This window comes from Pantoea sp. SJZ147 (genome assembly GCF_007828605.1).
In the GTDB taxonomy this organism is placed as follows: domain Bacteria; phylum Pseudomonadota; class Gammaproteobacteria; order Enterobacterales; family Enterobacteriaceae; genus Pantoea; species Pantoea allii.
The window spans coordinates 1-56,020 of the sequence record NZ_VIVB01000003.1; the positions used below are offsets into that span (position 1 = coordinate 1).

The window sequence follows — 56,020 nt, forward strand, 5'->3', positions numbered from 1 at the left end:
AGTGTGGGGTCTCCCCATGCGAGAGTAGGGAACTGCCAGGCATCAAATTGAAAACCTGCACGTTACTTCGGGCAGTTCTCTACTCAAAAGAGAGTGGGACAAAAGCAAATGCTTTTGAACGCTGCAGAGCAGCGGCCCGAAGGGTGAATCACCGCGTGATTCATCAACTGCAGGCATCAAATTAAGACCAGTACGCTGGTCGTGACCTTACCGGTGACGCGGAAGGGCGAAACACCTGATATCAGAACGTTTTTCTGACGTCAGTACAGAATCGGTGGAGCGGTAGTTCAGTTGGTTAGAATACCTGCCTGTCACGCAGGGGGTCGCGGGTTCGAGCCCCGTCCGTTCCGCCACTTAATTGGAAAGCCCTGACTTAACGGTCAGGGCTTTTTCCATTTCTGCGCGGAAATTTTCAATAATTTTCTCCTCAGCTTCAGGTTCTACGTCAGCAGGCTCTTAAAACACTCAGGCCGACGTAGCTCTGTCAGGACTTTAAAGAGAGCTGATGCAGCAACTGTGTCTGCACATGCCAGGGCTGCTTCACCACCCACTCACTTAGAAAATCAATGAAAGCGCGAACACGCTGGGTGACGCCAAGATCGCTGTAATATACGGCGTTAAACGGCATCTCTACCGGCAGCCGCTGCTCGGACATGATTTCCACCAGACTTCCTTCTTCTATTTCTTTATGCACCATGTAATCAGAAAGACAGGCGATGCCATTGCCGTCAAGGCACAACTGCTTGATCGTTTCCCCGCTGTTAGAATCAAGCTCTGAACGAATGCCATAGAGCTCACCACCTTCACAGGCTACGGGCCAACGGTTAAGACGAGGCGCATCAATAAAACCAAGACACTGATGGTTATCCAGATCGGCCGCGCGTTGAGGGATGCCGTATTTTTCCAGATAGTCAGGTGACGCAATGAGACGGCGATAGCTGATAAAGAGCAACCGTGCTCTAAGGCCTGAATCCGTTAAGCTTCCTGCGCGGATCGCCACATCAACTTTACGCTCGATAAGGTTAATAAAGTTTTCAGAAGAAATAAGCGAAAGGTCTATTTCCGGATAGCGTTCCCGAAAGGACTTTATCATCGGCAGAAGCAGATGCAGTATGACCGGTGTTGCCGCATCTATACGCAATAACCCCTTCGGCATCTCACGGCTTTCTATTAACTCATTTTCCGCAGCGGTCATGACCTGAAGGAAATTTTGAACCTGATGAAAATAGCGTTCCCCTTCCTGAGTTAACGCCAGATTCCGGGTGGTACGTGTAAGCAAAGCCAGGCCTAATTTGTTTTCCAGCTTTTTTATCGTACGACTCACGGCTGAATTGGCCATCTGTAACGTCTCAGCGGCCCGACTAAAGCTTCCACTTTCAACGACGCTCACAAATACTTTCAGTTCTTCAGACGATGCCTTCATGGTTTCTCTTCACGTGAAATAGCCTGTAAGACCAACATGACTGTTATTAAAGCACAGCCTCTACCGGAGCCCTTGGCGTAGAAGGCTTTTTCATTATATCGATGCATCACCAGTCTGCCATTTTACAGCGGATGAGAGAACTGAGAAGACATTGACGCGGCCATCAGGTGCCGGTTATCACGGAAATAAAACGGGGTAGGGTGAGAACAATCGGCAGCATCCATTGAAACTGCGTACTAAAATCCCTATAACAGATAAGTCACACGAATTTTTGAACGATTAGCCAGGCGGGAAAGTGCGCAAAAAAACCTATGCGATGAGATATGTAGCCGGACAGCCAGCGGAAAGGATCTTTCCCCCGGGTGCAATGTTTCATCTCGGTCAGGCGTTGCCTCCTGGCGCACCGCTCCCTGCCGATCCCAATCTTAAAGTGCTGGTATGGAATATCTTCAAACAGCAGCGTGCCGACTGGATGTCTGTACTGGAAGGATTCGGCAAAGATGCACATCTCGTTTTACTACAGGAAGCGCAGACGACGCCTGAGCTTATCCGCTTTGCCACCAGTAATTATCTGGCGGCCGATCAGGTCCCTGCTTTCGTGTTGCCTCAGCATCCCTCAGGCGTGATGACGCTGGCTTCCGCTCACCCAGTCTACTGTTGTCCTTTGCGCGAACGAGAGCCGCTGCTAAGGCTCTCTAAATCGGCACTTGTCACCGCCTATCCGTTACCTACCGGCGAAACGCTAATGGTAGTAAATATTCACGCCGTAAACTTTAGTCTGGGCGTAGACGTTTACAGCAAACAACTGGGCCCCATTGGGGAACAGATCATCCATCACCGTGGGCCGGTGATCATGGCCGGCGATTTCAACGCCTGGAGTCGCCAGCGAATCAATGCCCTTTACCGTTTTGCTCACCAGATGCAACTGGAAGAGGTGATGTTTACTGCCGATCACCGACGCAAAGCTTTTGGCCGACCGTTAGATTTCGTGTTCTATCGCGACATGCGCGTCAGCGAAGCCTCTGTGCTGGTCACGCGCGCATCCGATCATAATCCTTTACTGGTCGAGTTTAACGCCAAAAGGTAAGGACGATGGCGGAAGGCTTTCTGTCAGGGGGAGGGCGGAAAAGCGCGAGGTCAGGCAGATTGCGGCAGAATCGAATAAGAAAAAAGGCTGACAAATGTCAGCCTTTTCAATGTATCAGGTATCTGGCGTTGCGTTATTCTTCACGAACAACGTTAACTCATCGCCAGGCTGAATATCTTTCGCGTTACTCACAACACTGTTCCAGCGCATCACGTCTTTAATGTTTACGCCGTGACGACGGGCGATACTGTCAAGAGAATCACCCTTACGAACGCGATAGGTGATGCTGTTGCCATTATCCGCCAGGCTGGTGCCATTCGATCCGACAGTCAGTACCTGACCTGGACGAATACTGGCACTGCGCAGATTGTTTTGCTGCTTCAGTGTTGCAACACTGACGCCTAACTTATTCGCGATTCCCGACAGGGTATCGCCATTTCGCACTTTGTAACCGCCATCGCCACTGGCTTTCGCCAGTTGGGTCGGCTGTACTGCGGAGATATCACCGGAAGCCAGTGAATCACGCAATTGTGCGACATTAGACTTCGGCACCATAATGTAATGTGGCCCATTTGGTGCTGTCGCGCCGCCTTTGTATCCGGTATTAAAGCTCTTTAACTTATTGAGCGGCATACCAGCCATTTCTGCGGCCTGCGTCAGTTTAATCTGCTGGCCTACTTCAACACGTGCTAATGCGCGGTTTTCATTAGGCGTCGGCAGTTTAATTCCGTAACGCTTGTTGTTCTTGAGAAGTTCGCTCAAGGCCAACATTTTCGGGACATAAACCGTGGTTTCACGTGGAAGCGAAAGATGCCAGAAGTCGGTGGGCTTGCCGCGCGCCTTGTTCTGTTTAATCGCTTTTAGCACACGTCCTTCACCACTGTTATAAGCAGCAACTGTCAGAAGCCAGTCACCGCCGAACATGGTGTTGAGACGCTGCATCATATCCAGCGCAACCTTGGTTGAGGCGACAACGTCGCGACGACCATCGTAATAACGGTTCTGTTTTAAACCATAGTTTCGACCCGTACTTCCCACAATCTGCCAGATGCCAGCGGCATTTGCAGACGAGGTTGCATGAGGATCAAAAGCGCTCTCCACTATGGGTAGCAGTACCAGTTCCATCGGCATCTTACGTTTCTTAATCTGCTCGACTATCCAGTACATGTACGGCTCTGCCCGTAATGTTACATCGTGGAGATAGCTCTTATTTTTTAAAAATTTTAATTTTTGTTCGCGGATTCGCGGGTTTTCCGGAATCCCCATCTTCAACTCGTCACTAATGAAACTCCAGAGATCACTATCTTCTGCGAGGCCAGTTCCATCTTCCTGCCATCGCGGCGATAAAAGTCGATCACCGTATTTTCCATTTTCACTTTGACCAGCTGAAGACAGACTCTGTGCATGCTGTTCGGGGATATTGGCGTCATTCCGTGATGCCTGACATCCTACCAGCAAGACCGAGGCGAGTAATATCGCTTTAGCCTTCATATGTGTGTCAATAGTTCGTTCGCTTAAAAGACGAGCAACTATACGTGACGGTGCTTCACAACACAACCTGAAAAATCAAAAACGGTCTTTCTTCTCGCGTAGAACGGCAAATGTCTGCCATACCGGCCCAACCTCTGAATCAAGGCCTAAAGCACGTTGTAAATCAGGATCTTGCGTTCTGAGAAATAAATTTATTATGCGCTCGTGGGCCAGTTTTGTAGGTAAAGTAATACGGTTTTCGGCCCGTAAGTCCTTAATTTTGTGGTATTCAGCCGTTATTTGCGGGTCGTGGGGTAAAATTGCAGCAGCAAACTTCAGATTGGATAAAGTATACTCATGTGCGCAGCACACCAGAGTCTCTCCTGGAAGCTTGTTAAGTTTTTGAAAAGATTCATACATTTTTTCTGGCGTACCTTCGAATAACCTTCCGCAGCCGCCTGAAAACATCGTGTCCCCACAAAAAAGATAAGGCGAACTGTAATATGAGATATGTCCTAAAGTGTGCCCCGGGGTAGCGATGACCTCGAATGACAGACCCAAAATGTCAAACTCATCCCCTTCACTAACAAGGTTTTTTGCGCCTTTGTCCGCCGTTTCCTGTGGACCGTAAACCACAATGTCGGGGAAGTGTTCACACAAGGTTTTAACGCCGCCGACGTGGTCATTATGGTGATGGGTTAACAGAATGGCTTCGGGCTGCCAGCCGTTCGCGTGAATCTTCTCCAGCACCGGCTGGGCTTCACCAGGATCAACAATCAGGCATTTTCCCTTGTCATCTGTTAACGTCCAGATGTAGTTATCTTGTAATGCAGGAATACTGGTAAGATTCATAAAACCCTCTCGCTGGCCGTAAAAAAGGAAAATGGTAAAGCATGAAGTCCGCTAAAACACGCCAAATCCTGAACGCGCCACTCTCATGGCGCGACATGCCATGGGGAGTCTACTTCCGCGATGCACTGACACAGCAACTTCAGCCTTACCTTGGAAAGCTGTACGGCTTTCATATGCTTAAGCTTGGCAACCTCAGCGCAGAAATCAACACGGAAAATTGCGCTATCTCACATCAGGTCAGTGTTGGCACTGAGGGAGAACAGTTACAGGTACTAGCCAATCCCGCACAACTGCCGTTTGAGTCAAAATCGGTTGATGCCTGCTTACTGGCACATACGTTGTCATGGAGTCAGGACCCCCATCGGATATTACGGGAAGTCGATCGTGTGCTAATCGATGATGGCTGGATGATCATCAGCGGCTTCAATCCGTTCAGTTTGCTGGGGATCAGTAAGATGGTGCCGGGCATTCATCGTAAAGCGCCCTGGAGCAGCCGCATGTTTAGTCAGATGCGTTTACTGGACTGGCTGGGCTTGCTGAATTACGAAGTGGTTTTCCGCACGCGTTTCCAGGTGTTGCCCTGGCATCGACAGGGGGGGAAAATGATCAGCGCTCATTTACCCGCGTTAGGTTGCCTGAACATTGTCGTGGCGCGTAAACGAAGTTTTCCGCTCACGCCCACGAAGGCGCGGATGAGTCTGAGCAAAAGGCAATTACCCCAGACCGTCAATGCGACGCGCCAGTTTCGGCAGGCTAACGATCAGGATTCGGGCTGATAGCCAATATCATCAAAGGCCGGATTGTTAGCCGCACTGCGCGCCAGTTCATCACAGCGTTCATTTTCGGGATGGCCCGCATGGCCTTTAACCCATTCCCACTGAATCGTATGAGTGCTGAGCGCAGTATCAAGCCGTTGCCATAAATCGACGTTTTTAACGGGCTTCTTTTCGGCGGTTTTCCAGCCACGCTTCTTCCAGTTATGTATCCATTGCGTAATGCCCTGGCGCACATACTGACTGTCGGTACTCAACACCACATCACAGGGCTGTTTCAGGGCTTCCAGTGAAACAATGGCCGCCATCAACTCCATACGATTGTTGGTCGTCAGGCGATAACCCGCACTGAAGGTTTTTTCATGCTCTCCGTAACGCAAAATTGCACCATAACCACCCGGACCTGGGTTGCCGAGACAAGATCCATCGGTGAAAATCTCTACCTGTTTACGCATCTCTGGTAGACTTCCTTCTGACAAAACGCCAAGTCTGACATAAAACGAGCCCTATGAGCACTGCAAATAACCGTCAAATTGTTCTCGATACTGAAACCACCGGTATGAATATGATCGGGGTGCATTATGAAGGTCACCGCATCATCGAGATTGGTGCTGTTGAAGTGGTTAACCGTCGTCTGACGGGGAACAACTTCCATATGTATCTGAAGCCTGACCGGCTGGTCGATCCTGAAGCGTTTGGCGTTCACGGTATCGCCGATGAATTCCTGCTGGATAAACCCACCTTCAGCGATATTGCCGATGAGTTTCTCGACTACATCCGCGGGGCGGAACTCGTTATTCATAACGCGTCGTTTGATATCGGCTTTATGGATTACGAGTTTGGCAAGCTTCAGCGCGGCATTGAAAAAACCGAAACCTTCTGCAAGATAACCGACAGCCTGGCGATGGCGCGCCGCATGTTTCCTGGCAAGCGTAACAGCCTTGATGCGCTGTGTTCGCGCTATGAAATAGATAACAGCAAGCGTACGCTGCACGGCGCACTGCTTGATGCCGAGATTCTGGCTGAAGTCTTCTTAACGATGACCGGTGGGCAGACGTCGTTGTCGTTCTCGTCGGAAGAGGAGCGAGCGCGCCAGCAGCAGAGCGAGGGCATTCAGCGTATCGTTCGTCCCAGTTCAGGCTTGCGTGTCGTCACCGCCAGCGCGGATGAAGTTAACGAACACGAGTCACGCTTAGATTTGATTATGAAGAAGGGCGGCAACTGCCTGTGGCGCGTCTGAAAGCCAACGTTTTGTGTGTAAAATCAACATTGGGGCGAAAATAGCAGCAAACGGAATGTTACGCGGGGAAAAGCGTTGACGCGTAAAGACGTTGTGATTAATATGCGCCTCGTTCCCGACGGGGAACAAAGCGCGGAGCGGTAGTTCAGTTGGTTAGAATACCTGCCTGTCACGCAGGGGGTCGCGGGTTCGAGCCCCGTCCGTTCCGCCAAATTTTGACGCCATGCTGGTTATCAGCATGGCGTTTTTGCTTTTTAGCGACTGAAAGCACGAAGCATTCCCCCCCTTTACTCACTCGTCCAAAGCGTTAATGCTGCCAAACAGAAGATGCTGTGCCCGCAGCAAAACTTTGCTCTCGCTTATGCACTATTAACGCGTTCGCAGAACTAAATAATCAACTGCTGACGGTTAAATGCCTGATTCCAGTCATGGCTGAAATCATCAATGGCGTGCTTTGCCAGAGGGGAGTTAAACATTTCACACATAACATCGACAGGCAATGTAACAGCCGCCGCTCCCGCCAGCAGACAGTCTGCCACCTGAGTGGTGTTTTTAAAGCTGGCAGCGAGTATTTTGCAATCCATCTTGTGCAGTTGAATAAACTGCTGAATATCTGAAATGGCCTGCTTTGCATTAATATTGTTATTTTCCATGCGATTAAAATAGGGCGCAATATAATCAGCGCCTGCGAAGGCCGCTAACATCGCCTGTGAGGTGGAATAAACCGCAGTACCTAACGTTGGAATGTTACGCTGTTTCAACTGAGTCATTGCGGCCAGCCCTGCACGATTGACGGGTATTTTTACGACCATATTGGCGCACATTTCATGCAGATACTGCGCTTCGCGAATAATATTCGCTGTATCGCTTGCTAAAACCTGAGCAAAGATAAGTTTCTCCTCACCCAAAATAGTCCGGATGTCACTGATTAAGTGCGTCAGTTCGACGCCAGATTTAGCAACCAGCGAAGGGTTGGTGGTAACGCCATTGACGGGTAAAATTTTTACCATCTCGCGAATAGCAAACGTATCTGCACTATCGATATATAATTCCATATTCCCTCTCAGGTATTCTGGTGTTTCAGTCACTCGCTAATGAATGTCATTTATGCAAATCATAGATATTGATGGCCCCGACTAACGTACCTTGTTGGTTGACCACCGGTGCCGCGCTAATGCGTCGGTCATATAATTTCTGCGTAGCCGCCGCAACGCTGAGGTGCTCGGCCAGTTTATAACCGGGACGTGTCAGGAGTGGCTCAAGTTGATCGTCCAGCTTTTTACCTGCCAATAAGGCGCGACGCAGGTCGCCATCAGTAAAAATACCCTCAATATCATTGTTATCATCGCAGGCAATAACAATTCCCATACCGGTGCGGGTAAGTTCTTCCATCGCATCTAAAACGGAGGCGTTTTTATTTACGCGCGGAATACCTTCGGCTTTACGCATACTTTGAGTAACCGAGTTAAGCAAACCAGCGCCTATACTGCCTCCAGGGTGGGAGCGGGCAAATTGCTCCTCACTGAAATTGCGGGAACGCATTAGCGCCATTGCCAGAGCGTCACCCAATAACAGGGTATTCACGGCGCTCGACGTTGGAGCAAGCCCCATCGGGCAGGCTTCACGATTTACAGCAAGGTGAAGGACGTGGTCGGCTTGTTGTGCCAGAAAGGAGCTGGTTACGTTGGTTATTGCAATGATGGGGACATTGAGTGCCTTAAGAGCAGGTACAATAATCTGTAATTCAGTGGCTCTTCCGGAATTTGAGATAAAAATAAATACGTCCTGTGAGGTGATCATGCCCAAATCGCCATGCAATGCCTCGGCGGGATGCACAAAAAAAGCCGGGGTGCCAGTACTGGCCAGTGAGGCAGCTATCTTTTTACCAATATGACCTGATTTACCGATCCCAGAAACAATGGTTTTGCCCTTGCATTGAAGAATCAATTTACACGCATTTATAAACTCACCATTTAAACTATTAAACAGATTCTGAGCTTCGGTAATTTCAAGCGAAAGCGCCTCTCTGGCATAGTCCAGCAGCACTTCTGGATTATTCATCATCACCTCCTGCGACAATGACGTTGATTTTTTTATCCGCTAATTGTTGAAGATAATGAGCAGTAATACCGGCATCCGTGATAATGGTATCAACCTTATCCAGGCTGCAAACAACATTCGGACTTTTGCGACCAAACTTGGATGAGTCAGCTAACACAATAATCTTGTCAGCCGCCGCGCACATCGATGTGCTGACGGCATGAACTTCATTAAAGGTGGTGATCCCCATATCCAAATCAATGCCATCGGCGCCAATAAATAACTTATCAAAGTTAAAAGAGCGGAATGCTGACTCGGCAAGCCCTCCATGAAATGAAACTGACTTTTTTCTTAACGTTCCGCCGGGCATTAAAATGGTCTGATCGCCGTCTAATTCCATCAGCGCATTCACAATGTGTAGGCTGTTTGTCATAACAGTAATGTTATTGAACGGCTTCAGATGCCTGACCATTTGGAGCACTGTGCTGCCGGTATCAAGGATCAGCGAATCACCATCGTTAACCAGTTGTACGGCCGATTCAGCAATGCGCCTTTTCCTGTCACTGTTAATATGTGTTTTATGGTCGATAGGTTGATCGCCTTCTTCATGGCTCAGAATGACGCCACCGTGAATACGAATAACCTCACTGCGCTTCTCCATCTCGGTCAAATCTTTACGAATAGTGGTGCCTGTTGCTTTAAAATGTTCGATCAGATCGCTAATTGTGGTTTTGCCATTTTTTTGTAGATAGGCAAGGATGGCTTCCTGTCTTTGTCGCGGTTTCATTGGTAAAGCCTTATCTGAAAGGTGTTTTTTATCAAAATTAAAGCAGTGCTGTAATTTTCATCCTGCTTTCAATTTAACACATTACTCTTTCATTGATATGGCGGAAAGTAAGGCTTTTTGACACGTTTCACGCTCAGGAAAAATTTTTTTCGCATCTATATCATTAAGATAACAGCCATTTAACAAAGGTAGCGCGCGTGGACGGGCAAAAACGGTGAAACCTTTCATAATGACAGCCGATATGATTCGTCCTTTTGTATCTACAGCGAGTGCGATAATAACGCGTGGTTCAACATTGAAGCGGGTAGATGCTGAACGCCCAATTCCGACTCTGCCTTGCTGAAATAAGCCCTCTAACATGCGGTTAAAGCTTCGTAGCTGATACCAGCCAAACAGCGTATGTGCCAGCCATGCTAAAAGTGCTACAGCAATTATCCCGCTACTCATCTTCTTCTCCTGAGCGATGCCAACATACCAGGCCAGCTAATCATGAGCGGGTCGATCAAAACATCACCTGACCGCCCGTGATGTTGATAGACTGTCCAGTGCAATACGAGGATTTATCACTGGCATAAAACAACAAGACATTCAGGACATCCTGATACTCGCATCCGCGTTTAAGTGGCACTTTCGCAATATAACTGGCTTCAACTTCGTCGGGCGAGATGCCCAATTTTTTTGCATACTGGGGGAGCAGAGATTGAAACATCGGCGACTTGAGCAAATTACCCAGCATCAGTGAATGTACCGTGATGCCATAATCCGCTAAATCAAGTGCCAGGGACTGTGTTAATCCTACCCCGCCAAATTTAGCAGCACTATAGCCCGAATTATGTTTACTGCCTGTTTTACCCGACTTTGAATTAATCTGAATAATGCGGCCTGGAATATTATCGCGAATCATCAGCCTGGCAAATTCACGCGCGCAAAGAAAATAGCCTACGAGATTGACCTGCAAAGATACTTCAAAATCTTTTAATGCAAAATCAGTGACGAAGGAGGCTTTTGCCATGCCGGCACTATAAATCATCACATTGACCTGTTTAAAGATCGTATCGATATTGCCAGCAAGCTCAATAACACTTTTCTCATCTGTTGCATCAACCTCAAACCCCACGGCCAGATCAGCGCCATATTCGGCGTTAATTTCTGAGGCAACTTTTCTGGCGTTTTCACCCTTCAAATCTGCTACGGCAACGCGGTAGCCCGCTTCGGCCAATCCTTTCGCCAGAAACGCACCCAGCGTTTGCCCTCCACCGATTACAACAGCAACTTCAGACATAACAGGCTCCTAAGCAAAGAGTTTGACGGATGTTTCAGGCGTGATCCTTTCGGGCGCTTTTCCACTGACATGGATTGAGCCGGGTAATTGCGCTATTGACTGCCCATCGAAAACGACGGTGATATGTCCCAGCTCGCGTAGGTTCTCAATCGCGACCTCACCGATAGCGGTCACTGGATAACACCTTTCTCCCAGTTGCAGGGTTGAACCCGTTACAGGATGTCCCATCAGCATGCCATGCTGATGAATAAAGCAATAATCCTGAATATCGGCTGGTGCGCCTTCCCGAAATAAAATCATCATGTTTTCAAGCAGCGCATCGTGGGCATTTATGCCAACTTTGATTATTTCAGTTTCAAAGTGCGTCATGACTTTTCTCCAGAAGGTTAACGTTCAGTGATAAATAAAAGCAGAGACGGCCCAGGCAATCAGCACAGTCGGTGCACCGGTCAGAAAACGGCCTACCAGTACAGAAGGAACCCCCACGCGCACGGTGTCCTGTTTCGCCTCCGCCAGCGATAAACCGACAGGAATAAAATCCGCAGCAGCTTGTGCATTGATGGCAAACAGGGCAGGCAGGGCAAGATGGGGTGGAATATTACCCAGCCCGATCTGAACGCCAATAAGTACACCGATAACCTGGGCAATCACCGCCCCCGGTCCTAAGAACGGCGACAGTAGCGGGAACGAACAAATTAACGCCAACGTGATTAATCCAAGCGGATTGGTGGCTAGTGGGGTCAGCCCGTGGGCAATCATATCCCCCAAACCTGAGGCCATGATGATTCCAATGATGGCAGCAACGAATGCCATAAAAGGGAGAATAGTCTTGAGTACGGTATCGATTGTATCGCGGCCGGCCTGGAAAAACTCGGCAACGATGGTCCCCATTCCCGTGCCGATTTTTGCCAGTAAACCGTCGCTTTGCTCGGTGATTTTTTTACTCGGATCGTAATCTTTACCCGTAGTTGAATCACACGGTGCCAGGGCAGCAAACTTTGCGTCATGCTCGTTTACCTGCTCTTTACTGTCATGCTGCTCTTCATTGACGATGCTTATATTCTCAGGCTTAACGCCAGAGACATAAATGTTCTCCAGAATATATTGCGCCAGCGGTCCGGATTTCCCCGTGGCATGGATATTCACAGTGGGAATACCTCGTTTGGGATAAAGACCACAACGTAGCGTGCCACCACAATCGATGATTGCCAGGCCAATCTCATCAGCGGGTGGTTCACCTTGTTTAAAACCATCTACGGCTTCCCAACCGGTGATTTCGCTGAGCCTGTCCACAATTGACGGTCGGGTGCCTGCTGTGATGTAAACAATTTTTTTCCCAGGTGTTATATCAAGTTGTAAAGGGCCGCCCCAACCACTGCTTCCTTTTTCGATACGGATTTGTGTCGTCATTTTATTTTCCGCCTTTATTAAAGCTGAACGTTTTTGTCGAGCTTAATGCCCATCTTTTTTTCAAACAGGCTGGTGGTGAGATCGGTAATCCAGCCCCGAAAAAAATTAGTAAAAAGTCCAACCAGAAAATAGCTAACAGCAAGGGGACCTAAGGGCAAACCTAAGGTTGTCAGGCCGCTGGCAACGCCTAAATAAACAAAAAGTTCGCCTGGATTAACATGAGGAAATAATCCATTCATGGAATGGCAACTGTACGAAGAGGCCGCGTAGTATCCTGGCTTGTATTTTTCGGGCATAAATCGCCCCAGGCTGAGTGTCATAGGGTTACAAAAAACGAAGGTGCCGATAAGCGGTAAAAGCAGATAGCGTGAAACAGGGTTGCCCGCACATTTTTGTGCCAGTCGCTCAATTCGATGCTGCCCTACGAATCTGATCAACGCGTTCATTACGACTAATAAACTAATTAACAAAGGTAAAATTCCTGTCACCATGCCGACAAAAACTTCACCTCCTTTCTGGAACAGTCCAATAAACCATTCCGCACCAAAGGTGATTGCATCAATCATGTTGCCACTCCTTTAAGGTTGCCTGGATTTTCGCGCTTGCTACGCCTTAACTCGCAAAAAATATAATCGTTTTGAAGGGGTAAATATTTTATATAGATCACAAATAAATTATTTAACTTTCAATTTGAACTATTTTTGTTTTGAAATGAATTTTTTGTCTGGTGGGGGCATCGCATTCTTTATTTGCCGTTGCGACAGGGTTAGCTGACTCTGTAAAGGTTTATGCTTATGATTTTTAAGTTTTTTATACCTACTGAGTTTCAGCTGGCAAAGACAGGATCAATGCGAACGCGGAGCGTTTCTACGAAAGAGGGAGGGCTGATATGCATCAAGATAGCGTGTTGATACGCGGATGCAGGATAGGGCACTCAAGGCTGAATAGAAAAACCAGTCAAAATCATTCCTCATCAATGCAGTCCGGTGGTCTGCGGCCCAACGAAAAACGACTCTACGTAGAGTCGTTTTGTGGGGTTACTGTACAGGCACAGGGCTTGTGGACAGGCCGCTATTCCTTCTGCATCACCGCCGCACCAGAAGCCATTGAGCGATCTTTCTCAACGATCTGCTTTTCGCGTGCCACCATCCAGTAGCCACCGGCAGCCAGCGCCACACCAATAAACCAGCTAAAGTTGGCCACCTGATGCAGGGCAGGGATAAAACTGATCACCAGGCAGATTGCGACCGCAGGCAATAATGCACCAATGGCTTTTGGATTAAATCCACCGCGATACCAGTAGCGCCCTTTTGGCGTGTCATCGAACAGGTCATCAACATAAACGCGGCCGCCTTTAATCAGATAAAAATCCGCTAATAAAATGCCAAACAGTGGGCCGATAAAAGAGCCCAATACATCCAGCGTGTAGTGAATCAGTTCCGGCGACTGGAAAAGATTCCAGGGCGTTAACAGCACCGAACCTACTGCCGCAATCATCCCACCTGTACGGAAGCTAATTTTCTGCGGTGAGCAGTTTGAAAAATCGAAAGCGGGTGACACAAAGTTCGCAACAATGTTGATACCAATCGTGGCGGTAATCATCGTCAACAGGCCAATTGCCACGGCTAAATCACTCCCCACCATGCTGACGGTTTCGATTGGATCGGTGATCATTTTACCAAACAGCGACTGTGTGCCGGAGACAATCACCACGGTAACGATGGAGAACAGCAGAAAGTTGAACGGCAGCCCCCAGCGATTACCCCGACGAATGTCGCCTATGCTTTTGCTGTAACGCGAGAAATCGCCAAAATTCAGCAGCGGACCTGAGAAGTAAGAGACAACCAGCGCCGTGGCGGTAATCATTTGCCAGGTCTGTTCACCTGCCGTCAGTTGTTTGCTGGCAAGCGTAAACGAAATACCGTCGAAACCTGTTTTGTATACAATCCAGCCGGCCAACGCCAGCATCACCACGTAAACTGCAGGACCGGCAACATCAATAAAGCGTTTGATCGCGCTCATGCCGTGCCAGAACACCATGGCCTGGAGAATCCACATCACCCCAAAGCAGCACCATCCCAACTGAGACAGGCCAAGCCAGTGGCTGTGTGTCAGACTTTCGAGCGCAGGATAAAACTTTAACAGCACCAGCATCAGCGCATTGGCCGCCAGCCAGGTCTGAATGCCGTACCAGGCGAAAGCAATCAATCCGCGAATCACCGCCGGAATATTGGCGCCAAAGACACCAAATGCCTGACGGCAAATAACCGCATAAGGCACGCCCGCCATTTGACTCGGCTTAGCCACCAGGTTGGCGCAAAGCTGCACGATACAGATCCCTGCCAGCAGACACAGCAGCACCTGCCAACTGGCCAGCCCGAGTGTAAAGAAGCTTGCCGCTACCACATATCCACCCATGCTGTGTACGTCCGACATCCAAAACGAAAAGATGTTGTACCACGACCAGTTTTGATTGCGGGTGGGCGCCAGGTCTGCATTACATAGCCTTGGACTGTACGCTGCTTCGGCTTCAGAGGCCGATGTGTTACCCACCGTTGAATGATTTGGCATGAAACCTGCTCCTCTCAAAGACATGAATAAATGACCCTATGTGTAAACGTTGCAGGATCCAGGCCAAATTTGATTTTTGTATACAATATTTATTTTTAACGTATACGATAAGTTACGCAAAGATGTTTACCGGAGCGGGTAATGAAGAGTGAAACAGGCCAGAGAACGGCGGCCGATCTGCATGATAAAGATGAGCCTATCTATCAGGCGTTGATGAACGCCATTGTCGAACATCAGTTGCCACCCGGAAGTAAATTACCGGAAGAGGCGCTTTCAGACGTATTCGGTGTCAGCCGCACAGGCATTCGGAAAGTGTTGCAGCGCCTTGCTGCGGTGCAAATGGTGACGCTTACGCCCAAACGTGGTGCACATGTCGCGACGCCCGGAGTGGAGGAAGCGCGTGACATTTTCCGAACCCGCAGTCTACTCGAATGCGCCAACCTTCCTGCCGTACTGGAACATATGCAGGCACCTCACCTTGCCGCGTTGGCTGCGCTGGTTGAGCAGGAAAAGGCGGCCATCGAACAGCATGATGGCCCTGCGGCAATTCGTCTGTCGGCGGCGTTTCATATCCAGCTGCAGGCTATTTCCGGCAATCAGGTGTTAACCGATCTCGTTACGCGACTGACCCAACGATCTTCCCTGGTCATTGCCGCCTGGGGCGCTCCCTGGCAGCGCGGTTGCCGCTGTGATGATCATGAGCAACTGTTAAAACGTTTACGAGATAAGGCGTTAGTACCGCTAACCACCTCGATGCAGCACCACTTTGAACATATTGTTTCCAGCCTGCACTTTGAACGCGGAGGCGAAGCGTTGCCGGATTTCACCCGGTTATTTTCGGGTCATAAAGGAGCCTTATCATGAGCCTGATTCAGGTAATTAATCCCAATACCAGCCAGGCGATGACGGAAACCATCGGTCAGGCGGCGCGCGCGGTGGCAGCGCCCGGCACGGAAATTCTGGCCGTCTGTCCTACACAGGGCGTGCCTTCCATTGAAGGGCATTTCGACGAAGCGATCGCGGCGATTGGCGTGCTGGAACAGATTAAGCTCGGCAAAGCGCAGGGCGTCAGTGGCCACGTCATTGCCTGCTTCGGCGATCCGGGGTTGCTTGCGGCACGCGAACTGGCCAGCGGGCCGGTGATTGGTATTGCGGAAGCGGCCATGCACACCGCAACCTTACTGGCGACGCGCTTCTCCATTGTCACCACTTTGCCCCGAACGTTGGTGATCGCCCGTCATTTGCTCCAGCAGTATGGCTTTACTCATCATTGTGCAGGCTTACATGCCATCGATTTGCCGGTGCTGGCATTAGAAGATGGAAGCGGGCTGGCACAGGAGAAAGTGCGTCAGCGTTGCCTCCAGGCGAAGCAGGAAGACGGCAGTGGTGCGATTGTTTTAGGCTGCGGCGGTATGGCAACGCTGGCGGCGTCGCTCACCCAGGAGTTGGGGATGCCGGTGATCGATGGCGTCAGTGCAGCAGTAAAAATGGTGGAATCGCTGGTGGCGCTAGGGTTTGGCACCAGCAAACAGGGCGATTTGGCTTATCCTTTACATAAACCACTCTCTGGTGCCTTTCAGCACCTAAACTAAGCAGATGTTCCCGTTCACCGACAGGATGCACGTTATGACTGAAAGCCAGGATAAGAAAACCTACAGCTTCAATAAAAATTACCCGCGCGATTTGATCGGTTATGGCGCGAATCCTCCTCATGCGGCCTGGCCGAAGAAGGCCCGTGTCGCGGTGCAGTTTGTACTTAACTACGAGGAAGGGGCCGAGAACAGCGTATTACATGGCGACACAGGTTCAGAGCAGTTCCTGTCTGACATTATCGGTGCCGCCAGCTATCCCGATCGGCATATGTCGATGGAATCGCTGTACGAGTACGGTTCCCGTGCCGGTTTTTGGCGCATTCATAACGAATTTCAGAAACGGGGTTTGCCCCTCACCGTTTTTGGTGTGGCGATGGCGCTGGCGCGTCATCCGGAAATCGTTGACGCGATAAAACAGGCCAATTACGACGTGGTCAGTCATGGCTGGCGCTGGATTCATTACCAGGGCATGGATGCCAAAACCGAACGCCAGCATATGCAGCAGGCGGTAGATGTGTTGTCCGATCTGTTTGGCAAAGCACCGACGGGCTGGTACACCGGCCGTGACAGCCCCAATACGCGCCGTTTAGTAGTTGAGCAGGGTGGATTTAGCTACGACAGTGACTATTACGGTGACGATCTGCCGTTCTGGACCCAGGTGACCTGCCAGGACGGCACGGTAAAACCGCATCTGATCATTCCTTACACTCTGGAATGCAACGATATGCGATTTGCCTCGCCACAGGGATTCAACACCGCGGAGCAGTTCTTTACCTATTTGCGTGACACGTTTGACGTGCTGTATGAAGAGGGCGAAACCTCACCCAAAATGATGTCGGTTGGGATGCACTGTCGCCTGTTGGGCCGTCCGGGCAAATTTCGCGCGTTGCAAAATTTTCTTGATCATATCCAACAGCATAAAGAGGTGTGGATCTGTACCCGGCAGCAGATTGCCGATCACTGGAAGAAAACGCACCCCGCGCCAGAGGCGTAACCTCCTCCGGGCGGTAAGCGCGTGACGGCAAAAGAGCGCCGGCACGCGCTGCCGCTGTTTCTGGCGTTGTTGCCCGCGAGACAACTGCGCAGGCAACCATTCAGTCACACAGGGCGGGATCGGCCTCAATCATCAGTTGCTTCATCTCTTCGAAATGACGGAGAGAGAAGTCGGGAATACTTTCCCAGTCGCGGGCGGTTTTTTCCGCGACTTCATCACTCAACACTTTTAAAGGTTGCCCGGTAGACCAGGCGGTGACCAAAATCTGGCAGGCGCGCTCCAGCGTCCAGATGTCATCAAAGGCCTCGCCAATCGTCTGGGCGGTCACCATGACACCGTGATTCCCCATTAACAGACGGCGTTTATCGGTCAACAGGCTGGCCAGTCGTGCGCCTTCCTCTTTGGTATCAGCCATGCCGCCGTATAACGTATCCACCGCGAGACGGTTAAAGTAGCGTGCACTGTTTTGATCAACCGGCGGAATGTGTGGCTGTGCCAGACAGGCGACGCTGGTGGTGTAAACCGGATGCAGATGCATCACGACGCGCGTTTCTGGCAGTCGCTGATGAATTTGCCCATGGATAGACCAGGCGGTGGCATCAACATCCTCCTGGTCTGCACAGGATGGGTCCTCTGCATTGAGCAGCAGCAGATCGCTGGCACGAAGGCGTGAAAAGTGTTTCCACTTTGGGTTCATCAGAAACTGCTTACCATCCGGCGAGACAGCGGCACTGAAATGATTCGCTACCGCCTCATGCATGCCGAGATGGGCAATAATGCGGAAGGCCGCAGCCAAATCGATACGCGTTTGTTCTTCGAAAGAAAGTGCCATATTACCTCCTGAAAATGAACGCGTGCCCGGCACGCGTTTGAGATTAAGGCTGTGGCATCAAGGTGTTGAGATCGTCTGCTGTCGGCGCTTCAAAATGGTATTTTTTCAGCAGCGCGGCATACTCTGGCGTTTTACGGTAGGTTTCCAGCGCGGCGACCAGGGCCTGTTTCACTTCTGTATTGTCCTTCTTCACGCCGAACCCGTTTAACACCGGGTAGATGAGCGTTGTGGAGGAAATCTGAATGCGGTTGCCCAGCTTTTGAACGACGCCACGCGCGACCGCGGCATCGGTGATCTGCGCTTCGACTGCGTGGGAGAGCATCGCCTGCGTCGTCTGCGGATCGGTAGCATATTCGCTGATCGCGATAGGCGGCTTACCGTTTTTCACACAGTAATCGTCAGACAGTTTATGTAACTGCTGTAACCAGGAGGTGGCGCCCATCGAGCCAATTTTATGACCGCAGAATGCTTCGGGCGTTTTGGGCTGATAATCACTGCCCTTCAGCGACAGAATAGCTTCGCCGCTCTTCAGATAGGGAATCATATCGATCACCTTCATGCGGTCGGCGGTGATATACATTGACGAGTTAGTGATATCGAACCGGTTACTCTGCAAGCCGGTAATCAGGTTAGGAAAGCGGGTATCAATATTCACGGCCTGACGGCCCATCACTTTTGCCAGGCCATCAAGAAACTCAATGTCGAAGCCGGCGGGCTTGTTATCCTTCATATATTCATATGGAAAGAAGGTCATATCCGATCCGGCGATGATTTTACCTGGTTGTAAAAAAGCTGAGGCGTTAAATGACGCCAGCACAGCGCCTGCAGCAAGCAGACTTAATACACATGTTTTCATCGTTATTATCTCTCTGTTAGGCGCTATCAGACGTTGGCAAGATCTTGACCGGCCTGCTGAACAAAGAACGACGCACCCCGCGGTTTCTGCGGCAGGCGAAGTTCATTTGCGGTGCTGCGGACCAGGCCGCTCTCGTGACCATAGACCAGCGTTCCGGCATCCGGACTGGGTAACGGGTTTTCACCGAACGGCAGCGCATCTTCCGCCGCGTACACGGCGATAAACAGTGTGCGCGGCCAGGCGGTTTCATTGGGGCTGGAGGCGTGCAGCAGCCGTGTATGCATAAAACACACGGAACCGGAAGGACCAAAGCAGGCAGTAGGCTGCTGACACTGTTCTTTCACCACCGCAGAATCGACAGCACCGGTAAAGCGTCCGTCCTGCCAGTGTGAATAAAGTGGCCCCTGATGACTGCCCGGCAACACGTTTAACGGGCCATTTTCCGGCGTGACCTCACTGACCATCAGCAGCGCAGTCACAATATCGTCGTTGCTGTGCGGGGTGAACAGAAAATCCTGGTGCCACTCCACTTTGGTTGCGGTATGGGGCAGCTTCGAGTTGATCTTACTGTGATGATAGCGTGTGCCGCTGCCACCAATTAATTGCCCGGCAATATGCGCCATACGTGACTGCAGGGCCGCATGGCGATAGGCGGCAGAGATGTCGTTCGGTGAGCTCACACGGCGTAATGAAGGGTGATCGGCACTGTGATCGCTCTCAATGTCAAAACGCGGACGGCCATCCTGCGTATCGCCCCAGGGCGCACTCTGGCTGCGGCTTTCCTCAACCCACTGATCAAAATCGTGTTGCAGCGCTGCGATTTCATCGCTTGTCAGGACATGTTCAACTACCAGAAATCCTTGCTGGTGATACTGATCTATCTGCCATTGTTCAATCATGGTCGTGCCCTCGTGATTAATACATCGTTACGCCAGCGAGACATCCTTCAGAAAAGCTTCCACGCGCGGATGCTGGCCATCGCGTAGCGCTTGTGGCGCGTCGTCACACACGACGCGGCCTTTTTCCATAAAGACAATTCGATCAGAGACTTTGAAGGCGAAGTTCATCTCATGGGTCACGATCACCATGGTGATGCCTTCGCTTGCAAGGGCTTCAATGACCTGAAGCACTTCATTCACTTTTTCAGGGTCGAGCGCTGACGTCGGTTCGTCGAACAGCATGATTTGGGGACGCATCATCAAGGCGCGTGCAATAGCGACGCGTTGCTGCTGCCCCCCGGAGAGCTGATGAGGGTATTTCCACGCATGTTCCAGCATCCCGACCTTGAAAAGCAGTGCAGCCGCCTGCTGCTTTAAGGTCTGTGTGGGCGCAAGCTTGTGATAGCGTGGTGCCAGCAGCAGGTTATCCATGACATTGAGGTGGCTGAACAAATTAAAGCTCTGAAAGACCATCCCAATATTGAGGCGGTGTTCCTTATACTCAATGAAGCGTGGCTTTCGTTGTTCTCCCTGCTGACTGAGATGAATAAAGGGTTTTCCGTTAATACGGATTTCGCCGTTATCGATCTGCTCCAGACCATTAAGCAGGCGGATCAGCGTCGTTTTTCCTGAGCCTGAAGGCCCGATCACGGAAACCACCTCACCAGGATGAATCTGCAGGTTAACGGCACCCAGCACTTCAACATTGTTGTAAGCCTTATGAAGACGCATTGCCTGCAACGCTGGCCCGCCGGTGTGCAGCGCCTGGCGTACAGGATTCACCGCAGCGCATTGTGCAAGTTCCAACAGGTGCGCATCGGGTTTGCCGGACGGTTGACGCTGCGTCACGTCCAGATAGCGTTCCAGCTGTTTTAACAGGAAGTCAAAGACGGTCACGATCAACACGTAATAGAAGGCCACGGCAGCCATGGTTTCCATGACCAGAAAGTTTTGCGAATAAAGCCGTTGGCCGACCATCAAAATTTCGGTGAGCGAGATAACAGAGACCAGCGACGTCAGCTTCACGATTGCGATGTATTCATTTGCCAGCGCCGGTAACGCCACACGCAAGGCCTGCGGGATAATAATGCGCCACTGAATACCGGCATAGCGCAATCCCAATGCCCGGGCGGCCTCGCTCTGGCCCTTAGGAATCGACAGCAGCCCACCACGGTGGATCTCCGCGATGTAGGCACTCTCACAAATGGTCAGCGCAATAAACCCGGCCCAGAAGGGATCGCTCAATACCGTCGACGTGGCGGGCAGTGCCTGAGGAAGGTTATAAACAAAGATCAGCAGCACCAGTAACGGCAGGCTGCGAAAGAGCCAGATATAAAAGCGGGCGGGTAGCGTCAATAAGGGATGACGCGACTGCTTGGCCAGCGCCAGGATAAATCCCGCGATAATGCTCATTCCCCAGGTCAGCAGGCTCAGTTTGATGACGGTCCATGTCGCCAGCCAGAAATTAGCGTCGCTAAACAGACTGAACATATAGTTCCAGTTAAATGTCATGGGCTTGCTCGCATTAAACAGAAAAGGGTTAATCATTTCATTCTGTAATTCACTATGGCGGCATGATGGGAACGATAGCAATTAGTAATTTCTTTGGTTCTGATTTTAAAAAAACTATCCAACTCTTCTCTCACTTTTAAACGGCGTATTTTGAATGTCACAGGGTAATAATTAGCGTATTGCTTTCATTTTTGCGCTTATTTAGGGCAGCGCGCTGATCATTAGGACGCAACGTGAGAGTTATTGGTGCAATTTCTTTTTTTGACGTTCGCGATCTGTCGAAGATAAAAAAACAGGCTGTCGATATTTTTGAAAGAAAGGCGCTCAGGTCGACTGAGCATGTTGTGGCACAGCATTTGCACCAGTGCTTAGTCCAAAACGAAGCAGTGCTTCTCGCTGACCATAAAAAAAAGAGGTAACGCCATGAGTCGCTTTACACTTAAACAGCTCCGATATTTCGTCGCCGTGGTAGAGACGGAAAGCATTGCTGAAGCCTCGCGTCAGTTGCATATCGCCCAGCCCTCCATCTCTGTCTCGATTAAAAATCTGGAGGACGCCTTCGATCAGCAATTGTTGATTCGCCATCATGCCCAGGGGGTTTCCCTGACGCCCGGAGGCCGTCGTTTTTATGAAAAAGCCCAAGAACTGTTACGCCTGACACACGAGTTTGAGCAAAATTCACGGGCAGATAACACACTGATTTCGGGAACGATTACGGTGGGTTGCTTTGAATCTGCCGCGCCTCTGTACATGCCAAAACTGATTGCCGGATTTAAAAAACAGTATCCGGATATCACCATTGAACTTTACGATGGCGAGCAGCATGAACTGATGCACGGACTCCATCGTGGACGTTTTGACCTGGCTTTCCTGTACGATCTTGAACTGGACAACACGATACAAAAAGCGGCGCTGAACGCCCCGCATAAACCCTATGCGCTCTTACCGGTAAACCATCCGCTGGCACAACAATCCCTCGTCACGTTGCGTGAGCTGAGTCAGGAACCGATGATTTTGCTGGATGCTGTCCCCAGCAGGAATTACTTCATCAATATTTTCAAAAGCAAAGGTTATCATCCGCAGGTTGCCTACAGTTCGCCCTCAATTGAAATGGTACGTTGCATGGTGGGGCAGGGGTTAGGCTTTTCAGTACTGGTCACCCGACCTTACACGGATATGACGTATGACGGTAAAAAACTTGCGCAGATTGATATTGAGGATGATATGGAAGCCTCTACGTTAATCATGGCCTGGTTAAGTCATAATGAACCCACGCGTCCGACAAAACTTTTTATGGACTATTGCCAGAATAGTGCCCTGGGACCAACGACCTGAAAAAGGCCGCGCATATCGCCTGCTATTCGGTAAGAAAATGAAATGTATTTATGGCGGAAGTCATCGATAAATTTTACGGTTTATTCGTTGAGTGGCTTTAATAATCAGGTGTGCATCCTCTGCTTATTAATTTCTTATTCAGATATTAGCTTTATAATATTTTACCCATTCATCTGCCTCAAATAGTCTTGGCGCTAGCGCGTGTCAGGAACACGTCATTGAAACGGCGGGCTTGAGGATGATGGAATGACAATAACAGAGCAAGAAACAGACACCCTGGTGATTGGGGCAGGACAGGCTGGCATCGCCATGAGCGAGCATCTGGGGCGGCTCGGCATTCCGCATTGTGTCCTGGAAAAACATCGTATTGCTGAGGCGTGGCGGACGCGCCGCTGGGATTCTCTGGTCGCCAACGGTCCCGCCTGGCACGACCGGTTTCCCGGCATGACGTTTCCGGGCCAGAACCCGGACAGCTTTGTCTCTAAAGAACAGATTGCTGACTATTTTGACGCGTATGCACGGCACATTGACGCGCCTGTCAAAACGGGCGTCGAGGTCCTCAGCGTAGTGCCTCGTGTCGGGCGCAGCGGTTTCGACGTCTCTACCTCTGAAGGCCCGATTGTTGCACAGCGTGTGGTCGTTGCCACCGGTCCCTTCCAGAAGCCCATCATTCCCGCCATTGCGCCCACTGATGCGCGATTCACCCAGTTGCATTCAGCGGACTATCGTAATCCACAACAACTGCCTGAAGGCGGCGTGCTGGTTATCGGCGCGGGCTCATCAGGAGTGCAGATTGCCGATGAGCTTCAGCGTGCAGGAAAAGATGTCTGGCTCTCGGTTGGGCCGCACGATCGACCACCTCGACGCTATCGCAACCGTGACTTTTGCTGGTGGTTAGGTGTGCTAGGTCTGTGGGATGCGGCAGCCGGTCAACCCGGTAAAGAACACGTCACCATTGCCGTCAGCGGCGCGCGCGGCGGTCATACAGTCGACTTTCGCAGGCTGGCGCAACAGGGCATCAACCTGGTCGGGTTGACGGAACGCTTTTCAGGCGATGAGGTGACTTTCAAGCCCGATCTGGCGCAAAACATTGCCTCAGGTGATGAAAACTATTTATCCCTGCTTGACGCGGCAGATGCCTGGGTTGAGCGCCATGGGCTGGATTTGCCCGAAGATCCTGGCGCGCGCGTGTTTCTGCCCGATCCGGAAAGTGTCTCGCACCCTGTGCAGTCACTCAATCTCGTCCGCGCAGGGATCACCACCCTCATCTGGGCGACGGGCTACGCCACCGACTACGCCTGGCTGAAGGTTAACGCCTTTGACGAGAAGAACAGACCGGTCCATCAACGCGGCGTCTCCACCGAGTCCGGGCTCTATTTTCTCGGGCTACCCTGGCAGTCACGCCGGGGCTCCTCGTTTATCTGGGGCGTGTGGCATGACGCAAAATATGTCGCCGACCACATCGCTATCCAACGTCAGTATCAGGATTACCGTGCCGCTTCAGAAAATTGAACCAGGAGATTGTCGTTATGCCGACTCATACTCGTATTCGGATGTTTAATACCAAAGAAACCTATCCCAATCAAACGCTGGACAACGATCTCTGCCAGGCCGTACGTGCAGGTAACACCGTGTATCTGCGCGGTCAGGTTGGCACCGACTTCGACGGTAATCTGGTGGGCCTGGGCGATCCGGCTGCCCAGGCGGCGCAGGCGATGAAAAATGTGCAGCAACTGCTGGAAGAGGCAGGAAGCGATCTGTCGCATATCGTCAAAACCACCACCTATATTACCGATCCGCGTTATCGCGAGCCGGTTTACCGGGAAGTAGGAAAGTGGCTTAAAGGCGTCTTCCCTGTCTCTACGGGCCTGGTGATTTCGGCGCTCGCACAGCCGCAGTGGCTGATGGAAATTGATGTCATTGCGGTGATTCCGGATGACTGGAAACAGGGAGCGATGCAATGACCTTATCGGTAACGGCACGTTGTGAAGAAACCGGTCAACTCGGTATTGCCATCAGCTCATCCAGCATAGCCGTGGGGGCGCGCTGTCCCTGGCTGCAGGCGGGCGTGGGCGCGGTAGCGAGCCAGAACATTACGCTGCCTTCTCTGGGGCAGCAGATTCTGGTGCATCTGGATCAGGGCAGGGATCTGAACGTGGCGCTCAAGCTGGCGCTGGCTGACGACAGATTCAGTGATTACCGTCAGGTCGCCGCGATCGATATTCAGGGCAATACGGCGTTTTTCAGTGGCAGCAAGACGCTGGGCATCGGGAGCGTGACTGAAGGCAAAAACTGTATCGCCGCAGGCAATATGCTGGCGGATAAAGGCGTGACGGCAGCAATGTGTGCGGCTTATGACGCGGCCTCCGGTGAACTGGCCAGTCGACTTCTTGCTGCCCTTCAGGCCGGCGTGGCGGCGGGCGGGGAGGCCGGGCCGTTACATTCTGCCGCGCTCAAACTGGTGGACGACTATACCTGGCCGCTGGTGGATCTGCGCATTGACTGGACTGAGCATGATCCTGTCGGGCAACTGACGCAACTGTGGCTTGCCTATGAACCGCAGATGGAAGCCTATGTCACGCGCGCACTGGACCCGCGTGAAGCGCCAGCCTATGGCGTTCCCGGCGATGAATGAGGGTTTACGTGCGCTTCTAGCCTCGCTGCTGGCTTTTGACATAACCAGCCGGGCGTCAAACCTGGCACTGATTCAGTTTATTGACGACTACCTGCCGGTCAGAGGCGTTAAGATGCAGTGGCTGCATGATGACAGCGGTAAAAAAGCCAATCATTTGACGACATTGGCGTGGCGACCCTGGTTTGTGGGCCGGGAAGCATGGAGCAGGGACATAAAGCGGATGAGTTTGTCAGTATCGAACGGCTGGAACGTTGTATGACGATGTTGAACAACCTGCGGCAGTGCAGTGGATGGCGTTAACGCCCACGAACTCAACCGGGTAAGCCATGCGGGGCGGATCGCACCGCATGGCCAGATTATCGGCCCATCCCGTTTTTACAGCCGGCCATAAAAAGTCATGCGCGCGGTCTCTGATAACGCAATGCCGGGCGCGGTGTTATAGGCCAGCACCGCCAGCATACGTGTCACGTCGCCTTCGGTGGGCGTGACGCGATGCAGGGAATTACGCCCGCGAAACAGCACTAAATCCCCGGCTTCAATCGCCAGCTCATCGACCGGCTGCTGTTCATCCAGCACCGCGGCTACGCCCGCATAATTCATCTCGCCCGCATCGGCATTCCGCAGGTCTTTCACATACTGAAACCGTCCACCACCCACCGGTTTCTGCACCAGCAACGTGATGGCAAACGAAGAGTTATCAAAATGCCAACCCAGTTCTTTGCCGTGCGGCGCATAGTGAAGGTTAATGGAAGACAAGGGATCGGCGTACGGATACAACGCTTCTTCTTCAAGCACCTCACACAAAAAAGACTGAAAAAGTGCATCGTCGTAAAGCTGACGCAAAGGAGAATCCGGCGCGATCACATCGTCAGTGATGCACCCTTTGGTGCTACTGACTTCGCGGTTGCGAGGATGCATATCGCTGAAGTCTGGGTCCGCTTTCATCAGATAGACGTTATGCTTACTTTGGGTATGGTAAGCACGATGGCGTTGCGCATCACCTTCTGCGACGATGGCTTGTAGGGCGGCGGGCTGCAAAAAATCAGGCAGCACCAGTGCACCTTGCTGGTTAAGTTGCGTCCGACAGTGTTGACGCCAGTCATGACTGGACAGAGGATGTAAGTCAGTACGTACCAGAGCTTCAGGCATCGTTTGCTTCCCGCGTTTCAAGAGTGAGATATCACTTTAACGGGGTCCGATCGTACTGAATACCAATAAATATTTAACACCCTGATAAGGAAGCCTTAATGCCCACGCCGTCGTCGCGCCTGCCTAAAATCAACGTTATTCAGTCATTTAAGGTGGCTGCGGAAACCGGCAGCCTGACGAAGGCGGCAGCGCAGTTGGCGTTAACGCCAGCCGCAGTCAGTCAGCAAATTCGTCAGCTTGAAGAGCATCTTGGATGTGCGCTGTTTTTACGCACCCAGCACGGCGTGATGCTGACGGATATCGGCAAGCAATATCTTCGCTATGTGTCAGAGGCTTTCGATATTCTGCAACTGGGGCAACGAAACATCGGGCGCAAGGACACCGCCGCTCAGCTTACGCTGTATGCGCTTCCCGCGCTGGCGTCAAAATGGTTATTACCGCATCTTCACCACTGGCGCGAGCGCTGCCCAAATGTCGGTCTCTCTCTACATGGCACGCACGCCGAAGTGGACTTCAGTAAAACCCCGGCGGATTTTGTCATCTGTTTTGGTGAAGACGCCTGTCCCAAGCTGAACAAACAGTATCTGTTTCACGATGAGGTATTCCCGGTCGCCAGCCCCGCGCTGGTCAACGCGTTTTCTGCAGCACATATCCTCAACGAGGCGCCACTGATTCATCTCGACTGGGGAAAAGAAGGGCGTTTTCTGCCTGACTGGCCAGCCTGGTTTGAGGCAAAAGGCATGGCCGAACCCAGGGCTCAGCCGGGTTTGACGTTTAACCTGACCTCACTGGCGATTGATGCGGCGGTCGCCGGAGCGGGACTGCTGTTGGGACAACGCCAGATGATTGCCCAGGAACTGGCGCGGGGCGCGCTGGTGGTCATTGATGGGTTATGTTTACCGCTCAGTAAGCCCTATTACCTTGCCTGGCCTAATCGCACTGGCAACCAGGAAGGAAGCGAGGAGATGATCGCCTGGTTGCGCGAACGCGCTGCAGGGGAATAAAGCGCATTCGGCTGGCGGTGATCAGTCGTTGCAGCGTTGTGCGCGGGCAGTCACAGCCTGAGCTATCTTAGCTAAAGCGAGGCATCCTTGCCTCTGGCGCTACGGGGAGTTTAACGCGGCTTGCTTAACTCATCAGGCTGACCTGGGCCGCGACGATGCGCCAGCCTGCGGGGAATTTCACCCAGGTTTGTTGCTGACGACCAATTTTTTCAGTGCCTGCGCGGGTGAATTCGGTACTGCATACCGCAAAAGCATCGCCAAAGGTCGTGATCACGGTATTCTGCAATGTGCGATCCAGTCCCGCCGAAGGGCGGGCGGCGCGGAAAGCGCGAATCTCATCAATGCCGTATAAATTCTCTCCGGCACCCAGACGCACCGTCCGTGCATCGTGCCAGAACAGCTCATCCAGAACGGCAATATCGTTGCCTGTTAGCGCCTGTTCATAGCGGTAGAATGCGGCGGTTACGGCGTCCAGCACGTCAGTGCGATTAATCTCGTCGGTGTTCATGAGGCTCCAGCCACGTTGGTGGGAGAAAATGTCAGACCTTGCTGTTCAAGGGCAAAAGCCGCCCGCAATACCGCCTGTTCGTTAAACGGCGCGCCGATTAACTGTATGCCAATCGGCAAGCCGCTTGCCGTTGCCAGCGGAACAGTACAGACGGGCAGGCCGAGAAAAGAGATCGGCTGGGTTAACATGCCCATGCTGGCCTTGGTCGGCAAGTTTTGTCCGTTAATGGCAATCGTCTCCTGACCAATCAGCGGGGCACTGCAGGGTGTGGCAGGGGCAATCAGCACATCAAACCGATCAAACAACGGCAGTATTTGCTGTTGGAAATGACGGCGGAAGCGTTGTGCCTGCACATACCAGGCACCGGGCAGCATCGCGCCCGCCAGCAGGCGTTCACGGGAATGCGGTTCAAACTGTTCGGGGTGCTGACGTAGTGCGGGCAGATAGTGGTTGCCGCCTTCCGAAGCGGTCATGATAAAGGCGGCTGAGCGAGCCAGTTCCGCTTCCGCCATGATCACCTCTTCGTCAGCCTGTAACGCTTTGGCGGTCTGCATCTGGGCGGTGCGCGCATCATCATTACACCACATTGAAAAGAAACCACCCAGCACGGCACAGCGTAAATCCTGCGCCCCCTGTTTCAGCAAAGGCAAGGATGCAGCCTGCGGCTGTTCTGCCTGGAAGGCATCCGCACTGTCCTTACCCTGCAACAGATCGTAGATAAGCGCCAGATCGTCCACCCGACGCGCAAAGGGGCCGATATGATCCAGACTGGCGACAAACGGATGGCTGCCGCTGCGGGACAGACGACCAAAGGTCGGCTTCAGCCCAACGATCCCGCACAGCGAAGCCGGCACGCGGATCGAGCCATTGGTATCCGTGCCCAGCGAAAAATGCACCAGCCCGGCCGCCACGGCTGCCGCCGAACCGCCGGATGAGCCACCGGCGATGCGCGCCAGATCGTGCGGATTGCGCGTCGCGCCATAGTGGCTGTTTTCTGTGGTAAAGCCGTAAGCATAGGCATCCATATTGACCATGCCGGAAAGCAGTGCGCCCGCCTGCTGAAGTCGCGTCACGGCAAAGGCATCCTGCTGCGCGGCGGGGCGCTGGCTGAATAATGCGGCCCCTGCCAGCGTCGAATAGCCCTGCACATCAAACAGGTTTTTTACCGCATAGGGAATGCCCGCCAGCGGCGGTAATTTCTCACCGCGCAGTCGCTGTTGGTCGACCGCGTCCGCTTCCTGCCTCATCCGCGTTGCAGTGATATCCGTCCAGGCATTAAGCTGCGGATTCTGTTTCTCTATTGCTGTTAGCGTCTGCTCTGCCACTTCACGGGCACTGATATCCCCGCGCTGAATCGCCTGTTGAAGTGCCTGAATGGAAACCTCGTCCAGTTTCATGCGTGGTACACTCCCGCCACTTCCAGCCGATCGTCCAGCGGATAAGCCATTAGCGGTGCCGCCATAGCGGCAATACGCGTCATCTGGATCAGCAGTGCTGCACGGCGTGCCTCATCCAGCTCCAGATTCAGGATCTGCTCCATCTGGGCGATATAAGCCGCCCACTCAATATCATTCATCATTTACTCCTGTCAGAAACCGGCGGCGCTGCCGTTGCTGCGTGGATCGCTTGCGCCTTCGAACATACCGTTGTTGTGACGAACAATGGCCCCCGCATGGCCGACGGCCTCACTGAATGCCGGAAGCGACTCCACCTCATGGCCTAGCTGGCGTAACTGCTCCAGCGTCTCAGGCGCAAAACGGCTCTCCAGCTTCAGGGAGTCAGAGGTCTGTCCCCACGTACGGCCCAGCAGCCAACGGGGTGCACTCACTGCCTGCTGAAGCGGCATTCCCTGTATCACATGCCGGGTAAAAATCGCTGCCTGGGTTTGAGGCTGTCCGTCGCCGCCCATCGAGCCATAGACCATTGTGCGACCGTCTTTCAGGCGCGCAGCGGCAGGATTGAGCGTGTGGAAAGGCTGTTTGCCGGGTGCCAGCGCCAGCAGATGATCGGGATCGAGGCTGAAAGCCGCCCCACGGTTTTGCCAGACGATCCCGGTGCCGGGCAGAACTACGCCACTGCCAAATTCATGATAAATACTTTGGATAAAGGAGACGGAAAGCCCGCTACTGTCCATCACGCCCATCCAGACGGTATCGCCAGGCCCACGACCGGTTCCCCACGGCGCAGCGCGGTGATCGTCAATCTGGCTGGCAATCGTGGCGAGCTGATCGCTGTCGAGCAGGGCCTGCAGATCTTCAACCACATGACGGGGATCGGTGATGTGCCGATCGCGCAGAGCAAAGGCTTTTTTTGTGGCTTCGACGATGCGATGAATGGTTTGCGCTTCATCGGCATTGGCCATATCCAGATGATCGGTAATGCCCAGGATCGCCAGAGAAACCAGCCCCTGCGTCGGCGGCGTGATATTCCAGATATCCCCTTCGCTATGGCTGACATGCAGCGGCGTGACCCGGCGGGCACGTTGCTCCTGTAAATCGGCCAGGGTGACAGGAATACCCAGATTAACCATTTCGCCTGCCAGATGATGCGCCAGCGTGCCACGATAAAAGCTTTCCAGCCCTTCTTCACTCAGCAGACTCAGCGTGCGGGCCAGATCGGGTTGGGTAAAACGGCTGCCTTCCGCCGGGACATCGCCATCGGGCAAAAACAGAGCGGAAAAGCCGGGTTGATGCTGTAACTCTTCACGCTTGCTGCGAGTCGCCGCCGCCTGTGAGGCCGTAACCGGAATGCCATCTGCCGCATAACGCACGGCGTCACGCAGTAATCGTGGCAGAGACAGGGATGTGCCACCGAGCTCGGCTGACAGCGTTAACGCCTCGTGCCAGCCGCTCACTGTGCCTGCCACGGTCAATGCCGCTTTGGGCCCGCGGTGTGGAATCTGTGTTTCACCCTGATAGAAGTCGATGGTTGCGAGAGAACCGGCTCTGCCGCTGGCGTCGATAGCGATCGGGTCGCCTTTGCCCGGCATAATCAGCCAGAAGCCATCGCCACCCAAGCCGTTCATATGCGGATACACGACAGCGATCGTGGCGGCGGCGGCGACCATTGCCTCAATCGCATTGCCGCCGTCGCGTAGCACTGCCAGCGCACTTTCACTGGCCAGATGATGAGGCGTTACCGCCATGCCCAGCGGGGCCATATTGCTCTGAATCATGCTCTTCTCATTGTGTTATTCAGGGTACAGAGCAAATAACTAAGCAAGAGCCGTTCCAGTTTTTATCACCGCAACGTCTCTGGACAGGTTTACCTGGCCCAAATTATGCTAGCTTCTGTCAAACCCCGCGGTTGAAACAAAAGTTACAGGACCTGAATGAAACAGCTTGATGAAAGGCTCAAAACGCATTATCCCCAGCTTTCGCCGCAAGAGCAGCGCATTGCCGATTTTATCTTTGACCATTTCGACGATCTGATTAGCTATAACAGTGCCGAGCTGGCGCGCCTGAGCGGCGTGTCAAAAGCCACGGTCAGTCGGCTGTTCAGGCGGCTCGGTTATGACAAATACAAAGATATGCGTGATGAGTTGCGTACCCTGCGCCAGAGCGGTATGCCGCTGACGGATAACCGGGATGCGGTGCAGGGCAATACCTTACTGTCGCGCCATTACAAGCAAGAGATGGCCAATCTTACACAGTGGGTGAACAGCATCGATGCCCAGCAGTTTACTGAAGTCATTGCCCAGCTGGCACAGGCTAAACGTATCTATATCGTTGGTATGCGTAACGCCTATCCGGTGGCGCTGCACCTGCGCCAGCAGCTGATACAGACGCGTTCGCAGGTGCATATTCTGCCCCAGCCGGGACAGACGCTGGCCGAAGATCTGGTGGATATTACGCCCGACGATATGGTGGTGGTCATCGCTTTTCGACGGCGTACCCGCATTATCCAACCGCTGATGCAGCAGCTGCAAAGCGCGGGAATCCCTGTACTGGCGCTGTGTGAGCCCCAGGCGCAGAGCGTGATTTCCCTGGCGCGCTGGCAGTTTTGCGCCCCGCTGGACAGCGTTTCAGCCTTTGACAGCTACGCATCGGCCATGAGCCTGGTGAACCTGCTTGCCAATGCCTTGCTGCATGAATTGCTGTCAGACGGACGCCAGCGCATCCATCATATCGCCGATCTTTATCACCAGCTTGACGAGCTGGAGCACCGTTAACAGGCACCATTTTGGTGCTTTGCCCCTTTTTGGATCGTCTCCCGAGGCCGCTCGGGATCTGCCTCATCACCACTAATGCCTTCTCTTTGCCCTTCATCCGCTTTTTTAATCGTGCAACCGCGTTGGCACATTAGTTGCAGAATGCCAGCTATAAGAATCTTTTGTTTCACATAATCTCACCGGGGTGCATAATGAAAAAAGTTTTGATGGCGGTCGCAGCAGCGGCAGTACTGATGGTGCAGGCGGGCAACGTGCTGGCCGATCAACTGCAGGATATCCAGAAACGCGGCGTACTGCGGGTGGCGATCCCCCAGGATTTTCCACCGTTTGGCTCAGTAGGGACCGATCTGCAACCCCAGGGCTATGACATCGACATGGCAAAGTATCTGGCCAAACAGATGAAACTTAAGTTGCAGCTGGTGCCGGTCAGCAGCGCGAACCGCGTACCTTACCTGCAAACAGATAAAGTCGATTTAGTCATCTCCAGCATGGGGAAAAATCCCGAACGCGAAAAGGTGATTGATTTTAGCCGGGCTTATGCGCCGTTCTTCCTGGGCGTTTTTGGTCCCAAAGGCGAACATCTGAAAGATGCGGCGGCGCTGAGCGGTAAATCTGTCGGCGTCACCCGTGGCGCAGTAGAAGATATGGTTCTGAGCGAGGTGGCCCCTAAGGATGCGCAGGTGAAACGTTACGAAGATAACAACACCACCTTATCTGCCTATCTCTCTGGTCAGGTGCAGTATGTGGCAACGGGTAACCTGGTGGTCGCCGCCATTACGCGTCAGAACCCGGCTAAAGCCCCTGTTGCGCAGTTCATGCTGAAAGACTCACCGTGCTATATCGGGCTGAAGAAAGACGAACCTGCGCTGAAAGACAAAGTGAATACGCTGATTGACCAGGCGATCAAAGACGGCACGCTGAATAAATTATCCCAAGAGTGGCTGAAAGCGCCGCTGCCAGCCAACCTGGGCGCATAAGGACGGAGCAATGACCGGGCAACTTAATTTCCCTGCATTGTGGCCGTACTGGCCGGAGTTACTCTCCGGCCTGTGGGTGACGATCCAGTTAACCGTGCTGGCCACGGTCGGCGGCGTCAGCATCGGTATCATCGGCGCGGCGCTTCGCAGTGGTAAACCCAGTTGGCCAAGTCGCCTGTGGGGCCTTTATGTTGAACTGATACGCAACACGCCGTTTGTGGTGCAGCTGTTTTTTATTGTGTTCGGCTTGCCCAATCTGGGGCTTAAGCTGACAGCCGGTGAAGCGGCCTTGCTGGCCATGTTGGTCAACCTTGGTGCCTACAGTACAGAAATCATCCGTGCCGGTATTCAGGTCACGCCAAAAGGGCAGTGGGAAGCCGGACGGGTGCTGGGCCTGACGCGCAGTCAGACGTTTCTGCGCGTGGTGTTGCCACCGTCGCTGCAGCGAATTTATCCGGCGCTGGTGAGTCAGTGCATCATTGTGATGCTGGGATCGTCGGTCGTCTCCCAGGTCTCTTACGAGGAGCTGACGTTCGCCGCCAACCTGATTCAGTCGCGCACCTTTTTGAGTTTTGAAGTCTATTCGGTGACCACGTTGATCTATCTGGCGTTGTCGATTGTGATGCGTCAGCTGTTGCTGGCGATTGGCCGCAAATGGCTGGGAGTGCAGGCATGATGACAACCTTTACTGACTGGGACATCCTGCGCAATCTGCTGCTGGCAGCACGCTGGACGATCGCCCTGTCGCTGGTGGCCTTTTTAGGCGGCACGCTCGTCACGTTACCTCTGCTGTTTTTACGCCTGTTAAAGCGTAAATGGCTGACGCGGGTGATTCGTGCCTATACCGAACTGTTTCAGGGCACGCCGCTGCTGATGCAGCTGTTTTTGGCTTTTTTTGGCGTAGGGCTGTTCGGCATTGACGTTGCCCCCTGGACCGCCGCATCGCTGGCGCTGACCTTTTATACCAGCGCATTTCTGCTGGATATCTGGCACGGCAGTATTCAGGCCCTGCCCAAAGGACAGTGGGAAGCATCACGCTGCCTCGGGCTTGGTTTTGGCCAGACGCTGACGCGGGTGATCGCGCCGCAGGCGATTCGCATTGCTATCGCCCCGACGGTGGGATTTGCGGTGCAGGTGATTAAAGGCACGGCCCTGGCGTCGATTATCGGGTTTGTCGAGCTGACCAAGGCCGGCACCATTCTGAATAACGTGACCTATCAGCCTTTTAAAGTCTTTGGGCTGGTCGCACTGGGCTACTTCCTGCTGTGTTATCCGCTGTCGCGTTACAGCCAGTATCTGGAGAAAAAATTTAATGCCGCTCATTACCATTAATCAGGTCCAGAAGTATTACGGCACCAACCATGTTCTTAAAGGCGTGGATCTGGATATCGATATGGGAGAAGTGATCTCCATTATCGGCCGCAGCGGTTCAGGTAAAAGTACGTTATTGCGCTGCATGAACGGGCTGGAAGGCTATCAGGATGGCAGCATTAAGCTGGGCGGCATGACGATTACCGACCGTGATTCTCAGGCGCGGGAAATCAGCCGTTCAGTGGGCATGGTGTTTCAGAACTTCAACCTGTTCCCGCATATGACGGCGCTGGAAAACGTCATGCTGGCACCGCGTCGGGTACTGAAAAAAAGTCAGGCGGAGTGCCGGGAACTGGCGGCCCGTATGCTGGAAAAAGTGGGGCTGGGCGAGCGACTGGATTATTACCCTTCCAGTTTGTCTGGCGGTCAGCAGCAGCGCGTTGCCATTGCCCGCGCGCTGGCCATGGAACCCCGCGTATTACTGTGTGATGAGATTACTTCTGCGCTGGACCCTGAACTGGTCGGCGAAGTGCTGAAAGTGCTGGAGCAGCTTGCCGCAGAAGGCATGACCTTGATTCTCGTCACCCATGAAATGAACTTCGCCCGCGACGTGGGCGATCGTGTGGTCTTTATGCATCAGGGGCGCGTCTGGGAGCAGGGCGACAGTAAAACGTTGTTCGCCTCTCCGCAGACGGCGGAGCTAAAGCAGTTTATTTCCTCTGTGCGTCTTTGAGTGCTTAACAAGGAATTCATTATGGATATCTCTCAATTTCCACAAATTAATCCACCTCAGCGTCTGTTAATGGGGCCTGGCCCCATCAATGCCGATCCGCGCGTGCTGCGTGCGATGTCGAGCCAACTGCTCGGACAATACGATCCGGCGATGACGCACTATATGAATGAAGTGATGGCGCTGTATCGCGGCGTGTTTCGCACGGAAAACCGCTGGACGCTGCTGATCGACGGTACTTCCCGCGCCGGTATTGAGGCGATTCTGCTGTCGACAATTCGCCCCGGCGATAAAGTGCTGGTGCCGGTGTTTGGGCGTTTCGGCCATCTGCTGTGCGAAATTGCCCGCCGCTGCCGTGCCGAGGTGCACACGATTGACGTTCCATGGGGCGAGGTCTTCACGCCAGATCAGGTCGAAGACGCCATCAAAAAAGTCAAACCGCGCCTGTTGCTGACCGTGCAGGGCGACACCTCCACCACCATGCTGCAGCCGCTGGCTGAGCTGGGCGCAATCTGCAAAAAATATGGCGTGCTGTTTTACACCGATGCCACCGCGTCGCTGGCGGGAAATGCGCTGGAAACCGATGCATGGGGACTGGATGCCGTGTCCGCAGGTATGCAGAAGTGCCTGGGCGGTCCGTCGGGTACCTCGCCCGTCACCCTGAGCGATGAAATGGCGGCGGTGATCCGCAAGCGTAAATGCGTGGAGCAGGGGATTCGCACCGACGCGCATCAGGATGGCGACGACGAGATGATCTACTCCAACTATTTCGATCTCGGCATGATCATAGATTACTGGGGCCCGGAACGGCTCAATCACCATACTGAAGCCACCAGCGCGCTGTTTGGCGCGCGCGAATGTGCGCGTCTGATCCTGCAGGAAGGCCTGGATAACGGTATTGCGCGCCACAAACTGCACGGCGAAGCCATGCTAAAAGGCATTCAGGGAATGGGGCTGGAAACCTTTGGCGATCTCAGTAACAAGATGAGTAACGTTTTAGGCGTGGTGATTCCACAGGGCGTCAATGGCGATCAGGTCCGTAAACTGATGCTGGAGGATTTCGGCATTGAAATCGGTACTTCTTTTGGCCCGCTGCACGGCAAAGTCTGGCGCATTGGCACCATGGGTTACAACGCCCGTAAAGATTGCGTGATGCAAACCCTGGCGGCGCTGGAAATGGTACTGGCGCACGTGGGCTACCGTGCGCCACAGGGTGCCGGTTCGCAGGCCGCCTGGGATCACTACGGGAGCCATGCATGATGATGAATGCCAGCGAGGCTCAGATTGCCGCCCGGCGTATCATGGCGCGCTGTGACGCGCTGGCTGAGATCAGTGAAAGCGATCAGGGGCTGACTCGGGTTTACCTGTCACCAGAGCACCTGCGAGCCAATGCGCGCGTCGGCGAATGGATGCAGGCCGCCGGCATGACGGTCTGGCAGGATGCCGTCGGCAATATTTGCGGTCGTTATGAGGCCGCCCAGCCCGGTGCCCCGGCGCTGTTATTGGGTTCGCACCTGGACACGGTCCGCAATGCGGGCCGCTACGACGGGATGCTTGGCGTACTGAGCGCCATCGAAACCGTGCAGTGGCTGAGCGACCATCAGCGTCGCCTGCCGCTGGCGATTGAAGTCATCGGCTTTGGTGATGAAGAGGGCACGCGTTTTGGCATCACCTTACTCGGCAGTCGTGGTATTACCGGTACCTGGCCCGACAGCTGGCCAACGCATCCGGATGGCAACGGCATTACCGTTTCTCAGGCGATGCGCGATGTGGGACTGGATGCTACCCAGATCCCGCGTGCTGCGCGTGCCGTCAGCGATATCGTGGCCTATCTGGAGTTGCACATCGAGCAGGGACCTTGCCTGGAGCAGGACGATCTCGCGCTGGGCGTTGTCACAGCGATCAACGGTGCCCGCCGCCTGAACTGCAGCTTTACGGGCGAAGCCGGACATGCCGGTACGGTGCCGATGAACCACCGTAAAGATGCCCTGGCGGCGGCGGCAGAATGGATGGTATTTATTGAACACACGACGCGCGAACAACCGGGGCAGTTAGTGGCAACGGTAGGCACGCTTAGCTGTGCACCGGGCGCGGTCAACGTTATTCCGGGCGAGGTGAACCTGTCGCTCGATGTGCGTGGGCCGGAGGACGCGCCGCTTGAGTCGCTGCTGTCCACGTTACTGACCCAGGCGGAAGCCATTGCGCTGCGTCGGGGTTTGACCTTTACGTCTAATGAATATTACCGCATTGCGGCGACGGCCTGCGATGCGAGGTTACAGCAGGCGCTGAGCCACGCGATTGAAACCGTACAGGGGCGCAGTCTGGCACTGCCCAGCGGCGCAGGCCATGATGCTATCGCGATTGCGGAACGCTGGCCGGTAGGGATGCTGTTTGTGCGCAACCATCGCGGCATTAGCCATCATCCGGCGGAATCGGTTAAGGAAGCAGATGTCGGCCCAGCCGTTCAGGCTTATTTGCAGGCCGTTTGCCACCTTGCGGAGCAGCACTAAATGGATCTCGTCACCTTTAATCAGTTACCCGACGCCGCCGCTCAGCTTGCGCTGTCGCACTGCGTCGCGATTCCACGCTGGCAGCAGGCGATGGTGGCGGCGCGCCCCTTTCACAGCCTTGAGGCATTGATTGCCGAAGCACAACGGCTGACAGCTGACTGGCAGACAGAAGACCTCAATTTTGCCCTGTCGGCGCATCCGCGAATCGGTGACAAGGTGCAGGGCAACGGTATTGAAAAATGTTTATCGCGCAGTGAACAAGCCGCCATGCACCAGGCGGACGACGGGCTGCAGCAGGCAATGCTGCGGGGAAATCAGGCTTATGAGGCGCGTTTTAATCGGGTATTTCTGATCCGGGCAAAAGGGCGCAGCGCGCAAAACCTGCTGGACGAACTCACACGGCGGCTGGACAACGACCACGAAACCGAGCAGCAAGAAGCGCTGGAACAGCTGCGTGAGATCACCCTGCTACGGCTTAAGGAGAGTTTTTCATGAGCACAATCAGCACCCATATTCTGGATACCGCGCTGGGGAAACCCGCGGCTGACGTGGCAATCTTGCTGGAACAGAGCACGGCACAAGGCTGGTCAGCTTATGCCAGCGGCGTCACCGACGGCGATGGTCGCCTCAAGGACTTGACGCCAGAGCCGATCGCGCCAGGCCATTACCGCCTGACGGCGGCGATTGGCGACTACTTTCGCGTGATCGGACGGGATGCGCTGTACGTCAGTGCGCAAATCGATTTCGTGATTGCTGCAAGCGGCAGCCATTACCATCTGCCATTTTTAATCTCGCCCTGGAGCTGGTCTACCTATCGCGGCAGCTGACGGGGTTATCAGGCGTGGCACTTTTCCGCTGCGCTTGAGAGCTATCGGCTATCAAAACCTTCGGCCCATCCGAATATATTCTTGCTAACACCAGGGTTATCTTAAGGATGACAATGTGAAGGCAACGGAGCCGATAATGAGCACGCCAAAAGATAATGATGTAGCCGCTTCAGGAAAATGTCCCTTTCATCACGGTAAATCGGAAGAAGAAAGCGTTCTGGCTCGCGGAGCCGGTAGTGGCACCAGCAATCGCGACTGGTGGCCAAATATGCTGCGCGTGGACCTGCTGAACCAGCATTCCAATCGTTCAAATCCCCTCGGCGAAGACTTTAACTATCGCGAAGAATTCAGCAAGCTGGACTATGCTGCGCTGAAAGCCGACATCCGGGCGTTGCTCACCGACTCCCAATCCTGGTGGCCTGCCGACTGGGGCACCTACATTGGCTTGTTTATCCGTATGGCCTGGCACAGTGCCGGTACTTACCGCACCATCGACGGCCGTGGGGGTTCAGGTCGTGGTCAACAGCGCTTTGCCCCGCTGAATTCCTGGCCAGATAACGTCAGCCTTGATAAAGCCCGTCGCCTGTTGTGGCCGGTGAAACAGAAATACGGCCAGAAAATCTCCTGGGCCGACCTCTATATCCTCGCCGGCAACGTCTCGCTGGAAAACTCAGGTTTCCGTACCTTCGGTTTTGGTGCCGGTCGCGAAGACGTCTGGGAACCGGATATGGACGTGGACTGGGGTCATGAAACCGAGTGGCTGGCACATCGCCATCCAGAAAGCCTGGCGAATGCGCCACTGGGCGCCACAGAAATGGGCCTGATTTATGTCAACCCGGAAGGCCCCAACGCCAGTGGCGATCCGGCCTCTGCCGCGCCTGCTATTCGCGCCACCTTCGGCAACATGGGCATGAACGATGAAGAGATCGTCGCGCTGATTGCGGGTGGTCACACCCTGGGTAAAACCCACGGTGCCGCCGCTGCGAGCCACGTGGGCGTCGATCCTGAAGCCTCACCTATCGAAGCGCAGGGCTTTGGCTGGAGCAATAACCATGGTAGCGGCGTGGGTGCAGATGCGATTACCTCGGGTCTTGAAGTGGTCTGGACGCAGACACCAACGCAGTGGAGCAACTACTTCTTCGAGAACCTGTTCAAATACGAATGGGTAAAAACGCACAGCCCGGCCGGTGCTATTCAGTATGAAGCAGTCAATGCCGACGACATTATTCCGGACCCGTTCGATCCGGCGAAAAAGCGCAAGCCGACCATGCTGGTGACGGATCTGACGTTACGTTTCGACCCCGAGTTCGAGAAGATTTCTCGCCGTTTCCTGAACGATCCGCAGTCCTTTAACGAAGCCTTTGCCCGCGCCTGGTTCAAATTGACCCACCGTGATATGGGGCCAAAAGCGCGCTACATCGGTCCTGAAGTGCCAAAGGAAGATTTACTGTGGCAGGACCCGTTACCGCAGCCTACGCATCAGCCGACGCCAGGCGATATCAGCGAACTGAAAGCGAAAATCGCTGCGTCGGGCCTGACGGTCAGCCAGCTGGTGTCTGTTGCCTGGGCGTCTGCATCGACCTTCCGGGGCGGTGACAAACGTGGTGGCGCTAACGGTGCCCGTCTGGCGCTGGCACCACAGAATAGCTGGGCGGTAAACGCCAGCGTGGTTAACGAGGTATTACCTAAACTGCAGCAGATTCAGCAGGAATCCGGTAAGGCTTCGCTGGCTGATGTGATCGTACTGGCGGGCAGCGTCGGTATCGAAATGGCCGCAGCCGCAGCAGGCGTTGCCGCACAGGTGCCGTTTATCCCAGGCCGTGTGGATGCGCGTCAGGATCAAACCGATGTGGAATCCTTTAACGTGCTGCAACCGCTGGCCGATGGTTTCCGTAACTACCGTCGCGTACAGGGTGGTTCATCGACAGAAACCCTGTTGCTGGACAAAGCGCAGCAGCTGACGCTGAGTGCTCCAGAGCTGACCGCGCTGGTGGGTGGCTTACGTGTACTGGGCACCAACTTTGACGGCAGCCATCACGGCGTGTTTACCGACCGAGTGGGCGTCCTGAGTAACGATTTCTTTGTGAATTTGCTGGATATGCGCACCGCATGGCGTGCGACTGACGGCAGTGAAGAGATCTTCGAAGGCCGCGATCGTCAGAACGGAGCGGTGAAATTCAGCGCGACGCGTGCCGATCTGGTGTTCGGTTCCAACGCCATTCTGCGTGCTCTGGCAGAAGTTTATGCCAGCAGCGACGCAAAACAGAAGTTTGTTACTGACTTCGTGGCGGCCTGGACGAAAGTGATGAATCTGGATCGTTTCGACCTGTAGTAATCCTGAATCACCCCCGGCCTGTCCGGGGGTGACGTCATTCCGTTAGCGTAAAGCCATCAGCATCGCGCCAGGCCGGAAACCTTTCGCGGTATGCCCGCAGGTCTGACAGCGATAACGCGGCATCAACGCTGCCTGCTTGGCAGGATTCACCTGCCGCCAGAATCTCGCCCTGTGGCGAAATAATCCGACTGTCCCCACTGTACTCGTGCTGATTGCCATCGCTGCCCACGCGATTGCAGCCTGCAACAAATGCCTGATTCTCAATCGCCCGTGCCAGCAGCAACGCCTGCCAGTGCAGGCTGCGCGGTGCCGGCCAGTTAGCGACATACAGCGCCAGATCGTAATCATCCCGGTTACGCGAGAACACCGGAAAACGCAGGTCATAACAGATTTGCGGCAAAATACGCCAGCCGCGCCACTGAATCACCGTGCGTGCCTTACCGGCAATATAGTGATGCTGCTCGTCAGCCATGCGAAACAGGTGACGTTTATCATACTGATGCAACGTGCCATCCGGCTCAACCAGCAGAAAACGGTTTACGGCGCCCTCCGCGGTATGAATGGCGGCGCTGCCGCCCACCAGCGCATCACAGCGTCGCGCATGTTGTCCCAACCACTCGACCACCTGCGCCTGCGGTAGCGCCGACTGGGCGGCTTCCATCGCAAAGCCGGTGGTAAACATTTCCGGCAGAATAATCACATCCCGTTGCGTGAGGTTGGCTAAGATCCGATCGAAATGGCGCAGGTTGGCCTCGCCATCCATCCACGTCAGGGGCTCCTGTAGCAGCGTTATCGCTAAAGTCGACATAACCGCTCCGCTGCTGCATCGAGTGTGGCTTCCTGTTTCGCAAAGCACAGCCGGATGAGTTTGTGGGGGAAAGGTCCGGCACAAAACACCGAAAGGGGAATCGCCGCGACGCCCACTTCGCGCGTCAGCCACTGGCAAAACGCCACGTCGTTCAGATCGGAAATCGCGCTGTAGTCCATCAGCAGAAAATAGGTGCCTTCGCACGGCAACAGGCGGAACCGACTGCTGCTCAGCGCCTGCATCAACCGATCACGGCGCGCGCGATAAAAATCGGGAAGTTCGCGGTAGTGCTCTGGATGCTGGCGCAGCATATCGGCAATCGCCAGTTGAGCCGGCGTGTTCACGGAAAACGTCAGGTATTGATGGATCTTGCGGATCTCGGCGCTAATAGCGGCAGGCGCAACGCAATAGCCCACTTTCCAGCCGGTCATGTGAAAGGTTTTACCAAAGGATGACACCGCAATTGCACGCTGGCGCAACGCGGGATGGGCCAGCACGCTGGCATGGCCTGCCTCGGCAAAGCAGATGTGCTCATAGACTTCATCGCTCAGCACGTAGATTTCCCGGTCAGAGATAGCCTGCCACAACGCGGCATAGTCCGCCTGGTGCCAGACGCTGGCTGAAGGATTATGTGGCGTGTTTAAAATGACCAGGCGGGTTTTGTCACTTAACAGCGCGGAGAACGCCGACCAGTCAACCGCGAACAACGGCGGCTGCAACGTGATGCGTTTCAGCATGCCGCCTGCCAGCTCCACCGCAGGCGCATAGCTGTCGTAACTGGGATCGAAACAGATCACTTCGTCACCGGGCCGCACCAGGGCGGTGATGGCGGCATAAAGCGCTTCTGTCGCGCCTGCCGTCACGGTGATATCGTCATTAACGCAGGGGCGATAGCCGTAGAGCGCGGCGGTTTTATCCGCAATAGCTTCGCGAAGCGGTTGCGCGCCGGTCATGGGCGCATACTGATTCGCGCCCTGGCTGACATGGTAAGCCAGCCTCTCCTGCAGGTAAGACGGACCGTCAAAATCCGGAAACCCCTGGGAAAGATTAATGGCATTATGCTGCTGTGCCAGCGCGCTCATTTGCGTGAATATCGTTGTGCCGAGTGCAGGCAGTTTGCTCTCGGGCGTCAGGTTGGACTGCGTCATGATTAGGTAGCCTTACGCGCAAAAACGGTAGCGGAGAAACCCTTAGTTGATGCCACTATAAACAGGATGCTAGTATTTGGCAATCAAGACGCTTAGACGGCTAAAAGGAACGATGATGTCCGATTCATCTGCAGTAGAAAACCTGGTGGAAGCCTGTCACTGGATAGGCGCGAAGGGCTGGGCACCGGCCACCGGCGGCAATATGTCGGTGCGTCAGGATGCTCATTTTTGCCTGCTGAGTGAGTCGGGCAAAGATAAAGGCAGCCTGACGCGCGACGATTTTATCCAGGTCGAGATTGCCACCTGTCAGGCGCCTTCGGGGCGCAAACCTTCGGCGGAGACCGCGCTGCATACACTGATTTACCGGTTGTTTCCGGAGGCGGGCGCGGTGTTGCACACGCACACGGTGAACGCCACGGTGTTGTCCCGGGTTGAGCAGGGCGCGGCCTTGTTGCTGTACGGTTATGAGATGCAAAAGTCGCTGAGCGGCCAGACGACGCATGACACTACCGTGGCGATTCCAGTATTCGACAACAGCCAGGATGTGGCGGCGCTGGCGTCAGAGATCGAGGATTATGCTGCCCGCTTTCCGTTGCGCTATGGCTTTCTGCTGCGTGGACACGGCCTGACCTGCTGGGGCAAAGACGTCGCTGAAGCCCGTCGCCATCTGGAAGGTCTGGAATTTTTATTTGAATGCGAGCGCCAACGTCGCCTGCTGGAGAAAGCATGATAAAGGCCATTGTTACCGATATTGAAGGCACCACCAGCGATATCCGCTTTGTACACAACGTTCTGTTTCCCTATGCCCGTGCGCATCTGGCGGACTATGTTCGCCAGCATCAGGCGCAGACTGACGTGCAACAGGCGCTGAACGCGGTGCGTGCCGAAGCGGGGCAACCCGATGCCAATATAAACGGCGTCATTGATATTCTGTTTTCTTACATGGATGCGGATCGCAAATCGACCGGTTTAAAGGCGCTGCAGGGGATGATTTGGCGAGAAGGCTACCTGAACGGCAGTTTCACCGGACATCTTTATCCTGACGTACTGCCTGCGCTCACGGCCTGGCACGCGCAAGGTATTAAATTATATATATATTCCTCTGGCTCGGTTGCCGCGCAGAAATTGTTATTTGGCTACAGCGATGAAGGTGATATTACTGGTTTGTTCAGCGGCTACTTTGATACTCACGTAGGTGCCAAGCGCGAGATGACGTCGTATCAGAACATCGCCGCGCAAACAGGCTTGCCGGCTGATCAACTGCTGTTTCTTTCTGATATTCATCAGGAGCTGGACGCAGCAGAGCAGGCCGGCTGGCACACGCTGCAGCTGATTCGTGACGCGGCAGATGATGACAGCCATCATCGTCAGGTCACTAATTTTTCCCAGATTAACCCGGAGTCGATTTGAGATGAGTGCACTGACCATTTTTAGCGATAGCGATCCCAGCCAGCCGATATGGCACAGCACCGATGCCGAAGCGATTCGCGCGCGGCTGAATGCCAAAGACGTCCGTTTTGAACGCTGGCAGGCCGACCGCGATCTGGGGGCAAACCCGGATGCGGAAACGGTTATCAACGCTTATCAGCATGCCATTGATCGCCTGGTGGCCGAGAAAGGTTATCAGAGCTGGGACGTGATCAGCATGCGCGCCGATAACCCGCAGAAGGACGTTCTGCGCCAGAAATTCCTGTCGGAACACACGCACGGCGAAGATGAAGTTCGTTTCTTTGTCGAGGGCGCAGGGCTGTTCTGTCTGCACCTCGACGGTGAAATTTTGCAGATCCTGTGCGAAAAGAACGACCTGATCTCGGTACCTGCTGGCACACCGCACTGGTTTGATATGGGATCGTCCCCGCACTTCACTGCGATCCGCATTTTTGATAACCAGGAAGGCTGGATTGCCAATTTCACCGGCGACAAGATTGCAGATGCCTATCCACGACTGGCGTAAGTAAGCCGGTATCGTTAAGCGTGCTGCTTCCTGGCGGAAGCAGCATCGCTCGTCACTGTGACTGAAAGAGGCCATCCTGAACCTGCTGTGGGGTGACCACGCCCGTATCCAGTACCCAACCGCTGATAAGCGCCGCTGGCGTGACGTCGAAGGCCGGATTGTATACCCGGGCATCTGCAGGCGCCCACTGCACGCTACCGAAGCTGCCAGCAACGCCGGTGACTTCGCTGGCGGCACGCTGTTCGATAGGAATGGCTGACCCCGTCGGACACAGGCGATCCAGCGTGGTATGCGGGGCGGCAACGTAAAAGGGAATACCGTGATAGTGCGCCAGCACCGCCAGGCTGTAGGTGCCAATCTTATTGGCAACGTCGCCATTGGCAGCAATGCGATCGGCACCGACCCAGATGGCATCGACGTTGCCCGCCGCCATCAGGCTGGCGGCCATCGCGTCGGTAATCAGATGATAGGGCACGCCGAGCTCGCCGAGTTCCCACGCCGTTAAGCGTCCGCCTTGCAACAAAGGGCGCGTTTCATCGACCCAAACGTTACGAACCTTGCCCTGCTGATGCGCGCGCGCGATAACACCCAGTGCTGTGCCGACGCCCGCGGTAGCCAGGCCACCGGTATTGCAGTGGGTTAACAGCTGGCTTCCGGGTTTGACCAGCACGCTTCCGGCTTCAGCGATGCGCTCACAGAGCTGTTTGTCTTCATTAACCAGACGCAGCGCTTCGTCCACCAGGCTCGCCACCCTTTCAGGTTTTTCCAGCGCCTGCTTCATCCTGTCCAGGTTATTCATCAGGTTGACCGCGGTCGGGCGGGCGGCGCGCAGGATCGCCAGTGACTGCGCCAGCTGCTCGCGCGTTTCACCTTGTTCCGCCAGTAGCGCCAGCAGCAGCGAGGCAGACAAGCCAATTAAAGGGGCGCCGCGTACCCGCAGCGCATGAATGTGTTCAACCAACTGCGCGACCGAATGGGCAGGCAGCCAGTTTTGTTGCTGTGGCAGGGCCTGTTGATCCAGTATCCAGAGCTGGTTGTTGCGAACCTGTAAGCTGGTGGTTTGGAATGTCTGCATTCTTGGTGAATTCCATGTTGCGTTAATGGCGGATATTGTGCCAACATGCTTAACGGATGTATAGACGTCTGAACGGCTTATTACGAAAGATTAATCAGGTCCGGCTTGCACCGGCGTTTGTTGATGAGGAAAGGTCAATGTCGCAATACCGTACATTCACTGCAGCTGACGCTGTGGAATATGCCAAAACGTTTGGCGGCATGGATGATCCTTCTGTTTTATGCAGCGCGGAAGAGATCGGCGATGGTAACCTCAATCTGGTCTTCAAGATTTACGACAATCAGGGGAAAAGCCGCGTGGTGGTCAAGCAGGCGCTACCCTACGTGCGTTGTGTCGGTGAGTCATGGCCGTTAACGCTCGATCGCGCCCGCATTGAGGCGCAAACCCTGGTTGAGCACTACAAATATTGCCCTCAGCACACGGTCAACGTGACGCATTACGATGCGGAACTGGCGGTGATGGTGATGGAAGATCTCTCCAGCCACCAAATCTGGCGCAGTGAGCTGGTCAAAGGCGCGTACTATCCTGAAGCACCTCGTCAGTTGGGTGAATACCTGGCCCAGACGCTGTTCCATACCTCAGACTTTATTCTGCACCCGCACCATAAAAAAGCCGAAGTGGCGCGCTTTATCAACCCGGAACTGTGCGAAATCACCGAGGACCTGTTCTTCAACGATCCCTACACTGACCATGAGCGCAACAGCTATCCTGAAGCGCTGGAGCCGCTGGTCGCCTCACTGCGCACCGACGACGCGTTGCGTATTGCCGTTGCCGGGCTTAAACACCGTTTCTTTAGCCATGCCGAAGCCTTACTGCATGGGGATATCCACAGCGGCTCCATTTTTGTGGCTGACGGGAGCCTCAAAGCGATCGACGCTGAGTTTGGCTATTTTGGGCCGATCGGCTTCGATGTTGGCACCGCGCTGGGTAATCTGCTGATTAATTACTGCGGTTTGCCCGGTCTGCTGGCACCGCGCGAAGCCGTTGATGCCCGCGAGCAGCGCCTTAGCGATGTGCGTGATGTGTGGAATACGTTCGCAGCACGTTTCCTGGCGCTGGCAGAAAGCAAGACGCAGGATGTGGCCATGGCTTATCCGGGCTATGCCCAGGCGTTTCTGCGTAAAGTCTGGGCGGATACCATTGGTTACTGTGGCACTGAGTTGATCCGTCGGACGGTGGGCATGTCGCACGTGGCGGACATGAAACTTATCCGGGATGATGAGATGCGCACCGATTGCATTCGTAATGCGATTACGTTGGGCCGCACGTTGATTCTGGCCGCCGGGCACGTTGAGGATGTCGAAGCATTGATTGCCCGCATTCGTCAGGCAGGGTAAAAAAAAGGCCGACATGATGTCGGCCTGATGGATTATGCCGCCTCGCTGGGGAGGGCGGGCTTAGAGGCAGCCTGCTTGGCCGGAACGGCCAGCGCATCAGCCTCAAACTCATCCACGTTAATGGAACGCAGACGGCTCTGCTCGGCGCGTTTCAACACCTCTGCTTCTTTGTCGTCAATCCAGCCCTTCTCCAGCGCCTGTTTTGCCAGTGCATCGAGTCGTGTGAACGAGAAGTGTTTTTTATGCTGTTTGCACAGGCGGTCGTGAATCACTTCTGCCGCCATCACATCCTGCAGTGCCTGCTCTAACTGACCTGCTGGGTTATGCTGGCTCGGTTCCAGATACTGACCGCGACCCAGGCGCGAGCGCGTTGCGGAAGGCACCTGCAGCATTTTTGCCAGTTTATGGTCAAGGCGATCGGATGGAGCAGGGCAGTGCTGACCACCGGCGAACACCACCAGTCGGATCACCCCAGCCACCAGACGATTCGGGAAGTTGCTCAGCAGATCGTCCATGGCTTTTTCTGCCTTATTCAGCGCATCCTGCACGCCCCACTGCACCAGCGGTAAATCCGCCTCGTGACGCCCTTCATCGTCATAACGTTTCAGGGTGGCAGACGCCAGATAGAGCTGGCTCAGCACATCACCCAGACGGGCGGACATGCGTTCGCGACGCTTCAGACTGCCGCCTAACACCGCCATAGAGACATCTGACAGCAACGCCAGGTTGGCACTGATGCGGTTCATGTGCTGATAATAGCGACGCGTAGCATCGCGGGTAGGCGCAGCGCTGGTGCGCCCGCCAAGCAGGCCCAGCCACAGGCTGCGCATCGCATTGCTGCCTACGTGACCAATATGGCTGAACAGCGCTTTATCAAAGGCCGCAACATCGTTGCTGGCAGCGGCAGCCATTTCCTGCAGGACATAAGGATGGCAACGAATCGCGCCCTGACCAAAGATAATCATGCTGCGGGTCAGGATATTCGCGCCTTCCACCGTGATAGCGATAGGTGCGCCCTGATAGGCACGCGCCAGGAAGTTGCTGTCTCCCAGCATGATGCCTTTACCGCCCGCGATATCCATAGCATCAATGATCGACTGCTGGGCGCGGTGGGTACAGTGGTATTTCACAATGGCTGACAGCACGGCGGGTTTCTCACCCTGCATAATCCCGGTGGTAATCAGCGTTGCGGCTGCGTCCATCACATAGGCATTACCTGCGATTCGTGCCAGCGGCTCTTCGATGCCTTCCATTTTGCCGATAGACAACTTGAACTGACGACGGATGTGAGCATAGGCACCGGTCGCCAGCGCCACACTTTTCAGGCTGCCGGTTGAGTTTGACGGCAGCGTGATGCCACGACCGACCGACAGACATTCCACCAGCATCCGCCAACCCTGACCGGCCATTTCCGGGCCACCAATGATGAAATCAATAGGAACAAAAATGTCTTTGCCACGGGTTGGACCATTTTGGAACGGCACGTTGAGGGGGAAGTGGCGATGACCGATTTCCACACCTGGCGTGCTGGTCGGGATCAGGGCACAGGTAATGCCCAGTTCCTCTTTCTCGCCCAGCAAATGCTCTGGATCGGAGAGTTTAAATGCCAGACCCAGCACGGTAGCGATAGGGGCTAACGTGATATAGCGCTTGTTCCAGGTCAGGCGCATGCCCAGCACCTGCTGGCCCTGCCACTCGCCCATGCAGACCACACCCGTATCGGGAATCGCACCGGCATCTGAACCGGCTTCCGGGCTGGTCAGCGCGAAACAGGGAATTTCATCTCCCCGGGCCAGACGCGGTAAATAGTGGTCTTTCTGTTTTTCCGTACCGTAATGTTGCAGCAGTTCGCCCGGGCCGAGTGAGTTAGGTACGCCTACGGTAATCGCCAGAATACCCGATACGCCCGACAGTTTTTGCAACACGCGCGCCTGTGCATAGGCAGAGAATTCCAGCCCGCCGTACTCTTTTTTGATGATCATGGCGAAGAAGCGGTGCTCTTTCAGATATGCCCACAGTTCTGGCGGCATATCAGCCAGCTCATGGGTGATCTGGAAATCATTTGCCATGCGGCAGGCTTCTTCCACTGGGCCATCGATAAAGGCCTGCTCTTCCGGTGTCAGGCGCGGTTGTGGATAGTTATGCAGTTTCTGCCAGTCGGGTTTGCCCTGGAACAGATCGCCTTCCCACCAGGTGGTGCCCGCGTCAATCGCCTCTTTCTCTGTGCGTGACATTGGCGGCATCACTTTCTGGAAGCGTTGCAGCATCGGTTGGGAAAACAGTTTGCGGCGCATGCTGGTCAGGTTCAGTGGCAGCAGAATAATCGCCAGCGGTAACAGCAGCCAGGGCGTCCAAAGGTGGGCCGCCGCCATCGCTGCAGTCCACAGCAGGAGGATTGCGCTGCTGAGGGGCAGAGAGAGGCGGTGATAAAACAGCGCGCCAATTAGCACCACTGTCGCAAGAATCGAGACAACCATCATAATGAAGTGCTCCGTTAAGTAGTAAGAGGTCTGACCTGTTATGAGTAGAGGTGTAAATCAGATGCTGGCATTTATCAATTTTTTTACATCGCAATTACAACCTGACTCACAAAATCAGCCAAACAGCGCGTTGGATGAAAACAGCAGGCGCGAAAAAACGCTGGGCATGCGGTATCTGGCTGTGTGGTGCTTTGCGCGCGTCAGCCATTCCGTTAAACTTGCTGCGATTAACCTCCCCTACAAAGGACAAGTCTATGTATCAGGACATTATTCGTTCAGAGCTGAACGAGGCTGCAGAGACGTTGAATAACTTTCTGAGTGACGACGCGAACATTCACACCATCCAGCGGGCTGCGGTGATGTTGGCTGACAGCTTTAAAGCGGGCGGCAAAGTGCTTTCCTGCGGCAACGGTGGCTCTCACTGTGATGCGATGCATTTTGCGGAAGAACTCACCGGCCGCTACCGTGAAAATCGTCCTGGATACCCGGCTATTGCCATTTCAGACGTCAGCCATCTTTCCTGCGTGAGTAACGATTTTGGCTATGACCACGTTTTTTCCCGTTATGTTGAAGCGGTAGGGCGCGCAGGCGACGTGCTGCTGGGGATCTCTACCTCGGGTAACTCTGCCAATATCATCAAGGCTGTTGAAGCCGCGCGCGCGCAGGGCATGAAAGTGATCACCCTGACCGGCAAAGATGGCGGTAAGATGGCGGGCAGCGCGGACATTGAAATTCGTGTACCGCATTTTGGTTATGCTGATCGCATTCAGGAGATCCATATCAAAGTGATCCATATCCTGATGCTGCTGATTGAAAAAGAGATGGTCAGGTAACAGCACGACTGGCCTCCTGGTCGACAGGAGGCATTTTGACATAAGGCGGTTGCTATGTGCGAATTGCTCGGGATGAGCGCCAATGTTCCCACCGATATTTGTTTCAGTTTTACCGGATTGGTGCAGCGTGGCGGCGGAACAGGGCCGCATAAAGACGGCTGGGGCATTACGTTTTATGAAGATAAAGGCTGCCGCACCTTTAAAGATCCCTTACCGAGTTTTAATTCCCCCATTGCGCGTCTGGTGCAGGAATATCCAATTAAATCTCATTCGGTCGTGGCACATATTCGCCAGGCGAATCGTGGACCGGTCTCCCTGGAGAATACGCATCCGTTTACCCGGGAATTATGGGGCCGTCACTGGACTTATGCACACAACGGGCAGCTTAAAGGCTACAGGCAACTGGAGACCGGGACGTTTCGTCCGGTAGGGGAAACCGACAGCGAGAAGGCATTTTGCTGGATTCTGCATAAGCTGGCCACGCGCTATCCGCGCACGCCGGGGAACTGGCCTGCGGTCTTTCGCTACATTGGGGAACTGGCGGGTGAGCTACGGCAGAAAGGCGTATTTAATATGCTGCTGTCGGATGGTCGCTACTTAATGGCATTCTGCTCAACCAATCTGTTTTGGATTACCCGCCGTGCACCTTTTGGTCGGGCGCAACTGCTTGATCAGGACGTGGAGATTGATTTCCAGAAACACACCAGCGCGAACGATATAGTGACCGTCATTGCCACACAACCGCTGACGGGAAATGAAACCTGGCACCGAATTGTGCCAGGCGAATGGGCATTATTTTACCTTGGAGAGCGCCAGGAATGACTGGGATGCCGCTTCAGGTTGGGTGATCACCGGGCTGCTGTTCATCACATATCTGCCGCTGGTCACATTCACGGTCGGCGGCTGATGATACTGCGCAAAGTAGGTGTAGCCGGGCTGAAGTTGCTTCCAGAAATCCGCATAGGTGGAATAGCGATGACGCTGCATATTGCTGTCGGTCATGCGAAACGGATAAATGGCAATATTCACTTCCTGCTGACCATTACGTAATGCCGCATTCACATAGGTGAAAATCTCATCCATATAGGCATTGGTCATGGCATAGCAGCCGATAGACTTACAGTCGCCATGAATCATTAAATAGTTACCGCTGTAGCCCTGGTCGCGATCGTATTGATTGGGGAAGCCAATATTAATCGCGCGATAGAAACGGCTGTCCGGCTTTAGCTGATTCATTTTTACGCTGTAAAAACCTTCCGGGCTTTTAAAATCGCCTTCACGACGTTTTGGCCCCAGGCCGCCAGAAAAGTTGCAGATGCGATAGGTATCCAGCAAGCGATATTCGTTGCCAATCTTGCCGTACAGCTCAAGGGTACGCTCTTCCTTGAAGATCTGAATATAAACCGGCGTACCGATTAACTGTTTCTTTAATTCTTTGCTCACCGGCGCTAGTGGCTGAACCGGCTCAGGAGTCATTGCCATGCTGAGGGCTGGCAGTAAAATCATCGCAAACAGAAGTGCGATTTTGCCCATGCTGTGTACACCTTGAAGTGAAGAAGAACAACGGCGCGATAAGTGCGCCTCTGTTTGCATTATCGGAACTTTCCGCTACCGCAGCGCAACATTAAACATTGTGTGTTTTTTTAGCAATACAGCGCAGAGCAAAATGTCCATTTCTTTGACGGAATAGCGCCGAAAATTTGTAAAGTTTGTTAGCAACTGCAAGAAATATTGCACAAGCCTCTTTGGACTGTATACTTATCCAGTGCTGGAGGGGCGATGCGTAAGATCATTCATGTCGATATGGACTGCTTTTTTGCCGCAGTGGAAATGCGTGATGACCCTTCATTGCGCGATATTCCCATGGCGATTGGCGGCAGCCGCGATCGGCGCGGGGTGATCAGTACCGCTAACTATCCGGCACGCAAATATGGCGTGCGCAGTGCGATGCCCACGGGCATGGCACTGAAGCTATGTCCTCATCTGCGTTTATTACCCGGGCGCTACGAAGTTTACAAAGAGGCATCCAGCCAGATTCGCGCCATCTTTTCACGCTTTACCTCCCTTATTGAGCCACTTTCGCTGGATGAAGCCTATCTGGATGTCACCGACAGCACGCACTGTCAGGGATCAGCTACGCTGATCGCCCAGGAAATCCGCGCCACTATCTATCGGGAAACCCAACTCACGGCCTCTGCGGGCATCGCACCGATTAAATTTCTCGCCAAAATCGCTTCTGACTTAAACAAGCCTGATGGCCAGTTTGTCATTACCCCTGCACAGATGTCTGATTTTTTACTGGCGCTGCCGTTGGCGAAAATTCCCGGTGTGGGAAAAGTGTCGGCAAAAAAGCTGGAAGAGCTGGGATTACATACCTGCGGCGATGTGCAAAAAGCCGATTTGGCGTTACTGCTTAAGCGCTTCGGTAAATTTGGTCGGATCTTATGGGAGCGCAGCCACGGTATTGATGAACGCGGTGTGGTGGTTGAACGCGAACGTAAATCGCTGGGCGTTGAGCGCACGCTGGCTGACGATATCGACAGTTGGGAACGCTGCCTGGAGATTATTGATTACCTCTATGCCGAGCTTGATCGGCGCTTAACTCAGATACGGCCCGATAAGCATATTGCGCGTCAGGGCGTGAAACTGAAGTTCAGTGACTTTCAGCAGACGACCCAGGAGCATGTCTGGCCGGTGCTGAATAAAGACGACATGATTGCCGTGGCGCGTAAAACCTGGGATGAGCGCCGGGCTGGACGCGGCGTGCGGCTGGTGGGATTGCATGTGACGCTGGTGGACCCGCAGTTGGAGCGGCAACTGCTGCTGGGATTATAGGGGAGTTCCGCCGTTGGCGGGGATGGGGTTTGCTCTGGTTCTGCCCGGCTGGCCCGGGCGATGCGGTTTTGCATTGAGCATATTCTGCCCGGCTGGGCGTTATGGTTTTGCACTGAGTATGTTCCGCCCGCCAGGCGGCAGGGAGTTTCAGCCTGCCCGAGCAGGCGGTCGGGTTAAGGGGCTCACGCCAGCCCCTTAACAATCCCGGCGTCCGGCAGCCGTCGCTGTCCCTTCGTCACTCACTGCGGCCTGACGGACCGTCCGGATGCGCCCTCCGTGGCGCAGCCGTCCTCGTCGCGGCATCCCTGCCGCGCCGTCCTGGCCTCCGTTCTCTCCTCAGCGCACCGGATGCCTCCAGCAAACCCCCGCCTGTGAGGGCTTATTCCTCCTTTGGTTTGGTTCTGCCTGCGAGGCGGTGGTATACCGTTTTGCACTGTGCAGGTTCCGCCCGCCAGGCGTCGGGGAGTTTCAGCCTGTCCGAGCAGGCGGTCGGGTTAAGGGGCTCGCGCCAGCCCCTTAACAATCCCGGCGTCCGGCAGCCGTCGCTGTCCCTTCGTCACTCACTGCGGCCTGACGGACCGTCCGGATGCGCCCTCCGTGGCGCAGCCGTCCTCGTCGCGGCGTCCCTGCCGCGCCGTCCTGGCCTCCGTTCTCTCCTCAGCGCGCCGGATGCCTCCAGCAACCCCCCGCCTGTGAGGGCTTATTCTTTAGTTGATGTGGGGTTGCCTGTTGGCGTGGGCGATGTCGTTTTTTTCGGGTGTGTTCTGCCTGCAAGGTAGTGGGGATACGGTTTTGCACTGAGCATGTTCCGCCCGCCAGGCGTCGGGGAGTTTCAGCCTGTCCGAGCAGGCGGTCGGGTTAAGGGGCTTGCGCCAGCCCCTTAACAATCCCGGCGTCCGGCAGCCGTCCTCGTCGCGGCATCCCTGCCGCGCCGTCCTGGCCTCCGTTCTTTCCTCAGCGCGCCGGATGCCTCCAGCAAACCCCCGCCTGTGAGGGCGTATATTTTTCCCAAAGACCGGCTTCGCCTGTCTGTTGTTAACATGCGTAATCAGAACTGAAGACAGGGAAGCCTGACGAAAATGAAAAAATGAACAGCAATAAGATGTGAAGCTTTTCTGGCATCTGAAGCGATGTTTTCTGACATCTGAAGCGACGCGGAAAGTAGTTTTGGCACAGGTATCAAAGCGGGGGAGTGGGCCGGCCTTCCCGTCCCGCTGAGCGGATGCAGGATTTCCGGATGAGCCGACAGGACGTCGGCGAAAGCCAGGCCGCGCCAGGGACGGCGCGTCCTGGCGGTCCGGGAGAAATCCTGAAGCAGCGAAGGGACCGCGCAGCGGCGGGTGGGCAGGACGGGAGCCCGGGGTCAAGGGGCCGCGGCGACTGGCGGCCCCTTGTCGGTCGCCCGCACGGGGCGGACTGAAACTGCCTGCCGCCTGGCGAGCGAAACCTTCTCGGAGCTTTATGACTGAACGCCGCTCAGGCTGGCAACCCGGCAGCCCGGGGTCAGGGGGCCGCGGCGACTGGCGGCCCCTTGTCGGTCGCCCGCACGGGGCGGACTGAAACTGCCTGCCGCCTGGCGAGCGAAACCTTCTCGGAGCTTTATGACTGGATGCCGCCCAGGCCACCAACCAAAGCCACGTTCATGCCATGAACGCCACCTGCCCAGGCGCCAGCCCTTACTTCTTATATTTTGCTTCCAGCGTCGCAAACCACGGCTGGACGAAATCCTCATTACTGCCCCAGCCTGGAATGATTTTGTTCAACGACGCCACGTTCACCGCACCAGGATGGCTGTTAAGCGCCTGCTGAGAAATCGAAGCGGCTTTAAATTCATAGGTAGCTGGCGTGGTTTCACCGGCAATCTTGTTTGCCACCAGGCGCATATTGACGGCCCCGATGGTTTTAGGATCGACCGCGACAGTCTGTACCCACGGGCTGCCTTTCTGACGCATCAACTGCAAGTCCTGATTCGAGACATCGATGCTGTACAGTTTGATCTCTGTACGGCCATTTTCCTGCAGCGCTTTGTAAGCGCCCTGGCTGAACGCGTCCCATGCACCCCAGATGGCGTCAATCTTGCCTTTAGGGTATTTCGCCAGGATAGCGCCAACTTTATTGGCGGTGTCGCCCTGGACATCCGTTGATACCGCGCCAATCGACTCAAGTTGATGAATGCCAGGGTTCTCTTTCAGCAATTTCTCATAAACAACCTGACGACGTTCCATCGGCGGGAAACCGGCAACCCATAATTTAACAATGTTGGCTTTGCCGTTGAAATCCTTGATTAACTGTCCCAGCGACAACTGGGCCAGAGACGCATCATCCTGCGCGGTGACTGTGACACCCGGAATCGGGTTGTCCACGGGCGTATCAAATACCGATACCTTAATGCCGGCGTC

At 54.1% G+C, this 56,020-nt stretch carries 56 protein-coding genes, 2 tRNA genes and 1 pseudogene (1 of these 59 cut by a window edge); 31 read left to right on the forward strand and 28 right to left on the reverse strand.

Annotated features, from left to right (window positions below; all coding sequences use genetic code 11):
• Positions 1–276 precede the first annotated feature (276 nt).
• Positions 277–353: transfer RNA gene (locus tag FBY13_RS05205), tRNA-Asp, on the forward strand.
• A 131-nt stretch (positions 354–484) separates the two neighbouring features.
• On the opposite strand, the gene yafC is transcribed toward FBY13_RS05205, so the two are convergent.
• Positions 485–1,423, reverse strand: coding sequence for a DNA-binding transcriptional regulator YafC (gene yafC, locus FBY13_RS05210; RefSeq protein ID WP_063878498.1), 939 nt, complete (start codon positions 1,421–1,423; stop codon positions 485–487).
• A gap of 295 nt (positions 1,424–1,718) precedes the next feature.
• Between yafC and FBY13_RS05215 the strand changes: the two genes are divergently transcribed.
• Positions 1,719–2,510 carry an endonuclease/exonuclease/phosphatase family protein gene (locus FBY13_RS05215; RefSeq protein WP_063878499.1) on the forward strand — a complete coding sequence of 264 codons (792 nt, stop codon included), beginning with the start codon at positions 1,719–1,721 and terminating at the stop codon, positions 2,508–2,510.
• A 114-nt stretch (positions 2,511–2,624) separates the two neighbouring features.
• Here the strand turns inward: FBY13_RS05215 and mltD are convergent, their stop codons facing one another.
• Both mltD and gloB read right to left on the reverse strand, forming a co-directional pair.
• On the reverse strand, positions 2,625–4,001 hold the full coding sequence (mltD, locus tag FBY13_RS05220; RefSeq protein ID WP_063878500.1) for a murein transglycosylase D: 1,377 nt from the start codon (positions 3,999–4,001) through the stop codon (positions 2,625–2,627).
• Positions 4,002–4,076: 75 nt separating this feature from the next.
• A complete protein-coding gene (gene gloB, locus FBY13_RS05225) occupies positions 4,077–4,832 on the reverse strand; it encodes a hydroxyacylglutathione hydrolase (RefSeq protein WP_145393669.1) in 756 nt (251 codons plus the stop codon).
• A gap of 41 nt (positions 4,833–4,873) precedes the next feature.
• On the opposite strand from gloB, the gene FBY13_RS05230 reads away from it, so the two are divergent.
• The gene (locus tag FBY13_RS05230; RefSeq protein ID WP_063878502.1) at positions 4,874–5,608 is read left to right on the forward strand and encodes a class I SAM-dependent methyltransferase; all 735 of its coding nucleotides are present in this window, start codon (positions 4,874–4,876) and stop codon (positions 5,606–5,608) included.
• Here FBY13_RS05230 and rnhA read toward each other — a convergent pair.
• Positions 5,593–6,060, reverse strand: coding sequence for a ribonuclease HI (rnhA, locus tag FBY13_RS05235; protein WP_096011046.1), 468 nt, complete (start codon positions 6,058–6,060; stop codon positions 5,593–5,595). The two genes, FBY13_RS05230 and rnhA, sit on opposite strands and share 16 nt — an antisense overlap.
• A 53-nt stretch (positions 6,061–6,113) precedes the next feature.
• On the opposite strand from rnhA, the gene dnaQ reads away from it, so the two are divergent.
• Together dnaQ and FBY13_RS05245 are read left to right on the forward strand one after the other, a co-directional pair.
• Positions 6,114–6,845 carry a DNA polymerase III subunit epsilon gene (gene dnaQ, locus FBY13_RS05240; RefSeq protein ID WP_063878504.1) on the forward strand — a complete coding sequence of 244 codons (732 nt, stop codon included), beginning with the start codon at positions 6,114–6,116 and terminating at the stop codon, positions 6,843–6,845.
• Between the two features lie 134 nt (positions 6,846–6,979).
• Positions 6,980–7,056, forward strand: a tRNA-Asp gene (locus FBY13_RS05245).
• Between the two features lie 175 nt (positions 7,057–7,231).
• Here FBY13_RS05245 and FBY13_RS05250 read toward each other — a convergent pair.
• The 9 genes from FBY13_RS05250 to FBY13_RS05290 form a co-directional block, all read right to left on the reverse strand.
• Positions 7,232–7,900 carry a transaldolase family protein gene (locus FBY13_RS05250; RefSeq protein WP_145393670.1) on the reverse strand — a complete coding sequence of 223 codons (669 nt, stop codon included), beginning with the start codon at positions 7,898–7,900 and terminating at the stop codon, positions 7,232–7,234.
• Positions 7,901–7,946: 46 nt separating this feature from the next.
• Complete coding sequence (locus FBY13_RS05255; protein ID WP_145393813.1) at positions 7,947–8,906, reverse strand: KpsF/GutQ family sugar-phosphate isomerase; 960 nt, start codon at positions 8,904–8,906, stop codon at positions 7,947–7,949.
• Positions 8,899–9,672: a DNA-binding transcriptional repressor gene (locus tag FBY13_RS05260; RefSeq protein WP_145393671.1), complete on the reverse strand. Its 774-nt coding sequence runs from the start codon at positions 9,670–9,672 to the stop codon at positions 8,899–8,901. Before FBY13_RS05260 ends, FBY13_RS05255 begins: the two co-directional genes overlap by 8 nt.
• A gap of 81 nt (positions 9,673–9,753) precedes the next feature.
• Positions 9,754–10,119 (reverse strand): transcriptional regulator GutM, encoded by a 366-nt coding sequence (locus FBY13_RS05265; protein ID WP_109718265.1) that lies wholly within the window; start codon positions 10,117–10,119, stop codon positions 9,754–9,756.
• Positions 10,120–10,174: 55 nt separating this feature from the next.
• Positions 10,175–10,954: a sorbitol-6-phosphate dehydrogenase gene (gene srlD / locus FBY13_RS05270; RefSeq protein ID WP_096011042.1), complete on the reverse strand. Its 780-nt coding sequence runs from the start codon at positions 10,952–10,954 to the stop codon at positions 10,175–10,177.
• A 9-nt stretch (positions 10,955–10,963) separates the two neighbouring features.
• Complete coding sequence (locus FBY13_RS05275; protein WP_063878510.1) at positions 10,964–11,323, reverse strand: PTS glucitol/sorbitol transporter subunit IIA; 360 nt, start codon at positions 11,321–11,323, stop codon at positions 10,964–10,966.
• Between the two features lie 24 nt (positions 11,324–11,347).
• On the reverse strand, positions 11,348–12,364 hold the full coding sequence (locus tag FBY13_RS05280; protein WP_145393672.1) for a PTS glucitol/sorbitol transporter subunit IIB: 1,017 nt from the start codon (positions 12,362–12,364) through the stop codon (positions 11,348–11,350).
• A gap of 17 nt (positions 12,365–12,381) precedes the next feature.
• Positions 12,382–12,930, reverse strand: coding sequence for a PTS glucitol/sorbitol transporter subunit IIC (locus tag FBY13_RS05285; protein ID WP_013024730.1), 549 nt, complete (start codon positions 12,928–12,930; stop codon positions 12,382–12,384).
• A 505-nt stretch (positions 12,931–13,435) separates the two neighbouring features.
• On the reverse strand, positions 13,436–14,935 hold the full coding sequence (locus tag FBY13_RS05290) for an NCS1 family nucleobase:cation symporter-1 (protein WP_145393673.1): 1,500 nt from the start codon (positions 14,933–14,935) through the stop codon (positions 13,436–13,438).
• Between the two features lie 141 nt (positions 14,936–15,076).
• On the opposite strand from FBY13_RS05290, the gene FBY13_RS05295 reads away from it, so the two are divergent.
• From FBY13_RS05295 to puuE, 3 genes are read left to right on the forward strand one after another with little or no spacing between them, the layout of a single operon-like run.
• A complete protein-coding gene (locus FBY13_RS05295; RefSeq protein WP_145393674.1) occupies positions 15,077–15,799 on the forward strand; it encodes a GntR family transcriptional regulator in 723 nt (240 codons plus the stop codon).
• Entirely contained in the window at positions 15,796–16,527 is a 732-nt protein-coding gene (gene hpxA, locus FBY13_RS05300; RefSeq protein WP_096011040.1) for an allantoin racemase, read from the forward strand. Before FBY13_RS05295 ends, hpxA begins: the two co-directional genes overlap by 4 nt.
• Positions 16,528–16,561: 34 nt before the next feature.
• On the forward strand, positions 16,562–17,521 hold the full coding sequence (gene puuE, locus FBY13_RS05305; protein ID WP_063878515.1) for an allantoinase PuuE: 960 nt from the start codon (positions 16,562–16,564) through the stop codon (positions 17,519–17,521).
• A 100-nt stretch (positions 17,522–17,621) separates the two neighbouring features.
• Here the strand turns inward: puuE and FBY13_RS05310 are convergent, their stop codons facing one another.
• The 4 genes from FBY13_RS05310 to FBY13_RS05325 are packed head-to-tail and all read right to left on the reverse strand — an operon-like array spanning position 17,622 to position 21,659.
• Positions 17,622–18,353, reverse strand: coding sequence for a class II aldolase and adducin N-terminal domain-containing protein (locus FBY13_RS05310; RefSeq protein ID WP_096011039.1), 732 nt, complete (start codon positions 18,351–18,353; stop codon positions 17,622–17,624).
• Positions 18,354–18,396: 43 nt separating this feature from the next.
• A complete protein-coding gene (locus FBY13_RS05315; protein WP_145393675.1) occupies positions 18,397–19,209 on the reverse strand; it encodes an ABC transporter substrate-binding protein in 813 nt (270 codons plus the stop codon).
• Positions 19,210–19,235: 26 nt separating this feature from the next.
• A complete protein-coding gene (locus FBY13_RS05320) occupies positions 19,236–20,108 on the reverse strand; it encodes a phytanoyl-CoA dioxygenase family protein (protein WP_145393676.1) in 873 nt (290 codons plus the stop codon).
• A gap of 27 nt (positions 20,109–20,135) precedes the next feature.
• Positions 20,136–21,659 (reverse strand): amino acid ABC transporter permease/ATP-binding protein, encoded by a 1,524-nt coding sequence (locus tag FBY13_RS05325; RefSeq protein ID WP_145393814.1) that lies wholly within the window; start codon positions 21,657–21,659, stop codon positions 20,136–20,138.
• A 423-nt stretch (positions 21,660–22,082) separates the two neighbouring features.
• Here FBY13_RS05325 and FBY13_RS05330 point away from each other — a divergent pair, with 423 nt between their 5' ends.
• The 5 genes and pseudogenes from FBY13_RS05330 to FBY13_RS23655 form a co-directional block, all read left to right on the forward strand.
• Positions 22,083–22,994, forward strand: a complete 912-nt coding sequence (locus tag FBY13_RS05330; RefSeq protein ID WP_109718272.1) for a LysR substrate-binding domain-containing protein — start codon at positions 22,083–22,085, stop codon at positions 22,992–22,994.
• A gap of 246 nt (positions 22,995–23,240) precedes the next feature.
• On the forward strand, positions 23,241–24,506 hold the full coding sequence (locus FBY13_RS05335; RefSeq protein ID WP_096011035.1) for an NAD(P)/FAD-dependent oxidoreductase: 1,266 nt from the start codon (positions 23,241–23,243) through the stop codon (positions 24,504–24,506).
• Between the two features lie 17 nt (positions 24,507–24,523).
• On the forward strand, positions 24,524–24,958 hold the full coding sequence (locus tag FBY13_RS05340; RefSeq protein ID WP_063878521.1) for a RidA family protein: 435 nt from the start codon (positions 24,524–24,526) through the stop codon (positions 24,956–24,958).
• On the forward strand, positions 24,955–25,629 hold the full coding sequence (locus FBY13_RS05345; protein ID WP_063878522.1) for a DUF1028 domain-containing protein: 675 nt from the start codon (positions 24,955–24,957) through the stop codon (positions 25,627–25,629). The genes FBY13_RS05340 and FBY13_RS05345 overlap by 4 nt, the downstream gene beginning before the upstream one ends.
• A gap of 153 nt (positions 25,630–25,782) precedes the next feature.
• Positions 25,783–25,929 (forward strand): annotated as a pseudogene (locus FBY13_RS23655) (acetylornithine deacetylase); the annotation flags it as partial.
• Between the two features lie 75 nt (positions 25,930–26,004).
• Here FBY13_RS23655 and FBY13_RS05360 read toward each other — a convergent pair.
• Entirely contained in the window at positions 26,005–26,778 is a 774-nt protein-coding gene (locus FBY13_RS05360; protein ID WP_096011033.1) for a 2OG-Fe(II) oxygenase family protein, read from the reverse strand.
• Positions 26,779–26,876: 98 nt separating this feature from the next.
• Between FBY13_RS05360 and FBY13_RS05365 the strand changes: the two genes are divergently transcribed.
• Positions 26,877–27,782 carry a LysR substrate-binding domain-containing protein gene (locus FBY13_RS05365; protein WP_145393677.1) on the forward strand — a complete coding sequence of 302 codons (906 nt, stop codon included), beginning with the start codon at positions 26,877–26,879 and terminating at the stop codon, positions 27,780–27,782.
• Between the two features lie 124 nt (positions 27,783–27,906).
• Here the strand turns inward: FBY13_RS05365 and hpxZ are convergent, their stop codons facing one another.
• Genes hpxZ through FBY13_RS05385 form a run of 4 tightly spaced genes read right to left on the reverse strand, consistent with a single transcriptional unit; the run spans position 27,907 to position 31,465 of the window.
• Positions 27,907–28,290, reverse strand: coding sequence for an oxalurate catabolism protein HpxZ (gene hpxZ / locus FBY13_RS05370; protein ID WP_145393678.1), 384 nt, complete (start codon positions 28,288–28,290; stop codon positions 27,907–27,909).
• Positions 28,287–29,687, reverse strand: a complete 1,401-nt coding sequence (locus tag FBY13_RS05375) for an AtzE family amidohydrolase (RefSeq protein WP_145393679.1) — start codon at positions 29,685–29,687, stop codon at positions 28,287–28,289. Before FBY13_RS05375 ends, hpxZ begins: the two co-directional genes overlap by 4 nt.
• Positions 29,684–29,866 (reverse strand): oxalurate catabolism protein HpxX, encoded by a 183-nt coding sequence (gene hpxX, locus FBY13_RS05380; RefSeq protein ID WP_063878528.1) that lies wholly within the window; start codon positions 29,864–29,866, stop codon positions 29,684–29,686. Before hpxX ends, FBY13_RS05375 begins: the two co-directional genes overlap by 4 nt.
• Positions 29,867–29,878: 12 nt before the next feature.
• Positions 29,879–31,465 carry a gamma-glutamyltransferase family protein gene (locus FBY13_RS05385; RefSeq protein WP_145393680.1) on the reverse strand — a complete coding sequence of 529 codons (1,587 nt, stop codon included), beginning with the start codon at positions 31,463–31,465 and terminating at the stop codon, positions 29,879–29,881.
• A gap of 156 nt (positions 31,466–31,621) precedes the next feature.
• On the opposite strand from FBY13_RS05385, the gene hpxU reads away from it, so the two are divergent.
• The 10 genes from hpxU to katG all read left to right on the forward strand — a co-directional run bounded on the left by hpxU (position 31,622) and on the right by katG (position 41,148).
• The gene (gene hpxU, locus FBY13_RS05390) at positions 31,622–32,461 is read left to right on the forward strand and encodes a MurR/RpiR family transcriptional regulator HpxU (RefSeq protein ID WP_063878530.1); all 840 of its coding nucleotides are present in this window, start codon (positions 31,622–31,624) and stop codon (positions 32,459–32,461) included.
• Positions 32,462–32,652: 191 nt separating this feature from the next.
• The gene (locus FBY13_RS05395; RefSeq protein WP_063878531.1) at positions 32,653–33,438 is read left to right on the forward strand and encodes a transporter substrate-binding domain-containing protein; all 786 of its coding nucleotides are present in this window, start codon (positions 32,653–32,655) and stop codon (positions 33,436–33,438) included.
• A 10-nt stretch (positions 33,439–33,448) separates the two neighbouring features.
• Complete coding sequence (locus FBY13_RS05400; RefSeq protein WP_063878532.1) at positions 33,449–34,114, forward strand: amino acid ABC transporter permease; 666 nt, start codon at positions 33,449–33,451, stop codon at positions 34,112–34,114.
• Positions 34,114–34,770: an amino acid ABC transporter permease gene (locus FBY13_RS05405; protein WP_186440796.1), complete on the forward strand. Its 657-nt coding sequence runs from the start codon at positions 34,114–34,116 to the stop codon at positions 34,768–34,770. Before FBY13_RS05400 ends, FBY13_RS05405 begins: the two co-directional genes overlap by 1 nt.
• Complete coding sequence (locus FBY13_RS05410; RefSeq protein WP_014592994.1) at positions 34,751–35,482, forward strand: amino acid ABC transporter ATP-binding protein; 732 nt, start codon at positions 34,751–34,753, stop codon at positions 35,480–35,482. Before FBY13_RS05405 ends, FBY13_RS05410 begins: the two co-directional genes overlap by 20 nt.
• Before the next feature lie 21 nt (positions 35,483–35,503).
• Positions 35,504–36,739: an alanine--glyoxylate aminotransferase family protein gene (locus FBY13_RS05415; RefSeq protein WP_145393682.1), complete on the forward strand. Its 1,236-nt coding sequence runs from the start codon at positions 35,504–35,506 to the stop codon at positions 36,737–36,739.
• Positions 36,736–37,989, forward strand: coding sequence for an allantoate amidohydrolase (hpxK, locus tag FBY13_RS05420; protein ID WP_145393683.1), 1,254 nt, complete (start codon positions 36,736–36,738; stop codon positions 37,987–37,989). The genes FBY13_RS05415 and hpxK overlap by 4 nt, the downstream gene beginning before the upstream one ends.
• Positions 37,990–38,484: a 2-oxo-4-hydroxy-4-carboxy-5-ureidoimidazoline decarboxylase gene (gene uraD, locus FBY13_RS05425; RefSeq protein WP_063878535.1), complete on the forward strand. Its 495-nt coding sequence runs from the start codon at positions 37,990–37,992 to the stop codon at positions 38,482–38,484.
• Positions 38,481–38,816, forward strand: coding sequence for a hydroxyisourate hydrolase (gene uraH / locus FBY13_RS05430; RefSeq protein WP_145393684.1), 336 nt, complete (start codon positions 38,481–38,483; stop codon positions 38,814–38,816). Before uraD ends, uraH begins: the two co-directional genes overlap by 4 nt.
• Before the next feature lie 136 nt (positions 38,817–38,952).
• A complete protein-coding gene (gene katG / locus FBY13_RS05435) occupies positions 38,953–41,148 on the forward strand; it encodes a catalase/peroxidase HPI (RefSeq protein ID WP_145393685.1) in 2,196 nt (731 codons plus the stop codon).
• A 37-nt stretch (positions 41,149–41,185) separates the two neighbouring features.
• On the opposite strand, the gene FBY13_RS05440 is transcribed toward katG, so the two are convergent.
• Together FBY13_RS05440 and FBY13_RS05445 are read right to left on the reverse strand one after the other, a co-directional pair.
• Complete coding sequence (locus tag FBY13_RS05440) at positions 41,186–41,959, reverse strand: amidohydrolase (RefSeq protein WP_145393686.1); 774 nt, start codon at positions 41,957–41,959, stop codon at positions 41,186–41,188.
• Complete coding sequence (locus FBY13_RS05445) at positions 41,947–43,107, reverse strand: pyridoxal phosphate-dependent aminotransferase (RefSeq protein WP_145393687.1); 1,161 nt, start codon at positions 43,105–43,107, stop codon at positions 41,947–41,949. The genes FBY13_RS05440 and FBY13_RS05445 overlap by 13 nt, the downstream gene beginning before the upstream one ends.
• A gap of 115 nt (positions 43,108–43,222) precedes the next feature.
• Between FBY13_RS05445 and FBY13_RS05450 the strand changes: the two genes are divergently transcribed.
• Genes FBY13_RS05450 through FBY13_RS05460 form a run of 3 tightly spaced genes read left to right on the forward strand, consistent with a single transcriptional unit; the run spans position 43,223 to position 45,061 of the window.
• Entirely contained in the window at positions 43,223–43,837 is a 615-nt protein-coding gene (locus FBY13_RS05450) for a methylthioribulose 1-phosphate dehydratase (protein WP_063878540.1), read from the forward strand.
• On the forward strand, positions 43,834–44,517 hold the full coding sequence (gene mtnC / locus FBY13_RS05455; RefSeq protein WP_145393688.1) for an acireductone synthase: 684 nt from the start codon (positions 43,834–43,836) through the stop codon (positions 44,515–44,517). Before FBY13_RS05450 ends, mtnC begins: the two co-directional genes overlap by 4 nt.
• A gap of 1 nt (position 44,518) precedes the next feature.
• Complete coding sequence (locus FBY13_RS05460) at positions 44,519–45,061, forward strand: acireductone dioxygenase (RefSeq protein WP_145393689.1); 543 nt, start codon at positions 44,519–44,521, stop codon at positions 45,059–45,061.
• Between the two features lie 52 nt (positions 45,062–45,113).
• On the opposite strand, the gene mtnA is transcribed toward FBY13_RS05460, so the two are convergent.
• Entirely contained in the window at positions 45,114–46,136 is a 1,023-nt protein-coding gene (mtnA, locus tag FBY13_RS05465) for an S-methyl-5-thioribose-1-phosphate isomerase (RefSeq protein WP_145393690.1), read from the reverse strand.
• 137 nt (positions 46,137–46,273) lie between these two features.
• Between mtnA and mtnK the strand changes: the two genes are divergently transcribed.
• Positions 46,274–47,473, forward strand: a complete 1,200-nt coding sequence (gene mtnK, locus FBY13_RS05470) for an S-methyl-5-thioribose kinase (protein ID WP_063878543.1) — start codon at positions 46,274–46,276, stop codon at positions 47,471–47,473.
• Between the two features lie 32 nt (positions 47,474–47,505).
• Here mtnK and fadE read toward each other — a convergent pair whose 3' ends face one another.
• Complete coding sequence (gene fadE / locus FBY13_RS05475) at positions 47,506–49,953, reverse strand: acyl-CoA dehydrogenase FadE (protein WP_145393691.1); 2,448 nt, start codon at positions 49,951–49,953, stop codon at positions 47,506–47,508.
• 254 nt (positions 49,954–50,207) lie between these two features.
• On the opposite strand from fadE, the gene lpcA reads away from it, so the two are divergent.
• Entirely contained in the window at positions 50,208–50,786 is a 579-nt protein-coding gene (gene lpcA, locus FBY13_RS05480; RefSeq protein WP_063878545.1) for a D-sedoheptulose 7-phosphate isomerase, read from the forward strand.
• A gap of 54 nt (positions 50,787–50,840) precedes the next feature.
• The gene (locus tag FBY13_RS05485; protein WP_063878546.1) at positions 50,841–51,608 is read left to right on the forward strand and encodes a class II glutamine amidotransferase; all 768 of its coding nucleotides are present in this window, start codon (positions 50,841–50,843) and stop codon (positions 51,606–51,608) included.
• On the opposite strand, the gene dpaA is transcribed toward FBY13_RS05485, so the two are convergent.
• The gene (gene dpaA, locus FBY13_RS05490) at positions 51,579–52,319 is read right to left on the reverse strand and encodes a peptidoglycan meso-diaminopimelic acid protein amidase (RefSeq protein ID WP_063878547.1); all 741 of its coding nucleotides are present in this window, start codon (positions 52,317–52,319) and stop codon (positions 51,579–51,581) included. The genes FBY13_RS05485 and dpaA overlap by 30 nt on opposite strands.
• Before the next feature lie 246 nt (positions 52,320–52,565).
• Here dpaA and dinB point away from each other — a divergent pair, with 246 nt between their 5' ends.
• Positions 52,566–53,621 carry a DNA polymerase IV gene (gene dinB, locus FBY13_RS05495; RefSeq protein ID WP_063878548.1) on the forward strand — a complete coding sequence of 352 codons (1,056 nt, stop codon included), beginning with the start codon at positions 52,566–52,568 and terminating at the stop codon, positions 53,619–53,621.
• 1,676 nt (positions 53,622–55,297) lie between these two features.
• On the opposite strand, the gene FBY13_RS05505 is transcribed toward dinB, so the two are convergent.
• Positions 55,298–56,020, reverse strand: partial view of a sugar ABC transporter substrate-binding protein gene (locus FBY13_RS05505; RefSeq protein ID WP_145393692.1) — the 3' portion only. The gene runs 345 nt beyond the window's last position; only the last 723 of its 1,068 coding nucleotides appear in the window; the start codon falls outside the window, past its right edge — the gene reads right to left on this strand; the stop codon is at positions 55,298–55,300.

Excerpts from the sequence above, each read along its gene's own strand:
- yafC (WP_063878498.1), bottom strand. The coding sequence starts at position 1,423 with ATGAAGGCATCGTCTGAAGAACTGAAAGTATTTGTGAGCGTCGTTGAA.
- mltD (WP_063878500.1), bottom strand. The coding sequence starts at position 4,001 with ATGAAGGCTAAAGCGATATTACTCGCCTCGGTCTTGCTGGTAGGATGT.
- gloB (WP_145393669.1), bottom strand. The coding sequence starts at position 4,832 with ATGAATCTTACCAGTATTCCTGCATTACAAGATAACTACATCTGGACG.
- FBY13_RS05230 (WP_063878502.1), top strand. The coding sequence starts at position 4,874 with ATGAAGTCCGCTAAAACACGCCAAATCCTGAACGCGCCACTCTCATGG.
- rnhA (WP_096011046.1), bottom strand. The coding sequence starts at position 6,060 with ATGCGTAAACAGGTAGAGATTTTCACCGATGGATCTTGTCTCGGCAAC.
- dnaQ (WP_063878504.1), top strand. The coding sequence starts at position 6,114 with ATGAGCACTGCAAATAACCGTCAAATTGTTCTCGATACTGAAACCACC.
- FBY13_RS05250 (WP_145393670.1), bottom strand. The coding sequence starts at position 7,900 with ATGGAATTATATATCGATAGTGCAGATACGTTTGCTATTCGCGAGATG.
- FBY13_RS05255 (WP_145393813.1), bottom strand. The coding sequence starts at position 8,906 with ATGAATAATCCAGAAGTGCTGCTGGACTATGCCAGAGAGGCGCTTTCG.
- FBY13_RS05260 (WP_145393671.1), bottom strand. The coding sequence starts at position 9,672 with ATGAAACCGCGACAAAGACAGGAAGCCATCCTTGCCTATCTACAAAAA.
- FBY13_RS05265 (WP_109718265.1), bottom strand. The coding sequence starts at position 10,119 with ATGAGTAGCGGGATAATTGCTGTAGCACTTTTAGCATGGCTGGCACAT.
- srlD (WP_096011042.1), bottom strand. The coding sequence starts at position 10,954 with ATGTCTGAAGTTGCTGTTGTAATCGGTGGAGGGCAAACGCTGGGTGCG.
- FBY13_RS05275 (WP_063878510.1), bottom strand. The coding sequence starts at position 11,323 with ATGACGCACTTTGAAACTGAAATAATCAAAGTTGGCATAAATGCCCAC.
- FBY13_RS05280 (WP_145393672.1), bottom strand. The coding sequence starts at position 12,364 with ATGACGACACAAATCCGTATCGAAAAAGGAAGCAGTGGTTGGGGCGGC.
- FBY13_RS05285 (WP_013024730.1), bottom strand. The coding sequence starts at position 12,930 with ATGATTGATGCAATCACCTTTGGTGCGGAATGGTTTATTGGACTGTTC.
- FBY13_RS05290 (WP_145393673.1), bottom strand. The coding sequence starts at position 14,935 with ATGCCAAATCATTCAACGGTGGGTAACACATCGGCCTCTGAAGCCGAA.
- FBY13_RS05295 (WP_145393674.1), top strand. The coding sequence starts at position 15,077 with ATGAAGAGTGAAACAGGCCAGAGAACGGCGGCCGATCTGCATGATAAA.
- hpxA (WP_096011040.1), top strand. The coding sequence starts at position 15,796 with ATGAGCCTGATTCAGGTAATTAATCCCAATACCAGCCAGGCGATGACG.
- puuE (WP_063878515.1), top strand. The coding sequence starts at position 16,562 with ATGACTGAAAGCCAGGATAAGAAAACCTACAGCTTCAATAAAAATTAC.
- FBY13_RS05310 (WP_096011039.1), bottom strand. The coding sequence starts at position 18,353 with ATGGCACTTTCTTTCGAAGAACAAACGCGTATCGATTTGGCTGCGGCC.
- FBY13_RS05315 (WP_145393675.1), bottom strand. The coding sequence starts at position 19,209 with ATGAAAACATGTGTATTAAGTCTGCTTGCTGCAGGCGCTGTGCTGGCG.
- FBY13_RS05320 (WP_145393676.1), bottom strand. The coding sequence starts at position 20,108 with ATGATTGAACAATGGCAGATAGATCAGTATCACCAGCAAGGATTTCTG.
- FBY13_RS05325 (WP_145393814.1), bottom strand. The coding sequence starts at position 21,659 with ATGACATTTAACTGGAACTATATGTTCAGTCTGTTTAGCGACGCTAAT.
- FBY13_RS05330 (WP_109718272.1), top strand. The coding sequence starts at position 22,083 with ATGAGTCGCTTTACACTTAAACAGCTCCGATATTTCGTCGCCGTGGTA.
- FBY13_RS05335 (WP_096011035.1), top strand. The coding sequence starts at position 23,241 with ATGACAATAACAGAGCAAGAAACAGACACCCTGGTGATTGGGGCAGGA.
- FBY13_RS05340 (WP_063878521.1), top strand. The coding sequence starts at position 24,524 with ATGCCGACTCATACTCGTATTCGGATGTTTAATACCAAAGAAACCTAT.
- FBY13_RS05345 (WP_063878522.1), top strand. The coding sequence starts at position 24,955 with ATGACCTTATCGGTAACGGCACGTTGTGAAGAAACCGGTCAACTCGGT.
- FBY13_RS05360 (WP_096011033.1), bottom strand. The coding sequence starts at position 26,778 with ATGCCTGAAGCTCTGGTACGTACTGACTTACATCCTCTGTCCAGTCAT.
- FBY13_RS05365 (WP_145393677.1), top strand. The coding sequence starts at position 26,877 with ATGCCCACGCCGTCGTCGCGCCTGCCTAAAATCAACGTTATTCAGTCA.
- hpxZ (WP_145393678.1), bottom strand. The coding sequence starts at position 28,290 with ATGAACACCGACGAGATTAATCGCACTGACGTGCTGGACGCCGTAACC.
- FBY13_RS05375 (WP_145393679.1), bottom strand. The coding sequence starts at position 29,687 with ATGAAACTGGACGAGGTTTCCATTCAGGCACTTCAACAGGCGATTCAG.
- hpxX (WP_063878528.1), bottom strand. The coding sequence starts at position 29,866 with ATGAATGATATTGAGTGGGCGGCTTATATCGCCCAGATGGAGCAGATC.
- FBY13_RS05385 (WP_145393680.1), bottom strand. The coding sequence starts at position 31,465 with ATGATTCAGAGCAATATGGCCCCGCTGGGCATGGCGGTAACGCCTCAT.
- hpxU (WP_063878530.1), top strand. The coding sequence starts at position 31,622 with ATGAAACAGCTTGATGAAAGGCTCAAAACGCATTATCCCCAGCTTTCG.
- FBY13_RS05395 (WP_063878531.1), top strand. The coding sequence starts at position 32,653 with ATGAAAAAAGTTTTGATGGCGGTCGCAGCAGCGGCAGTACTGATGGTG.
- FBY13_RS05400 (WP_063878532.1), top strand. The coding sequence starts at position 33,449 with ATGACCGGGCAACTTAATTTCCCTGCATTGTGGCCGTACTGGCCGGAG.
- FBY13_RS05405 (WP_186440796.1), top strand. The coding sequence starts at position 34,114 with ATGACAACCTTTACTGACTGGGACATCCTGCGCAATCTGCTGCTGGCA.
- FBY13_RS05410 (WP_014592994.1), top strand. The coding sequence starts at position 34,751 with ATGCCGCTCATTACCATTAATCAGGTCCAGAAGTATTACGGCACCAAC.
- FBY13_RS05415 (WP_145393682.1), top strand. The coding sequence starts at position 35,504 with ATGGATATCTCTCAATTTCCACAAATTAATCCACCTCAGCGTCTGTTA.
- hpxK (WP_145393683.1), top strand. The coding sequence starts at position 36,736 with ATGATGATGAATGCCAGCGAGGCTCAGATTGCCGCCCGGCGTATCATG.
- uraD (WP_063878535.1), top strand. The coding sequence starts at position 37,990 with ATGGATCTCGTCACCTTTAATCAGTTACCCGACGCCGCCGCTCAGCTT.
- uraH (WP_145393684.1), top strand. The coding sequence starts at position 38,481 with ATGAGCACAATCAGCACCCATATTCTGGATACCGCGCTGGGGAAACCC.
- katG (WP_145393685.1), top strand. The coding sequence starts at position 38,953 with ATGAGCACGCCAAAAGATAATGATGTAGCCGCTTCAGGAAAATGTCCC.
- FBY13_RS05440 (WP_145393686.1), bottom strand. The coding sequence starts at position 41,959 with ATGTCGACTTTAGCGATAACGCTGCTACAGGAGCCCCTGACGTGGATG.
- FBY13_RS05445 (WP_145393687.1), bottom strand. The coding sequence starts at position 43,107 with ATGACGCAGTCCAACCTGACGCCCGAGAGCAAACTGCCTGCACTCGGC.
- FBY13_RS05450 (WP_063878540.1), top strand. The coding sequence starts at position 43,223 with ATGTCCGATTCATCTGCAGTAGAAAACCTGGTGGAAGCCTGTCACTGG.
- mtnC (WP_145393688.1), top strand. The coding sequence starts at position 43,834 with ATGATAAAGGCCATTGTTACCGATATTGAAGGCACCACCAGCGATATC.
- FBY13_RS05460 (WP_145393689.1), top strand. The coding sequence starts at position 44,519 with ATGAGTGCACTGACCATTTTTAGCGATAGCGATCCCAGCCAGCCGATA.
- mtnA (WP_145393690.1), bottom strand. The coding sequence starts at position 46,136 with ATGCAGACATTCCAAACCACCAGCTTACAGGTTCGCAACAACCAGCTC.
- mtnK (WP_063878543.1), top strand. The coding sequence starts at position 46,274 with ATGTCGCAATACCGTACATTCACTGCAGCTGACGCTGTGGAATATGCC.
- fadE (WP_145393691.1), bottom strand. The coding sequence starts at position 49,953 with ATGATGGTTGTCTCGATTCTTGCGACAGTGGTGCTAATTGGCGCGCTG.
- lpcA (WP_063878545.1), top strand. The coding sequence starts at position 50,208 with ATGTATCAGGACATTATTCGTTCAGAGCTGAACGAGGCTGCAGAGACG.
- FBY13_RS05485 (WP_063878546.1), top strand. The coding sequence starts at position 50,841 with ATGTGCGAATTGCTCGGGATGAGCGCCAATGTTCCCACCGATATTTGT.
- dpaA (WP_063878547.1), bottom strand. The coding sequence starts at position 52,319 with ATGGGCAAAATCGCACTTCTGTTTGCGATGATTTTACTGCCAGCCCTC.
- dinB (WP_063878548.1), top strand. The coding sequence starts at position 52,566 with ATGCGTAAGATCATTCATGTCGATATGGACTGCTTTTTTGCCGCAGTG.